At 60.3% G+C, this 53,871-nt stretch carries 57 protein-coding genes, 2 tRNA genes and 1 pseudogene (1 of these 60 only partly in view); 28 read left to right on the top strand and 32 right to left on the bottom strand.

What is annotated here, in order from left to right:
* Positions 1-1,093 carry the 3' portion of a DUF885 domain-containing protein gene (locus tag HMPREF2967_RS06750; RefSeq protein WP_070685697.1) on the top strand. Its footprint begins 569 nt before the window's first position, so 1,093 of the gene's 1,662 nt are visible here — the last part of the coding sequence; the start codon falls outside the window, past its left edge; the stop codon is at positions 1,091-1,093.
* 106 nt (positions 1,094-1,199) lie between these two features.
* Positions 1,200-2,450 (top strand): ATP-binding protein, encoded by a 1,251-nt coding sequence (locus tag HMPREF2967_RS06745; protein ID WP_070685694.1) that lies wholly within the window; start codon positions 1,200-1,202, stop codon positions 2,448-2,450.
* On the opposite strand, the gene HMPREF2967_RS06740 is transcribed toward HMPREF2967_RS06745, so the two are convergent.
* Positions 2,430-3,482, bottom strand: coding sequence for an AbrB family transcriptional regulator (locus HMPREF2967_RS06740; protein WP_369816023.1), 1,053 nt, complete (start codon positions 3,480-3,482; stop codon positions 2,430-2,432). The two genes, HMPREF2967_RS06745 and HMPREF2967_RS06740, sit on opposite strands and share 21 nt — an antisense overlap.
* Positions 3,483-3,498: 16 nt before the next feature.
* On the opposite strand from HMPREF2967_RS06740, the gene HMPREF2967_RS06735 reads away from it, so the two are divergent.
* Positions 3,499-4,275: a TSUP family transporter gene (locus tag HMPREF2967_RS06735; RefSeq protein ID WP_369816024.1), complete on the top strand. Its 777-nt coding sequence runs from the start codon at positions 3,499-3,501 to the stop codon at positions 4,273-4,275.
* On the opposite strand, the gene HMPREF2967_RS06730 is transcribed toward HMPREF2967_RS06735, so the two are convergent.
* The 3 genes from HMPREF2967_RS06730 to HMPREF2967_RS06720 are packed head-to-tail and all read right to left on the bottom strand — an operon-like array spanning position 4,272 to position 8,240.
* On the bottom strand, positions 4,272-6,467 hold the full coding sequence (locus tag HMPREF2967_RS06730; RefSeq protein WP_070685691.1) for an ATP-dependent RNA helicase: 2,196 nt from the start codon (positions 6,465-6,467) through the stop codon (positions 4,272-4,274). The genes HMPREF2967_RS06735 and HMPREF2967_RS06730 overlap by 4 nt on opposite strands.
* Positions 6,460-7,074, bottom strand: a complete 615-nt coding sequence (locus tag HMPREF2967_RS06725) for a sugar O-acetyltransferase (RefSeq protein WP_232770716.1) — start codon at positions 7,072-7,074, stop codon at positions 6,460-6,462. Before HMPREF2967_RS06725 ends, HMPREF2967_RS06730 begins: the two co-directional genes overlap by 8 nt.
* Positions 7,075-7,097: 23 nt before the next feature.
* Entirely contained in the window at positions 7,098-8,240 is a 1,143-nt protein-coding gene (locus HMPREF2967_RS06720; RefSeq protein WP_070520323.1) for a Fic family protein, read from the bottom strand.
* An 82-nt stretch (positions 8,241-8,322) separates the two neighbouring features.
* Here HMPREF2967_RS06720 and HMPREF2967_RS06715 point away from each other — a divergent pair, with 82 nt between their 5' ends.
* From HMPREF2967_RS06715 to HMPREF2967_RS06690, 6 genes are all read left to right on the top strand, one after another.
* A complete protein-coding gene (locus tag HMPREF2967_RS06715) occupies positions 8,323-8,859 on the top strand; it encodes an NADPH-dependent FMN reductase (RefSeq protein ID WP_070685684.1) in 537 nt (178 codons plus the stop codon).
* Between the two features lie 5 nt (positions 8,860-8,864).
* Positions 8,865-9,557, top strand: coding sequence for an SDR family oxidoreductase (locus HMPREF2967_RS06710; protein WP_070533472.1), 693 nt, complete (start codon positions 8,865-8,867; stop codon positions 9,555-9,557).
* A 107-nt stretch (positions 9,558-9,664) separates the two neighbouring features.
* Complete coding sequence (locus tag HMPREF2967_RS06705; RefSeq protein ID WP_070624719.1) at positions 9,665-10,285, top strand: LysE family translocator; 621 nt, start codon at positions 9,665-9,667, stop codon at positions 10,283-10,285.
* 19 nt (positions 10,286-10,304) lie between these two features.
* A complete protein-coding gene (locus tag HMPREF2967_RS06700) occupies positions 10,305-10,583 on the top strand; it encodes an RNA-binding S4 domain-containing protein (RefSeq protein ID WP_046648682.1) in 279 nt (92 codons plus the stop codon).
* Complete coding sequence (locus HMPREF2967_RS06695; RefSeq protein ID WP_070533468.1) at positions 10,583-11,287, top strand: VOC family protein; 705 nt, start codon at positions 10,583-10,585, stop codon at positions 11,285-11,287. The genes HMPREF2967_RS06700 and HMPREF2967_RS06695 overlap by 1 nt, the downstream gene beginning before the upstream one ends.
* Positions 11,288-11,300: 13 nt before the next feature.
* Positions 11,301-11,558: an MGMT family protein gene (locus HMPREF2967_RS06690; RefSeq protein ID WP_232748534.1), complete on the top strand. Its 258-nt coding sequence runs from the start codon at positions 11,301-11,303 to the stop codon at positions 11,556-11,558.
* A 47-nt stretch (positions 11,559-11,605) separates the two neighbouring features.
* Here the strand turns inward: HMPREF2967_RS06690 and HMPREF2967_RS06685 are convergent, their stop codons facing one another.
* Positions 11,606-12,865: an HNH endonuclease signature motif containing protein gene (locus HMPREF2967_RS06685; protein WP_198531026.1), complete on the bottom strand. Its 1,260-nt coding sequence runs from the start codon at positions 12,863-12,865 to the stop codon at positions 11,606-11,608.
* Positions 12,866-13,190: 325 nt separating this feature from the next.
* Between HMPREF2967_RS06685 and HMPREF2967_RS06680 the strand changes: the two genes are divergently transcribed.
* The gene (locus HMPREF2967_RS06680; protein ID WP_232770714.1) at positions 13,191-13,958 is read left to right on the top strand and encodes a hypothetical protein; all 768 of its coding nucleotides are present in this window, start codon (positions 13,191-13,193) and stop codon (positions 13,956-13,958) included.
* Positions 13,959-14,059: 101 nt separating this feature from the next.
* Positions 14,060-14,662, top strand: coding sequence for a zinc metalloprotease (locus tag HMPREF2967_RS06675; RefSeq protein WP_070685676.1), 603 nt, complete (start codon positions 14,060-14,062; stop codon positions 14,660-14,662).
* A 1-nt stretch (position 14,663) separates the two neighbouring features.
* Here the strand turns inward: HMPREF2967_RS06675 and HMPREF2967_RS06670 are convergent, their stop codons facing one another.
* Together HMPREF2967_RS06670 and HMPREF2967_RS06665 are read right to left on the bottom strand one after the other, a co-directional pair.
* Positions 14,664-15,506, bottom strand: a complete 843-nt coding sequence (locus HMPREF2967_RS06670) for a PrsW family intramembrane metalloprotease (protein ID WP_070685673.1) — start codon at positions 15,504-15,506, stop codon at positions 14,664-14,666.
* Positions 15,503-15,994 (bottom strand): hypothetical protein, encoded by a 492-nt coding sequence (locus HMPREF2967_RS06665; protein WP_070520291.1) that lies wholly within the window; start codon positions 15,992-15,994, stop codon positions 15,503-15,505. The genes HMPREF2967_RS06670 and HMPREF2967_RS06665 overlap by 4 nt, the downstream gene beginning before the upstream one ends.
* Before the next feature lie 42 nt (positions 15,995-16,036).
* Here HMPREF2967_RS06665 and HMPREF2967_RS06660 point away from each other — a divergent pair, with 42 nt between their 5' ends.
* Positions 16,037-17,953 (top strand): M13 family metallopeptidase, encoded by a 1,917-nt coding sequence (locus HMPREF2967_RS06660; protein ID WP_070685671.1) that lies wholly within the window; start codon positions 16,037-16,039, stop codon positions 17,951-17,953.
* 14 nt (positions 17,954-17,967) lie between these two features.
* Positions 17,968-18,798 (top strand): alpha/beta hydrolase, encoded by an 831-nt coding sequence (locus HMPREF2967_RS06655; RefSeq protein WP_070685667.1) that lies wholly within the window; start codon positions 17,968-17,970, stop codon positions 18,796-18,798.
* Positions 18,799-18,800: 2 nt separating this feature from the next.
* On the opposite strand, the gene HMPREF2967_RS06650 is transcribed toward HMPREF2967_RS06655, so the two are convergent.
* From HMPREF2967_RS06650 to HMPREF2967_RS06630, 5 genes are all read right to left on the bottom strand, one after another.
* The gene (locus tag HMPREF2967_RS06650) at positions 18,801-22,145 is read right to left on the bottom strand and encodes an arabinosyltransferase domain-containing protein (RefSeq protein ID WP_070685664.1); all 3,345 of its coding nucleotides are present in this window, start codon (positions 22,143-22,145) and stop codon (positions 18,801-18,803) included.
* Between the two features lie 31 nt (positions 22,146-22,176).
* Positions 22,177-24,129, bottom strand: coding sequence for a galactan 5-O-arabinofuranosyltransferase (locus HMPREF2967_RS06645; RefSeq protein WP_070685661.1), 1,953 nt, complete (start codon positions 24,127-24,129; stop codon positions 22,177-22,179).
* A 38-nt stretch (positions 24,130-24,167) separates the two neighbouring features.
* Positions 24,168-24,926 carry a decaprenylphospho-beta-D-erythro-pentofuranosid-2-ulose 2-reductase gene (locus HMPREF2967_RS06640; RefSeq protein WP_070533449.1) on the bottom strand — a complete coding sequence of 253 codons (759 nt, stop codon included), beginning with the start codon at positions 24,924-24,926 and terminating at the stop codon, positions 24,168-24,170.
* 14 nt (positions 24,927-24,940) lie between these two features.
* Complete coding sequence (locus HMPREF2967_RS06635; RefSeq protein ID WP_070685658.1) at positions 24,941-26,356, bottom strand: decaprenylphosphoryl-beta-D-ribose oxidase; 1,416 nt, start codon at positions 26,354-26,356, stop codon at positions 24,941-24,943.
* A 148-nt stretch (positions 26,357-26,504) separates the two neighbouring features.
* Positions 26,505-26,783 carry a hypothetical protein gene (locus tag HMPREF2967_RS06630; RefSeq protein ID WP_070685654.1) on the bottom strand — a complete coding sequence of 93 codons (279 nt, stop codon included), beginning with the start codon at positions 26,781-26,783 and terminating at the stop codon, positions 26,505-26,507.
* Between the two features lie 36 nt (positions 26,784-26,819).
* On the opposite strand from HMPREF2967_RS06630, the gene HMPREF2967_RS06625 reads away from it, so the two are divergent.
* From HMPREF2967_RS06625 to HMPREF2967_RS06610, 4 genes are read left to right on the top strand one after another with little or no spacing between them, the layout of a single operon-like run.
* Entirely contained in the window at positions 26,820-27,242 is a 423-nt protein-coding gene (locus HMPREF2967_RS06625; protein ID WP_070685651.1) for a hypothetical protein, read from the top strand.
* Between the two features lie 20 nt (positions 27,243-27,262).
* Complete coding sequence (locus HMPREF2967_RS06620; protein WP_070685733.1) at positions 27,263-28,129, top strand: plasmid pRiA4b ORF-3 family protein; 867 nt, start codon at positions 27,263-27,265, stop codon at positions 28,127-28,129.
* A 32-nt stretch (positions 28,130-28,161) separates the two neighbouring features.
* On the top strand, positions 28,162-28,551 hold the full coding sequence (locus tag HMPREF2967_RS06615; protein ID WP_070520260.1) for a GtrA family protein: 390 nt from the start codon (positions 28,162-28,164) through the stop codon (positions 28,549-28,551).
* Between the two features lie 2 nt (positions 28,552-28,553).
* Positions 28,554-29,009, top strand: a complete 456-nt coding sequence (locus HMPREF2967_RS06610; RefSeq protein ID WP_070596272.1) for a GtrA family protein — start codon at positions 28,554-28,556, stop codon at positions 29,007-29,009.
* Here the strand turns inward: HMPREF2967_RS06610 and HMPREF2967_RS06605 are convergent.
* The 4 genes from HMPREF2967_RS06605 to HMPREF2967_RS06590 form a co-directional block, all read right to left on the bottom strand.
* Entirely contained in the window at positions 29,006-29,911 is a 906-nt protein-coding gene (locus HMPREF2967_RS06605; RefSeq protein ID WP_070685648.1) for a galactofuranosyltransferase GlfT1, read from the bottom strand. The genes HMPREF2967_RS06610 and HMPREF2967_RS06605 overlap by 4 nt on opposite strands.
* 60 nt (positions 29,912-29,971) lie before the next feature.
* Complete coding sequence (locus tag HMPREF2967_RS06600) at positions 29,972-30,430, bottom strand: hypothetical protein (protein ID WP_070596277.1); 459 nt, start codon at positions 30,428-30,430, stop codon at positions 29,972-29,974.
* A 148-nt stretch (positions 30,431-30,578) separates the two neighbouring features.
* On the bottom strand, positions 30,579-30,935 hold the full coding sequence (locus HMPREF2967_RS06595; RefSeq protein WP_070685646.1) for a hypothetical protein: 357 nt from the start codon (positions 30,933-30,935) through the stop codon (positions 30,579-30,581).
* 208 nt (positions 30,936-31,143) lie between these two features.
* A complete protein-coding gene (locus HMPREF2967_RS06590) occupies positions 31,144-31,503 on the bottom strand; it encodes a hypothetical protein (protein ID WP_070685640.1) in 360 nt (119 codons plus the stop codon).
* Between the two features lie 187 nt (positions 31,504-31,690).
* On the opposite strand from HMPREF2967_RS06590, the gene HMPREF2967_RS06585 reads away from it, so the two are divergent.
* The gene (locus HMPREF2967_RS06585; RefSeq protein ID WP_070685638.1) at positions 31,691-32,296 is read left to right on the top strand and encodes a GNAT family N-acetyltransferase; all 606 of its coding nucleotides are present in this window, start codon (positions 31,691-31,693) and stop codon (positions 32,294-32,296) included.
* Between the two features lie 63 nt (positions 32,297-32,359).
* The gene (locus tag HMPREF2967_RS06580) at positions 32,360-33,250 is read left to right on the top strand and encodes a Fic family protein (RefSeq protein WP_070685635.1); all 891 of its coding nucleotides are present in this window, start codon (positions 32,360-32,362) and stop codon (positions 33,248-33,250) included.
* Here HMPREF2967_RS06580 and HMPREF2967_RS06575 read toward each other — a convergent pair.
* A complete protein-coding gene (locus HMPREF2967_RS06575) occupies positions 33,247-34,044 on the bottom strand; it encodes a galactan export ABC transporter ATP-binding subunit Wzt/RfbE (RefSeq protein WP_070561654.1) in 798 nt (265 codons plus the stop codon). The two genes, HMPREF2967_RS06580 and HMPREF2967_RS06575, sit on opposite strands and share 4 nt — an antisense overlap.
* 12 nt (positions 34,045-34,056) lie before the next feature.
* Complete coding sequence (locus HMPREF2967_RS06570) at positions 34,057-34,908, bottom strand: galactan export ABC transporter permease subunit Wzm/RfbD (protein WP_070533525.1); 852 nt, start codon at positions 34,906-34,908, stop codon at positions 34,057-34,059.
* Between the two features lie 196 nt (positions 34,909-35,104).
* Here HMPREF2967_RS06570 and HMPREF2967_RS06565 point away from each other — a divergent pair, with 196 nt between their 5' ends.
* Entirely contained in the window at positions 35,105-36,316 is a 1,212-nt protein-coding gene (locus tag HMPREF2967_RS06565) for an aminotransferase class V-fold PLP-dependent enzyme (protein WP_070520243.1), read from the top strand.
* Here the strand turns inward: HMPREF2967_RS06565 and HMPREF2967_RS06560 are convergent.
* Together HMPREF2967_RS06560 and HMPREF2967_RS06555 are read right to left on the bottom strand one after the other, a co-directional pair.
* Positions 36,313-37,269, bottom strand: coding sequence for an NAD(P)H-quinone oxidoreductase (locus HMPREF2967_RS06560; RefSeq protein ID WP_070685633.1), 957 nt, complete (start codon positions 37,267-37,269; stop codon positions 36,313-36,315). The genes HMPREF2967_RS06565 and HMPREF2967_RS06560 overlap by 4 nt on opposite strands.
* 15 nt (positions 37,270-37,284) lie before the next feature.
* A complete protein-coding gene (locus HMPREF2967_RS06555; protein ID WP_070561650.1) occupies positions 37,285-38,181 on the bottom strand; it encodes an NAD(P)/FAD-dependent oxidoreductase in 897 nt (298 codons plus the stop codon).
* Positions 38,182-38,334: 153 nt separating this feature from the next.
* Between HMPREF2967_RS06555 and HMPREF2967_RS06550 the strand changes: the two genes are divergently transcribed.
* Positions 38,335-38,422 (top strand) — tRNA-Ser (locus HMPREF2967_RS06550).
* Between the two features lie 839 nt (positions 38,423-39,261).
* On the top strand, positions 39,262-39,402 hold the full coding sequence (locus tag HMPREF2967_RS13245; protein ID WP_010188335.1) for a type II toxin-antitoxin system Phd/YefM family antitoxin: 141 nt from the start codon (positions 39,262-39,264) through the stop codon (positions 39,400-39,402).
* A 79-nt stretch (positions 39,403-39,481) separates the two neighbouring features.
* Here the strand turns inward: HMPREF2967_RS13245 and HMPREF2967_RS06535 are convergent, their stop codons facing one another.
* The 4 genes from HMPREF2967_RS06535 to HMPREF2967_RS06525 form a co-directional block, all read right to left on the bottom strand.
* Positions 39,482-39,751: a type II toxin-antitoxin system RelE family toxin gene (locus HMPREF2967_RS06535; protein WP_010188336.1), complete on the bottom strand. Its 270-nt coding sequence runs from the start codon at positions 39,749-39,751 to the stop codon at positions 39,482-39,484.
* Between the two features lie 9 nt (positions 39,752-39,760).
* A complete protein-coding gene (locus HMPREF2967_RS12815; protein ID WP_369816022.1) occupies positions 39,761-40,015 on the bottom strand; it encodes a prevent-host-death family protein in 255 nt (84 codons plus the stop codon).
* A 61-nt stretch (positions 40,016-40,076) separates the two neighbouring features.
* The gene (locus HMPREF2967_RS06530; protein ID WP_070561648.1) at positions 40,077-40,820 is read right to left on the bottom strand and encodes an NAD-dependent deacylase; all 744 of its coding nucleotides are present in this window, start codon (positions 40,818-40,820) and stop codon (positions 40,077-40,079) included.
* A 4-nt stretch (positions 40,821-40,824) separates the two neighbouring features.
* The gene (locus HMPREF2967_RS06525) at positions 40,825-41,556 is read right to left on the bottom strand and encodes a DUF1648 domain-containing protein (protein ID WP_070685630.1); all 732 of its coding nucleotides are present in this window, start codon (positions 41,554-41,556) and stop codon (positions 40,825-40,827) included.
* Positions 41,557-41,959: 403 nt separating this feature from the next.
* Here HMPREF2967_RS06525 and HMPREF2967_RS06520 point away from each other — a divergent pair, with 403 nt between their 5' ends.
* Positions 41,960-42,274 carry a DUF4288 domain-containing protein gene (locus tag HMPREF2967_RS06520; RefSeq protein ID WP_042528787.1) on the top strand — a complete coding sequence of 105 codons (315 nt, stop codon included), beginning with the start codon at positions 41,960-41,962 and terminating at the stop codon, positions 42,272-42,274.
* Between the two features lie 137 nt (positions 42,275-42,411).
* Here the strand turns inward: HMPREF2967_RS06520 and HMPREF2967_RS06515 are convergent, their stop codons facing one another.
* Genes HMPREF2967_RS06515 through HMPREF2967_RS06500 form a run of 4 tightly spaced genes read right to left on the bottom strand, consistent with a single transcriptional unit; the run spans position 42,412 to position 45,461 of the window.
* Positions 42,412-43,437, bottom strand: coding sequence for a ThiF family adenylyltransferase (locus HMPREF2967_RS06515; protein WP_070561644.1), 1,026 nt, complete (start codon positions 43,435-43,437; stop codon positions 42,412-42,414).
* The gene (locus tag HMPREF2967_RS06510) at positions 43,434-43,853 is read right to left on the bottom strand and encodes a molybdenum cofactor biosynthesis protein MoaE (protein ID WP_070685627.1); all 420 of its coding nucleotides are present in this window, start codon (positions 43,851-43,853) and stop codon (positions 43,434-43,436) included. The genes HMPREF2967_RS06515 and HMPREF2967_RS06510 overlap by 4 nt, the downstream gene beginning before the upstream one ends.
* On the bottom strand, positions 43,843-44,313 hold the full coding sequence (locus tag HMPREF2967_RS06505; protein WP_070533417.1) for a MogA/MoaB family molybdenum cofactor biosynthesis protein: 471 nt from the start codon (positions 44,311-44,313) through the stop codon (positions 43,843-43,845). Before HMPREF2967_RS06505 ends, HMPREF2967_RS06510 begins: the two co-directional genes overlap by 11 nt.
* A complete protein-coding gene (locus HMPREF2967_RS06500; RefSeq protein ID WP_070533415.1) occupies positions 44,310-45,461 on the bottom strand; it encodes a molybdopterin molybdotransferase MoeA in 1,152 nt (383 codons plus the stop codon). Before HMPREF2967_RS06500 ends, HMPREF2967_RS06505 begins: the two co-directional genes overlap by 4 nt.
* Positions 45,462-45,501: 40 nt before the next feature.
* On the opposite strand from HMPREF2967_RS06500, the gene HMPREF2967_RS06495 reads away from it, so the two are divergent.
* A complete protein-coding gene (locus HMPREF2967_RS06495; protein WP_070533522.1) occupies positions 45,502-45,756 on the top strand; it encodes a MoaD/ThiS family protein in 255 nt (84 codons plus the stop codon).
* On the opposite strand, the gene HMPREF2967_RS06490 is transcribed toward HMPREF2967_RS06495, so the two are convergent.
* Genes HMPREF2967_RS06490 through HMPREF2967_RS06475 form a run of 4 tightly spaced genes read right to left on the bottom strand, consistent with a single transcriptional unit; the run spans position 45,753 to position 50,300 of the window.
* Positions 45,753-46,124: a phage holin family protein gene (locus tag HMPREF2967_RS06490; protein ID WP_070561638.1), complete on the bottom strand. Its 372-nt coding sequence runs from the start codon at positions 46,122-46,124 to the stop codon at positions 45,753-45,755. The two genes, HMPREF2967_RS06495 and HMPREF2967_RS06490, sit on opposite strands and share 4 nt — an antisense overlap.
* Positions 46,125-46,145: 21 nt before the next feature.
* Positions 46,146-47,204, bottom strand: coding sequence for a histidinol-phosphate transaminase (hisC, locus tag HMPREF2967_RS06485; protein WP_070561636.1), 1,059 nt, complete (start codon positions 47,202-47,204; stop codon positions 46,146-46,148).
* A 10-nt stretch (positions 47,205-47,214) separates the two neighbouring features.
* Positions 47,215-48,888, bottom strand: a complete 1,674-nt coding sequence (locus tag HMPREF2967_RS06480) for an alpha-keto acid decarboxylase family protein (protein WP_070561634.1) — start codon at positions 48,886-48,888, stop codon at positions 47,215-47,217.
* A 14-nt stretch (positions 48,889-48,902) separates the two neighbouring features.
* On the bottom strand, positions 48,903-50,300 hold the full coding sequence (locus HMPREF2967_RS06475) for an amino acid permease (protein ID WP_232770711.1): 1,398 nt from the start codon (positions 50,298-50,300) through the stop codon (positions 48,903-48,905).
* Positions 50,301-50,413: 113 nt separating this feature from the next.
* On the opposite strand from HMPREF2967_RS06475, the gene HMPREF2967_RS06470 reads away from it, so the two are divergent.
* From HMPREF2967_RS06470 to HMPREF2967_RS13430, 4 genes and pseudogenes are all read left to right on the top strand, one after another.
* Entirely contained in the window at positions 50,414-51,568 is a 1,155-nt protein-coding gene (locus tag HMPREF2967_RS06470) for a PucR family transcriptional regulator (RefSeq protein ID WP_070685624.1), read from the top strand.
* A 45-nt stretch (positions 51,569-51,613) separates the two neighbouring features.
* Positions 51,614-51,702, top strand: a tRNA-Ser gene (locus HMPREF2967_RS06465).
* A gap of 817 nt (positions 51,703-52,519) precedes the next feature.
* Positions 52,520-53,179 carry a hypothetical protein gene (locus HMPREF2967_RS06460; RefSeq protein WP_070510733.1) on the top strand — a complete coding sequence of 220 codons (660 nt, stop codon included), beginning with the start codon at positions 52,520-52,522 and terminating at the stop codon, positions 53,177-53,179.
* 344 nt (positions 53,180-53,523) lie between these two features.
* Positions 53,524-53,871, top strand: a pseudogene (locus HMPREF2967_RS13430) (hypothetical protein); the annotation flags it as partial.

The following is a 53,871-nucleotide window of genomic DNA, read 5'->3' as shown; positions in this document are numbered from 1 at the left end:
CATGCTCGAGGACCTTGGTGTGGAGGGCCCCGAGGTGGACGCGGCCAAGGAAGCCTTCGGCGAATTCGCCGATTGGCTTTCCAACGAGCTGCAACCGCAGGCTCCGTCCCAGGACGCAGTGGGCCGGGAGCGCTACGAGCGCTTCTCCAGGCTTTTCGTCGGGGATGCCGTGGACCTCGATGAGGCCTATGAGTGGGGTCTGGATCAGGTGCGTTCCATCAAGGCGGAACAAGAAAAGATCGCCCACGAGCTCTATGGCTCCGACGTGACGGTCCGCGCCGCGATGCGCAAGCTCAACGAGGAGGAGCGCTACCAGCTCCACGGCACCGACGCGCTGGTGGAGTGGATGCAGTCCACCGCGGATCGCGTCATTAAGGACCTCGACGGCACCGCCTTCGATATCCCGGAGGCCGTTAAAGAAATCGAGTGCTGCATCGACCCGGCCGGCACCGGCGGTATCTTCTACACCTCGCCGTCGGATGACTTCTCCCGCCCCGGCCGCATGTGGTGGTCCGTACCGTCTGGTCAGGAGCTTTTCCACACCTGGCAGGAGCTGACCACCGTCCACCATGAGGGCGCGCCGGGCCACCACCTGCAGATTGGTGCCGCGCTGACCCAGCCTGACCTCAACCTGTGGCGCCGCGCGGTGACCTGGAACTCCGGCCACGGTGAAGGCTGGGCTCTGTACGCTGAGGCACTCATGGCGGAGCTGGGTTACATGGATGACCCGGGTTTCCGCATGGGGCTTCTCGACGCCCAACGTTTCCGCGCCGCCCGCGTCGTGGTGGACATCGGACTCCACTTGGGGAAGCCTTTGCCGGACTGCAACACTTCCGGTGTCTGGGATAAGTCCCACGTAAAGACCTTCATGCGTGAGAACACCGCGATGGATGATGCCAACCTCTCCTTCGAGGTCACCCGCTACCTGGGTTGGCCGGGTCAGGCTCCGTCTTATGCCTTGGGCCAGCGCCTGTGGCAGCAAACCCGCGACGCTGCGGTGGAGCAGGGCATGGAAGTACGCGATTTCCACTCCCAGGCATTGGCCCTAGGCTCTGTGCCGATGTCGATCCTGCGTGAGGCAATTCTGGACTAAAACCCCAGGTCGCTTCTTAGACTCTTGGATTTATCCACACCTGACTCTTGGATTTATCCACTAGTGACTCTGTGATTTATCCACTTGTCGGGCTAACATGCGTGGTATGTACCTGCCCCGAATCGTTGATGCAGAAGTCGAGAGAGGGCTCCGTGTTTCGGGAGCCCTCTTCCTCAAAGGCCCCCGTGCAAGTGGGAAAACATCAACAGCACGCCAATTCGCAAAGTCCGTCATTCAACTTGACCGTGACTCCCCAGAAGCAAACCTTGCGCGCATGCAACCGGCTTTGGGGCTTCAAGGGGCGCGGCCGCGGCTTATTGATGAGTGGCAGGTTGTCCCTGCTATCTGGAATGAAGTGCGCCATGCAGTTGATGACTCACCGGAGAAAGGACAGTTTCTCCTTACAGGCTCCTCCACGCCCAATGACGATGCCACCAGGCATTCGGGCGCAGGCCGTATTCGTTCTATTCAATTGCGCACGTTGAGTTTGGCAGAGCGAGAACTTGCTGCTGAGCGGGTATCACTGGGCGCCATCATTGCTGGCAATCAAGAGCCTACAGCCGGGACGGACGCCACCGTGGCGGATTATGCCCGATGGATCGTTGCTGGTGGTTTTCCGGAGTTCTTTGACCTTGATCCGCTCGACGCGCAGGAAGGGATGGAATCCTACCTCACGGAGATGAGCGAGCACGATTATCCGGAGCTTGGCGGACCGCGCCGCGATCCGCGCCGTTTCCAGTCTTTCCTTCATGCCTATGCCGGACTAGTTGCCCAGCCGGCCACCGCTGCAGCGATTCGTAAACGCATAGGAGAACTCAGCAGCGCTACCTCGACACCAGCCGCAGAAACTGTGAACGGCATTCACGATTTTGCTACGCGCCTCTTCCTTATTGAGGATCAACCAGCTTGGTCACCGCGTACGAGGTCGAAGACTTCCATGGTCCAAATGCCTAAACGCCAGCTTGCCGATCCCGGTTTGGCTGCTGCTTTGTTGGGAACGGGCCCAGATAAACTGCTCGGAGATTTAGAGACATTAGGCATCCTCTTCGAGGCGCAACTTGTGCACGATCTGCGCGTCTATGCGCAGGCACTGCGTGCGCGCGGAGTATTCCACCTGAGGGATATGAAGGGGCGCGAAGAAATTGATGCAGTAGTGGAGCTTCGAGATGGTTCGTGGGTGGGATTTGAGGCGAAACTTTCGCACAACGAGGTCGATGCAGCGGCAGCACACCTTAAGCACGTAGCCGCTAAGCTTTCTTCGCCTCCAGCAGCGCTGATAGTTGTGATTCCCAGCGGTCCAGCTTTCCAACGTCCGGATGGGGTCTGGGTGGTACCACTAGCGGCGCTTGCGGAATAGCCCCAGAATCTGCGGCAGGTAGCCGGCGATGACGAGCACGATGATGAGCCGGATAATCTGTACGGCCACCACGGCGGGACCCGCCCCTCCTTCTGCGGACAGCGCGAGAACCGTCTCCAGCGCGCCGGGCGAGGTGGCGAGGTAAGCCTCAAAGTAGGTGATGTTTAGCCACGCGGTCAACGGCAGGGCGGTCAGCGCGCACACGCCGATCACGACAATGATGAAGAGGATCGTCGCCGGTAGCTGCTTGGCGAAGGCCCGCAGTGCCGGTACCGACAGCCCGCCACCACAGACCCAGCCGATGGACATGAATGCCATGATCTTGAACACGTAGAGCGGCTCCAAGGTGTGGCCGGCTGGGATAATCTGCGCGACCAGCACCGTCAAGATGAGCGGACCTAGCACCGCAGCCGCAGGCAAACGCACGAGCTTGCCTAGCTTCTCACCAACCACGGCGATAGCGAGGGTCAGCAGCACAATCCACCACGTGACCTCGCCGTCAACGCTCATGTCGACGCCTTCGCCCGCAGGAGCATCTAACAAAGAAACCACCAAAGGGAGCGATACCGACACCGCCAGAAGGCGCAGATATTGCGTCAGCGCCACGTAGCGGTAGTCCGCACCCAGCTCGCTAGCCAGCGCGGGCATGAGCGAGGCTCCGCCGGGCAGCATGGATAAAATGCCCGTCTCCCAGGAAATATCCTTCGGCTGTGAGCGGTGTAGCAGAACACCGCCAGCGACACCGATAAGCACGGTGATGAGGGACATCGTCACCGCAGCCGGCACAAAGCCAATGAGCGTGGAGGCAGGCACAAGGGTCAGCGGTATCCCCGCCATCATTCCGATGAAACCGCGAGCGACAGCATAGAAGCGATCGTTGACGGAAAGCTCCTTGCCCGTCGTCAGTGCCATGGCGCCGGAGACCACGATGGCGCCCAGAATCCAGGCGGCGGGCACGTGCAGGTAGCTGAATACTGCCCCGAGAGCAACAGATCCCGGGGCAACGATGGCCCACCTTGCACGCACAGACATGCAATCGAGTTTAATGATGGTCATGGGCTTTGGATTGAGTGGTTGGGCGATTCTCACTATTGGAGCTGCCGTGGCCGGATGGATCGACGCCGTTATTGGTGGCGGCGGCCTCGTCCTTATTCCGCTCATCATGGCGGTGGCACCGCAGCTTGCTCCCGCCGCCGCCCTAGCCACAAACAAGGTGGCGGCGGTATCTGGCACAGCGTCCGCGGCCATTACGCTCGTCAGGAAAGTCCGCCCGCCGAAGGGCGAGCTCATCCGTATGGGTCTTATCGCCCTTGTATGCTCCAGCCTCGGCGCCACGGCGGTCGCGCTCATCGACAAAGACATCATGCGCCCAGTCATCATTGTGCTCATGGTGGCGGTGGGTACCTTCGTGGCTTTCCGTCCAAGCTTCGGCAGTGGCGAAGGAGACGGTATCCGCGGCGGCTGGCGCACGTGGGCGGGGTTAGCCGCCGTGGCGGCCATTGCCTTCTACGATGGCGTCTTTGGCCCCGGCACCGGCATGTTCCTCATCATGGCATTTACAGCCATCTTCTCCCAGAACTTCCTTACTTCCGCCGCGATGTCCAAGGTGGTCAACACGTGCACCAACGTTGGCGCGCTCATCGCCTTCATTCTGGGCGGGCACGTGGTATGGGGCCTAGCACTTGTTCTCGCAGCGGCAAATATCATTGGTGCGCAGCTGGGCGCGCGAACAGTGCTCGGCGGCGGTGCGAAGCTCATCCGTTATGCGCTGCTCACTCTCGTCGTGGTGATGAGCGTGTACCTGGCCTGGCAGCAGTGGGGTTAAATCCTGTTCTTCGTCTTTGCGGTGGCCACCGCATTCCACGGGTCCTCGGGCCACGGGTGTTTGGGGTAGCGCCCGCGCATGTCGGCGCGCACCCCGGCATAGGGCCCGGACCAGAAGCTGGCCAAGTCATCGGTCACAGCAAGCGGCCGCCCGGCGGGAGACAGTAGATGGAATTGCACGCGGTGGCCGCAGTATTCGGGGGACTCCTCCAAACCAAAACACTCCTGCAACTTGATGGAGACCACTGGGCGCTCGCCGGACCAATCAATCTTTGCATCACGCCCGGACGGCACCGGCAAACGTTCCGGCGCGAGCTCGTCCAAGCGGCTGGCTTCGGGCCACGGCAGCAATCGTTGCAGCGCCGGATACATGTCTGGGCGCCCGCCAATCGCCAACTCATGCAGCTCCGGATCCAGCCACTCAAGGTTGGCATTGTCGATATCTGGCCAGGGCTCTCCGTAGGCCCGATACAGATGCCGCAGACGTTCCCGCAGGTTCTGGGCCTTCTCGCTGAAGTGGAACAAGCTTAAGCCCTGTCCGGACTTACGCAGTGCCTCCACCGCCTCATCGCCAGAGACCTTCACGGGCGTCTCCGACAACACGATGGCACCTGCCGCACGCACGCGCACGCCGCGGACCTTGGAGCCGTCGAGAAATGCTCGCGTCTCTTCGGTCACGCCGATAATGCTGAGCGCATCCTTTTCCGCGATGGGCACTGCTTCACGAATGATGGCGTTACCGGATTGCGCCAACGAGACCTCAGCCACCGCCAACCAGTCAGCTCCCTGTTCACCGTTGAGTAGCCGCGCGCGGGTACCGCTCGCTAACAAGTACTCCTTGTCACCCACGCGCTTAGCCACGAACTCCGGGAAGGCAGTAGCGACCACCACGCCTGGGTCCACCGGCCCCTTGTCGGGCACCAGGCGGGCCAGCCGCTTCGGGTCCGAATCATCCAGGCGGGCAATCGTGCGTGCTGCCCCCGCACCGTACTTCAACAGTGCCGCGCCCCATCGCGGGTGCACCGGCAGCAACGCCAATTCCTCGCCAGCGTTAAGCAATTCCAGGGTGCGGTGGGCGTCGGCAAGCGCGGCCTTCGGTGGTTGATCAAGCAAGGGGAAGTCCGGTCCCGCGCCCCAACAGTCCATGAACAGCGCCGCCTGCGTGAGGTCCGCGGAAAGGATTTCTGGAATCACGTGCGGAGAAAAGTGCTGGTAATCCTCCTGCGAATAGCAACGGACGACGGTACCCGGCGCCTCACGCCCGGCACGTCCGGAGCGTTGGTCGGCGCTGCTTTTCGACGTCGACACCGTCACCAACCCACTCATCCCGCGCTGCGCATCCCGCTTGGGAACGCGGGACAACCCAGCATCGACGACGGTGCGCACGCCCGGCACGGTCAGCGAGGACTCGGCGATGGAGGTGGCCACGACGATGCGCTGCTCTCGCGTATACAACGCCGCGTCCTGCTCCTGCGTGGTTTGGCGGCCGTGGAGCGGAAAAACGTTGTGGCCGCTCAAGGCATCACACACCAGGTTGACCTCGCGCACACCCGGCACAAAGACCAGAGTGGACCCGTGCTGCCGCGCGGCAACCTTGGCCACGCCTTTCCAAAACTCCCGATCGCCCGCGGCACGTCCCGGAATCGGTTCATAGGAAATATCGAGCGGGTACGTTACGGCCTCGGTGGAATGAATCGGCGCCCCTCCCATGAGCTGGGAGAAGCGGGAGGCGTCGACAGTCGCGGACATAGCAATGACCCGAAAATCATCGCGGAGCTGAGCCAACTCCAAGCACATGCCCAGCACCAGATCGGTATCGAGCTGGCGTTCATGCACCTCGTCGATGGCTACGGCATCAACACCAGTGAGTTCCGGATCCCGCAACAGTCGGCGCAACAGCACGCCGGGGGTAACAAACTCGACGTCCTGACCTTTGCGGGAATCACCGCGCACCGCATAACCGATGCGCTGGCCTGACAATTCTTGAAGGCGGTTTGCCGCCGCACGCACAGCTACTCGGCGCGGCGCGGTGACGAGAACCTTGCCCTCCACTTGGTTAGCCAGTGCCGGCGGAACGAGCGTGGTCTTACCCGTGCCGGGCGGGGCCTGGACGACGACGTGGCCTTCGGAAGGAAGCGAATCAATAGTCTCTAGGACGGGGAGTCCTTTGCCGATCGCCTTGAGATCAAACATCGAGATCCTGGCGCTCCCACCTATCTTCGTTGTCCTCCAGCTTGCGCACCACACGTCCCGGTGAGCCCAAGACCAGCGAGTTATCCGGGATATCCTTAGTCACCAGCGTGCCCGCTCCCACGACGCAGTTCTTGCCGATTGTCACGCCCGGCAACACAGTGACATTGGCACCAAACCACGTGTTATCGCCGACGCTGATAGGCTTCGCAATCTCCCAACCTTCTGCCCGCATCTCATGATCGTTGACAGGATGCCCCACGGTAATAAGCGAGCAGTTCGGACCGATCATGACGTGATTTCCGAGGGTTACAGGCGCCTGCGCCAGGATCGTCGCACCAAAGTTGATGAAGACGCCCTTTCCGATGGTCACATTGCAGCCACACTCCAAGTTGAGCGGGACGTGCAGCCCGGGAACCTCGGACTCGGGCGAAAGCAGCTCTCGCAAGATCTCCTTCGCGCGCTCTGGGTTGGTGTTGTGCAGCTCATTGAGCTCCTTGACCAGCAGGAAGCCGCGTCGATGTTCGGCGCTGACCTCCTCGTTGACACCGGGCATGAACCACTGCCCGCTGGTCATGCGCTCAAAGGATCCTTCGTCTGGGTGATGCATGTCAGCCATCCTATTCCCTCGTCTTAGTCTCGAGTCAGAACATCGAGAGCGGCACGGTGAAGGAAAACCTTGGAGCGGCCTTGTTGGATTTCTTCGAGGATTCCTAAATCTACGAGATGTGCCAGCCACGCGCTGGCAGTTTGGCGTTTGACGAAGCCCATCTCTACCACGTCAGTAATGCGTACATAGGGCTTGATAAGAATGAGCTCGGCCATCTCGAGGGGATGGTTAATCACGCCCGCAGAACGTATTCGTTGCGCAGTGTTTTCCTGGATAGCCCGAAGCTGGGTAATCATTGAGGAGGCGTCGGCAGCCGCTGCGTGAACGCCGCGGATCATAAAGAGAAGCCAGTCTTGCCATGCTCCCTTGGCTGTAACAGCGTTGAGATAGCGATAGTAGTCTGCTTTGTTGTCGACGATATACCCGGACAGGTATAAAACCGGCAGCTCAAGAAGATCTTCTTGAATGAGGTAGAGGACGTTAAGGATTCGTCCAGTGCGCCCATTGCCATCGTAGAAAGGATGGATTGCTTCAAATTGATAGTGAAGCAGTGCCATTTTTACGAGGGAATCAACGTCGTGGCTGCAATATATATAGTCCTCCCACGCTGCGAGATGGCCCTCGATAATCTCCTTTCCTTCAGGTGGGGTGTAGAGCCGCTCCTTCGTTACAGGGTTACCGATAAATGTGCCCGGAAGTGAACGCACCTCGGCCTGAGTATCTAGAAGGGTGCTGCATACGATTTTTGCCGTCTTCTCGGATAGAGGTCGCTGCGATAGCGAGGAAAGTCCAGCGTGGAGCGCGGCGTTATAGCGAAGAGCCTCCTTGGTGGCAGGAGTCGGCTCAGCATCGACGTGCCACGCCGCACGGAAGAGCTCGTCATTAGTGGTGACGATGTTCTCAATCTCGGAGGAAGCACGAGCCTCACGCAGTGGAATCGTTGAGGTGATGATCTCCGGGTTGGGAATGAGCTGGCAGGCCGTACGCAGTTCAGCCAGTTTTTCCTTAGCATCGATGATGGCCTTAAGCACGGGAACGGTTTCCACCACTTCTGCTGGTGGGAGGGGCGGAAGCCCATTGTAGGGGGTGTCCGGGCTATAGGTTGGCATGGTAAAAGAATAGACATGTTGAGCGGATATGTCGATTTTTTCTAGAATTTTCGACATATCTGGGTGACTTGTCGATTGCGTCGACATATCGGCGTACCCTCAGACGTTGACGCGTTAACAAATCATGAAAGGCATTTTTATGGCGAAAATCGGCATCATCCTCGGCTCTACCCGCGACGACCGCGCCGGGCTGGCCATCGCCCAGTGGGTCACCGATCTCGCTCAGGGCCGCGACGTGGACTACGAGCTCATTGACCTCAAGGCTTTCGATGTCCCGATCCTCTCCACCTCCGTCATTCCTATGGCGGCAAACAAAAACTACGAGGATCCGAATGTGCAGGCCTGGTCCGATGCTATCGATTCCTGCGATGCCTTTATCTTCGTCACCCCGGAGTACAACCACTCCGTGCCGGGCGCGTTCAAGAACGCCGTCGATTCCCTCGGTGCCGAGTGGGTAGGCAAGCCGATTGCTTACGTGGGCTACAGCTTCAGCGGCGGCATCCGCGCGGTAGAGGCGTGGCGCCTTATCATGGCGAACTTCTCCATGCCGCAGCTGCGCACTCAGTTGGATATCTCGCTAAATACCGACATGAAGGATGGCACCTTCACCCCGGCTGATTTCAAGAGCGGAATCGTCGAAAACATCTGCGCCGAGCTGGAAGAAGCCCTATCCTAGGGCGCATGGAAAAAGTGGCAGTCGTTACAGGAGCGTCTTCGGGGATTGGGGAGGCGTCGGCAAGAGCGTTGGCGGCTGACGGCTGGCGTGTCGTCGTCGGCGCGCGGCGCGTCGAGCGCCTTGAGGCCCTCGCGAACGACATCGGCGGCGAGGCATATGCCCTCGACGTAACCTCGGACGAGTCCGTGGCCGAGTTCGTTTCCCACCTCGACCGCATTGACCTCTTGGTCAACAACGCCGGTGGCGCTAAGGGCCTGGAGCCCCTCGTGGACACCACCATCGAGGATTGGCAGTGGATGTATGACGTCAACGTCCTTGGCACCGTTCGGATGATCCAGGCTCTCATGCCGAAGCTGCGGGGCGGGCTCATTATCAACATGGGCTCCGTGGCCGGGTGGAACGTCTACGAGGGCGGTTCCGGTTACAACGCCGCCAAGCATGGCGTCCGCGTGATTTCTCGTGCACTGCGTATTGAGGAACACGGCGTTCGCGTTACCGAACTTGACCCGGGCCGTGTAGCCACGGAGGAGTTTTCCCTCAATCGTTTTCGGGGTGACGCCAAACGTGCCGCACAAGTTTATGACGGCGAGCTCAACCTCACCGCAGAAGACATCGCTGAGGCAGTGCGTTGGGTGGCGTCCCTGCCGGAGCACGTCAACATTGACACCATGACTATTAAGCCGCGCACGCAAAGCTAATTTACCTGTTTCGCTGCAGGTGAGACGCCTCTTATAGTGGCATGTGTTAGTGAAAACGCATGTGAGTATGGGGGTGTTAGGTGGCTTTCAGCGCCATAGTGGCCTTGATGGGTGTGTGGTTCGCGGCGATGGCTTCGCCGGGGCCAGATGTGGTTCAGATTATTCGTTTGGGTGCGCGTTCCACGCGTGCAGCGGTGTGGGCCGCAATAGGTAGCACGACTGGCTTGATGATATGGACCGTTGCTTCGCTGGCGGGGCTTACCGCGCTGATTTCGGCCCATCCTGAAATCCTTGTGGCGCTGCAGATTGCCGGCGGTAGCTATCTGCTATGGATGGCATTTTCTGCAATAAGCAGCGGCATTAAAGAGCGTCGTGCTCCAGCAACCATGAATCCTCAACCGCGCGGGTTCACCCCGGACGGCATCATCAGACTCGGCACGGCGTACCGCATGGGCTTGGTCAGCGATCTTTCTAATCCCAAGGTGCTCATCTTCTTCGGCGCTATCTTCGCCAACTTCATCGATCCGGGCATGGGCTTGAGCGCGAATGCCACGGTTGGCTCTGTGTTGGTTATTGAAAGCCTCATTATTTTCGTCGGCGTAGCGTTGAGCACCCGTGCAGTGGCGAAGTGGATGGCAAAGAACTCCGCTGGGGTAGATATCTTCAGCGGAGTTGTGTTTGCCCTGCTTGGCGTTATCATTCTGGCAGAGGGAATTCTTGCGCTTTGAGCTGGGTATGCTGGTCAACATGCTAGAAGTCTCAATTAAGGGAGAATCCATTAAGCTCGGCCAGTTCCTCAAACTGGCCTCCTTGGTCGCCACCGGGGGAGAGGCCAAAGAACTCATCGAGCAGGGGCAGGTCACCGTCAATGGGGAAGTGACTAAGCAGCGCGGAGCAACGCTGGCGCTTGGCGACGTCATCTGCGTCTCCGACACTTGCGCCCGCGTCGTCGAAGACGACGACGATTATTTTGATGAGGCCACCGCCGATGATGACTTCGACCCGGAGAAGTGGAGGAACCTTTAATGCCCGCTTTTGAAGCTGAAGTAGGAATGCCCTACTGGATTACTCTGGCCAGTTCTGATGTGAAAGCCTCCGAGAAGTTTTACTCGGCCGTGCTGGGCTGGGAATTCGAAGATGGCATCGCCCGCCTTCAAGGTCTGCCGATCGCAGAAATTGTTCCGGGTCAAGACACCTGGGCTACCTATTTCCTCTCCCGCGACTTGGAAGCCGATTGCGCCCGAGTAGAACAACTCGGCGGAAAAATCCTCGCTTTAGGTGCCCCGCTGGCGCTCGTACTCGACAAGTCCGGTGCCATGTTTGGCTTGACGCAGCCGGAGCTCGACCGCTTCGTCGCCGGCGGTGAGCCTGGCACCCCGGTGTGGCACGAGCTGACGGTCTCGGAGGATTTTCACTCAGCGCTGGACTTTTATGGTGAGCTCTTCGATTGGGAAATCCGTGGTGATGAGCATTATGCGGTTGCGGAGGAAGAAGGCGCTGCCTTCGCTGGGTTCTGGCATGCGGAAGGTTTGCCGAGTTTCTGGCAAACATACTTGGGTGTGCGGGACATCGAGCAAGCAGCGAAGGCTGTTGTGGAGAATGGCGGGCAGGTTATCCGCGAGCCCCACGATTCACCATTCGGCCGATTGTGCCTGATTGAGGATTCCACGGGTGCGACGCTTACCTTGTGCGAGGTCGAGGATGCCCCTGAAGAACCCGTCGAGCTCTAGGGTCACGGAAGTTGTGCTCCGCATTCCGCCTGGCAACGTCTCCACCTACGGAGAGATCGCCAAAGTCGTAGGGGTCGGGGCGCGCTATGTGGGCTGGGTGATGGCGAAAAGCGAAGATCTGCCCTGGTGGCGTGTGGTCAACAGTACCGGCCGCGCGCACACCTCCGCTGCCCAAGCCCATTGGGATGCCGAAGGCATTCCACACCGCGGCGACAGTGTGGTGCTCGCTGAATGTGGGCTGGATGCGGCGGACCTCAATTACCTCCTCTAAGCCGAGCGCCAATGTGGTTCGTTGTTTTAAGCGACGAACCTAGTTATCTAGAAGGGGATTTCTTCATCTCCCTTGCCATAAGCGGTCTTCTTATTTGTGTTTGTTTGCTGTTCTTGGTCTAGCTCGGCTTTCAGCTCCTGAGCTTCCCGGTGCTTCCTAGCGCGGTAACCTTCAATATCTTGCGCAACGCTTCGCGCCCAGCGTTTGTTCTTTGGTGCTAGTGGCCCGGAAGGTTCCGTGATTGCCCAGGTTCCATCCTCAAAGAGCCAGACCACATCCCCGGTATCGGGGTCCAAAAAATAGAACGCCCGCCCATCGGTCTTCATGTTGTGGTGATGCTGGCACAACGCCACCATGTTGTCCGGATGCGTTGGCCCACCATCGGCGTAGTTAATGCGGTGGTCTAACTGACACAGCCACGCCGGCATTCCGCAGCCAGCTGCACGGCAGGTGCCATCGCGCCCTTCAACATATTTGCGAACCAACGTGGCTGGTCCGTAGCCATTAGTGGCTTCCGGCTTGGTACTCAAGTCCCTTTTCGTTACAGCTTGTGCTGGGATATTCTCCACCTGCCAGCCGTGCCCTTCAACATATACTGGCGCGTCTTCGACATCACTCGCTTGATAAGTATGGAGCACTACTCGGGCAGCTTCTGGTTCTACTTTCCCAGTCGTTAGAAGGATTAGTGCTTCTGCCATTGAGACCTCATGCTTTTCAGCAGCTGCCTTAATGGCCTCATGGATGATGATTCCAACGCTGCTATCCACCTCTAGTTCTATGGTGGCGCGTTGGTCGCGGGTGAGAATGGAATATCGATTCTTTGTGCGTTTATCCTCCACTGCGATGGAGTCGTCATGGACCTTGACAAGGTCACGCATGCGGCGACGAATCTGCGACGTGGTGGGAAATACCTGATTTGGCTTCGTAGGTGTAAGCCACCGGGCCAACGCAGCATCAATGGCGGCCACTACCTCAGTGGAAGGTTGGCCGAGTTTAGCCATGACCTGGTCGATGGCAATCAAGGCAGGTAAATCAAGCAAAAAATCTGCATCTTGCAGGGCTTTGAGCTGGGGTAGCTCTTTCAGTCGGTACATCCCCATGATTATGCGAGCAACCGTCCCGGCCGTTTTGCCGGTCTTTAGCCCAAGGCGCATGCACGCTGTATCTGAGTCCTCGTCCAAGGCGGGAAGGATGCTAGACCAAAACTCGTAGTCTGCTTGGCGTATGGCTTTACCTTTCATGCAGACCGGGTCGTTCGGATTGGAATGAGAAAAATAGGAAACAACGGCTTCTGTAGCGGAAGACAATTCAATCCCCTCTTTTGTTAGAGATATTGAGAAGGACCGAACCCCCGCTGTCCGAATCCCTTTTCGAAAAATGAGTTTATTCTGTGCCGTTTGGAAAGTCTATATCCTGGCGGAAAGTTGTGATTAGAGAGGAGAATGTGCCTACTGATGTTGTTTTTATCCAGCGTGCCGCCGCTTTGAGCTTCGTTGGGAGGGGCTTGTTGGGTAAGAAGCTAATAAAATGAATGTTCGAACCCTAGTGTGGGGAAGAGGGTGCGCTGAATCCCTTGGGCAGCGTTGTTCCAATCAAGCCTGTTGAAGCTGTGGCTTGAGTTAATCTATACAAGTGCTTAAACTCCGCTCCCTTATTGCTGGTCTTGCGCTAGCGACCGTCGCTGCGCCATCCGCCCAGGCCCTGACGTTTGATCCTGGGAAGGTTCCGCCACGCACTCAAATGACCGTGCGCTATGCCGACGGAAACTCGGTTTCCACTGGAAATGGCCACGAGTCTCGTCCTGCGCTATCCCTCGCGAAGCTGTACCTAGGAATGTGGGTCCTGAAATATGGCGCGCCGGAGGATAAAGCGCGGGTGGAAAACATGGTTCGCTTCTCTGAGGATGGCACCGCCAGCGACTTGGAGCGGAAGTACCCGCAGGCCATACCTTCCATCATCGGGGAATACCGCTTGGGGGAGGCCCATCACAACGGTTACTGGGGCAATACCACGACGTCGACGGAGGATCTCGCTCGCTTTATTGGGGTGATATCTGGTGACCCAGTTGCTGCACCGCTCATGAAAGGTATGGCGACGGCAGCGCCTACGGCATCCGACGGATATCGTCAGGACTTCGGCACCGCGCGGATTCCGGGCATTATCGGAACGAAATTTGGGTGGTCGGATGACCGGCAGGTGCATGCGAGCGCTTCTTTCGGTCCTGGATATAGTGTGGCGGCAAATACCTATGGATCTCCCGCGGATCTCACCGCAGATGTGCTCGGCGCGGTGGAGGTACAGCCGCAAGCGCCGAGCTTGCCGACGCCCCCTCAGGACCTGCGCGATAGGGCGTGTGCGGAGCTGAAGCGCGCTGTGCCTAGTTCATCGCACGTGTGCTGATTGGCCACGGGTTTAGCTAAGTTTTACCTTTGTGGAAACTGAGAAATTAATATATTCTCGGCTACCAAATAAGCGGTTACTAACCCGAAAGGTATTTCCCTATGCGTAAGGCCCTGTCCATCGCGGCCATTGCTGTTGTTGCTTTGACCGTTGCCCCGTCGGCTTCGGCGAAGAGCGACCAAACTCGTTCGCTCATTTCCCCTGCTACATGCACCTCCATCACCAAGTTGGCAAACGAAGGAAAGCCGGTTCCGGATCCGTCGATTCTGCACGATGCTGATTCCGTTCCTTCCTACTTCAAGAGCGGCGTGCTCAAGTACAAGGTGGCGGATAACTTCCCCTACCGCGAGCAGCTCGATGCCGCGGTAGCTGAGTGGAACGATGCTCTCGACGGCAAGGCTTCTCTGAAGGAAGTAGCGCCGTCCGAGGCCGATGATGACACCATCGCCATCATCTATAAGCCGGAGCCGAATGGTTACGTCCAGGGTACGGCCTACCCGGACCACGGGATGCTCTTCATCAAGGCGGCCACCGCTCAGTACCCAGAGGCGCTTCAGGGAACCATCGCTCACGAGCTCGGCCACATGATGGGAGCGGGCCACTCCTGCGCCCACGCCCTCATGGCCGGCGCAAACCAGAACCCCATTTCCTATCACGTAACTCCGCTTGACGCCGTGGCTGTCCTGCAGGGGCAGTTTGACTAATTCAGCGTAGGCTGGCTGAGCCGGGCGAGTGCGAGTAGGTATCGTCCGCCTTGGCTAGGCGGTGGGCGCGAAGCTCCAGGGTGATGACGATGGGGTAGAGGATGAGCGCGACCACGATGTACTGCGTGACCAGCTGCCATGTCTCATCCCACATGTAGTTCCACGCGAAGTGGAGACAGAAGGAAACAAAAAGCGCGCCTACGCCCACTCCGAGGCGCCACCACCAGGTTTTGTGGGCGGCGTAAATGGCCCAGCCGATGCCAAAGCCTGCGATGGCCGTCAGTGACATGTGTAGGCCTGGGCCCGCCACAAGGCGGAGCCCCCACATCTGCAGCATGCCAATCCAATCAGACGTCGGGTGCATGACGGCGCCGAGAGAGGCGTAGAGGACGTTCTCAAAGACCTCGAAACCCCAGCCCACAAGCGCGCCGACGATGAAACCATGCCAAGGGCGGTTGAGCTGGCGGAAACTGAGTAACACAAAAACCACGCCCAGCGCCTTGGCGAACTCCTCCGGATAAGCTCCGGACCATGACATCATGGATTCTTCCCATCCCACGCCCTTGGTGAGGGAGGTGAACGGAAGCGCGGAGAGGAGAGCCAAAGACACCGCGGTGCCGGCTCCCCACAGCACGCTGGCTGTGGCCCATCCCTTGGCAGGTCGCGCCCACATTGGGCTGAGATGCCACAGATACAGCCCCAGCGCCAAGAAAGCAAAGCCGATCAGCAGGCTTATTAGGCCCGGCAGCGGGGCAACGATAAAGGAACCCAGCAGATTGATCAGAGCTGCCGGTAGGCACACGCCAATGATGACCCACAGCGCCACGCGGAAGATCTTGCTCACTTGAAGGCCTCCATAAACTGATCGGCGATTTCTTCTGGGTTTCCGTCTGAAAAGACGAGCTCGTAGTTGAGATCGTCCTTGGCCACGCTAAAGGCAACGACCGGGATGTATGTATACGTTCGCAGTACGAGGATGCCGTCTTGGTTTTCTACTTCTTCTTTCGGCATCGACCCGAAGGTCGTGGCGCGCACAGCTCGGCGCAGGGCCAGCTCGTCATCGTCGACATCAGAGGTGAGGTAGGCCTCGACCAAGGTATCGCCGCAATCCCACGCCTGGTTGGCCACGGAATCGTAGTTCACGCTGCATTCGACGCCGTCGATAGGCTGACGCCACTCAGGATCGTCGAGGACAACAGGCTCGGTTTCAGGATCGTGGTCCGGCAGCGCCAAGCTGAGGACGGCGGGCGTGCCGAGCACGAGGAGGGTCACCCCAAGCACAGCGAAAAACGGCCCCGTCATCTTCGCTGGCGGGAAACGATAAGAAGTCATGCACACCACACTAATGGGTACATCTGACATAGAGTGAAGTGCATGAAGGATCTGTATCAGTTTGTTAATGGCCCCTGGATTGAGTCCCACGTTATTCCCGATGACCGCGGTGTTGACGGGACTTTTCACGCGCTTCGCGACGAAGCCGAGGAACTCGTCCACGACATCGTTAAGGAAGACGAAGGCCGTCCGGGGATCGTGTATTCCTCCCACATGGACGTTGAGGGAGTGAACGCTGCGGGAACGGCGCCTTTGGCCGAAGATTTGGACAAGCTGGTGGCGGCGGACCCGGAAGAGCTGGCGCACAACCTGGGCGTGCTGGAGCGCGAGGGCGTCGGCGCCCCGGTTACCTTCTGGGTAGAAAAGGACTCCGGCTCCGAGGAGGCGGTGGCCTACATTATCCAGTCCGGCCTGGGCCTTCCAGATGAGGCTTATTACCGCGAGGAAGCCCACGCGGAGACGCTTGAGGCCTACGAGAAGCACGTCGCAGCGATGCTTGGATTCCTGGATCCGGCTCGCCTCTTCGGGCTGGGCGCGGAAGCGGCCGCTACGCGCATCGTGAATCTGGAGAAGGAAATTGCTGCAGGGCATTGGGATGTGGTGGCCTCGCGCGATGCGGTGAAGACGTATAACCCGGTGGACGTCGCCAAGCTGCCCAGCATCACCCGCGCCATCCTGAACGGTGGGGGACTGCCGGAGCACCGCGCGGTGGCCATGATGCCGTCGTATTTTGAGCACCTGGAGGGCCTGTTTACCGCCGGCCGCATGGCGGATTGGCAGCTGTGGGCCACGTGGCACATTTTGTTGTCGCGCGCGCCGTACCTCACTGAGGAGATCGGTAAGAAGAATTTCGAGTTCTACGGAACCAAGCTTTCTGGCGCTACCGAGCAGCGTGACCGATGGAAGCGCGCCGTGGGCCTGGCAGAGAATATGGTGGGCCAGGAGATTGGCAAGGTTTTCGTGGACAAGCACTTCCCGCCGTCCTCGAAGTCCGAGATGGATGAGCTGGTGGAATACCTTACCTCCGCATACCGCGAGAGGATTTCGCAGCTGGAGTGGATGACCCCGGCCACTCGTGAGCGTGCGCTGGAGAAGCTCTCGCAGTTCAAGGCCAAGATCGGTTATCCGGACACCTGGCGTGACTACTCCGACTTGGAGTTTTCTCCGAAGGGTGCGGACCTGGTGCCCAATGTGCGCGCAGGCAGTGCGTGGAGCCACGATTATGAGCTGGCCAAGATTGGCAAGCCGGCCGACCGCGACGAGTGGTTCGCAACCCCGCAGACGGTTAATGCCTTCTACAACCCAGTAGTCAATGACATCACCTTCCCGGCGGCGATTCTGCGCCCGCCCTTCTACAACCCGGACGCGGACGCGGCGGAGAACTTCGGTGCCATCGGCGCGGTGATTGGCCACGAGATTGGCCACGGTTTTGATGATCAGGGCTCGCAGTACGACGGCCAGGGCAACCTCAACTCCTGGTGGACGGATGAGGACCGCGCGGCCTTCGAGAAGTTGACTGCGAAGCTGGTGGACCAGTTCCACGGCCAGGTGCCGAAGGTGCTGGAGGGCACCGATTCCGCGGGTGTCAACGGTAGCTTCACCCTGGGTGAGAACATCGGTGACCTCGGTGGACTGGGTATTGCTGTGGTGGCCTACAAGAATTACTGCGCCGACAAGGGCCTGGACATCAACGGCCAGGTAGCGCCGTTTGAGGCCGAGGGTGCTGAGCCGGAATTGGCAGAGCACGAGTACACCGGTCTGCAGCGCTTCTTCCTGGCGTGGGCGCGCGTGTGGCGCACTGCTATTCGTCCGGAGATGGCCACGCAGTACCTGGCCATTGACCCGCACTCGCCGGCGGAGTTCCGCTGCAACATCATCGCCGAGAACATCGACGAATTCTACGAGGCTTTTGATGTCGAGGGTGGTCTTGTCCCAGAGGAGCGCGTCACCATCTGGTAGTACCCTTGGGGGCCATGAGTGAGTGGAATATCGGCGGCCAGGATCGCCAGCTAAGTCCAGAACAACAGCTCGAGCAGCTCTCCTCCTACATGGAGGTGCACTACCCGCTGCCGGATTTCCGCCCGCCGTGGGCCGGTGGAGGTTCGCCGGAGGCGGACCGCTACTGCGCGCTGCTGCCGGACCGCATCGTGCAGGCCTCCATGATGGTGCTGGGATCCGCGGTGGATCACTCGCTGCCCGGCACCGTTTTTACGGAAGGCGTGAGCGTTGAAGACTCTGAGGTTGGAGCGATTTTTAGGCCGTCCGAGCCGAATGGCCGCTGGGCGGTGTCGCTGCACTCCGGCGGCTGGTGGCGCGGTGACGGCAAGGCGCTAGAAATGCAATGGCGGCCCGAAGTTGCTGCCGCAGCGCAGTTGTCGGGCACGACGATCATTGATGTCGATTATCCGTTGGCGCCGGAGCACACCGTGGCGGAGATGGTTCAGTCGGTTCAGGCGGCCGTCGATTATGCGCGCGACCATGGGGCCAACCGCGTGACGGTGTGGGGATATTCCTCCGGTGGGGCGCTCGCAGCGCTGGTGCCTGCCGACGCCCTCCTCCTCACCTTCCCCGACTTTGGCGCGCTGGCCAAGCTGCCGGAGGAGATCCGTGGTGACTACGTCCTCGACGAGGCGGCGCTGCCAGCGGCATATTCCGACATCTTGGTCCAGACCGCGGCGCAGGATGAGATTGCTGAGCGCGTGGAGATCCCCGGTGCACAGACCGCGGAGTACGTGTCCATGCACCGTATTTCGACCCCGGCCGTGGCGCGGCAGCGCATTAAAGATTCGGCCGAGTTCCTGTAGTTCTACTGTTCGCCCTCGGGGCGAATCTTCATTTCGGAGTTCTTCCACAGGCCGGAGCGCTGGATAATTTCTTGGTCGATATCCGCCTCGAGCGGGGCCTCGCCGCGGGAGTTGGTGCGCAGCTCATACTTTTCAATGGAGCCCCAGTCGCGCGCCCAATCGTTGTTGAGGTAGCTCGGGATCTCATAGGAGTAGTTCACTGCCTCCGCAGTTGCCAGCGCACCACCACCGGAGAAGGACTGGAAGTCCGTGAGGGAGGTTTGTGCGGCGGCGTCGGGAAGAATGCGGAACTGCGGGATCTCGGTCACGCCGGCGTAGTGGTCGAAGGTGCGCTGGCAGGGGAACTGCAGGGCCACGGACCAGTCGAGGAGTGCCGGGGTAGAGGAATCGAACTGGGAGTTGATGGTGGCAAGCTCCGGGACGCGCGGCGGGGTAAACGCCATCCAATCGTCTTCATCGGTGGAATCGTCTACCGCGACGAGGCGCACAACGTTGGCTTCGTCGGGGAGCTCGTCTAGAGCAATGCGGAGGTTGCGCCATTTGGGGGTCGCGCCGACGTCGGAAAGCTCGGCCTCACCCTTGTTGGTGACCTTGCCGTCCTTGAGCGTTCCGTACTCCAGGGTGAGCTCGGTGCCCTCCTGCTCCACTCCGTTGACGTCGTGGTGGTAAATCTTGCCGGCGGCAGCGACCGAGAGGACGGGGGTGTTTTCGCCAGGTTCCGGCAAGTTATACCACTGCGTGGTGATGGTGGCGGTCGAGCGCTGCGATTCATCGTAGGAGCCCATGACCGGGACCTTCCGGTAATCCAAGTTGAACGGCAGGTGCATCTCGGAGCCGTTGACACCCAGGGTTCCGCGCACGCCGCCGGCGGAGGAGTCGGTGACCTCGGTTGCCTTTTCCTCGGATTCGGTGAGATCCTTCTGTTCATTGGACGTCGCCGAGTCCTCACCGGTGGTGTTGGCAATTGCGCCTACCGACGCCGAGTTGAGGTTCTCCGGCTCAATATCTTCCTTGATCATATTGGGGCCGAAACCGAAGTTGTCCTCCTTCTTGTCAACGAGCGAGTCTTGGAATTCGCCCTCGACTGGCGTGAGGAAGGATTCGTTGGTGTTGGTCTCCATCATGGTGGAATCCGCCAGCGAGCAGGTATCGCCGCGCAGGGAAGCCAGGTTGCCCTTGCCCACGGAGTAGGAATCCGCCTGGGCCACGTAGCCCTTGGCAAAGGAGGCACACGAGAAGGCCACGATGATAATGCAGGCCGCCGCAATCGGTGCGGACATGACACCCGCCCAGCGCGAGACCTTGGCGGCATTGGCGGCCTCGAACTCCTCGAGGGTGCCGGCGGTTTCGGCCTTGTTCTTGCGATAGCTGTGAACCAGGGACTGGTAGAGGCCAATCGCCAGGACCACCATGGCGATGGCCAGCACCACGGTGTTGGCCTCGATGCCCTTGAACTGCACGGTGCGATCCCACCACGGGATGCCGAAGGAGGACACGTACCACCAGGCGTTCCAGCCGCCCAGGGAGATGGCCAGGAGGAAGATCACCGCGGCGATGGAGAAGGTCCGGGCACGCGGGGAGCGCATGGCAATCTGGGAAAGGACCACCGAGCCGAGCGCGGCGATGACACCGGCGACACCGGCGTAAATGCCGAAGTGGTGCGTCCACTTCGTCGGCGTGAACATGAGGAAGAAGGCCGAGAGCGCCATGATGGCCAGCAGGCGCTTGGTGGGATCTGCCTCCGCACCGACGACGCGGTGGTCCTTGATGAAGGCATAGATGATGAGCGCCAAGCAGAAGAGCATGGTGAACATTGCAAAGCGGCGCGTCAGGGAGCCGTCCACGGAGGGCTCGAAGAGCGTGGAGTAGCGCACGAACTCCGAGTACCACGGCAGGGACGGGCCGACCGCGGAACGCACGCGAGTGGATTCGAGGACCGACGCTAGCGTTTGGTCCCCGAAGGCAGCGACCATGACAGCGGTGCCGCAGGCAAGGAACGGGGCGATGAGAGCTGTCCAGCCGATCTGGGGAGCGCGCTTGCCCATGATGCGGAACAGGGCGGGCAGGCAGACCAGGAAGATGCCCACCGCGGTGAGGCCGGTGGGGCCAGCGGCCAGGGTGATGGTGGCGATGATGGTGCCCACCGCCGCCGGAAGGAGGCGCTGGGTGGAGATGGCGCGCTCGAAAGAGGCCCACGTCAGCATGACGCCGAGGGCCACGATGGGCTCGGGGCGGATGCCGTTGTTATAGGGCAGCCAGAAAGCCAGGAACATGAACGCGGCGGTCCAGTGCGCCAGGCGGCGCTCGTTGACGCGAGCGCCGAAGCGCGGAAGCATCTCGCGCGACAAGATAAACCAGATGATGAGCGCTGAGATAAGCGCAGGCAGGCGCACGATGATAGACGCGCTGGAGAATTGCGCCAGCCATGCCACGAGGTCGTAGTACGGCGCGCCGAACGGGGCCTCGGGGACGCCGTACCAGCGGTAGTAGTTCGCCATATAGGTCGCGTGATCGGAAACGCGTCCCATGGTGAGGATGAAGCCATCGTCGGAGGTATTAGCACCGAAGATGTACCACCAGCCGAGAACAGCCGCCACGACGCCATCGAGCGGGCGGATCTGCTTCCAGGTTTCGGGCATGAAGCCGAGGCGTTTGCCATCGAGGCGGTCGATTCGCCACAGGCAGACCAGGCTGATGACCACCATGGCCAGGCCCAGCCACATGGCGATGAGCTTGAGCGGTGTCGGGGAGGAGGTGAAGCGGGAGTTGATCTCCACGTGGATGCGGAGGTCGTCGCCAAGCTCGGCGAGGTTCTCCGGAGTGTCGTCGATTTCGGTGTAGACGCCGGTGACCTGAGGGCGGAGATCCTCCTCGGAGGTCTCTTTGTGCTTGCCCAAGGAGACGGTGGTGCCGTCACCGGTGGATTGGATGCGGAGCGTGGAGTCCTCAGGCAGCTTCGCCACCTGCTCGGCCGTGAGAGAGAAAATGACCTCATCGAGGCTGGTCACCGAGAGACCATCCTCGCCGGCGCGGACAAACATGCCGCGGTTGGAGGCCTTCTTGGACTCTGGGGGCACGGTGCCGTAAAGCAGGTCCTGGCCATCGCGCAGCTTATCGACGGCCTTCAGAGGGATCTCTGCATCGATCTCCTCCGGCGCCACCGAGATGAGCGGGGCGTTGATGGACTGCAGGGACTCCTGCTGGGGCCAATCGAAGGAAGATTGGGTTTGGTTCACCGGCAGCAGCGGCGTGGCCACAAAGCACAGGAAACCGATGAATCCAGCGATGATGGCGGTGAGCCGCAGAGACTGCGGTGCTCGCAGTGAAGAGGTATTCCGATCTGACACGGCGATCAGTCTACGTCACCGCCATGGCTTATTAAGATCTGGCCGCGACGACGAAGGGGCCAATTTGTTTAGTGGTCCAGCCTTCTTCAAAGACCTCCGGGTTGAAGAACACCGCGCGGTAGCGCACGTTGGGCTGATTGGGGTAAATGTCTTCTGCCAAGTGCGTCTTGTAGCCATCCCCGGGTTCTTCGATATCACCGCGGAAGATGAGCACGTCTGGGCCGCGCCACGGTGAAGACTCGAGGGAATGCGAGAATTCCTTCGGAGTCTGGTCCCAGGAATTGGAAGCCCACTCTTCAATCTGCAGGTTACGGGTGCTGAACTCTCCCAACGGGTTGGCATAGTTGCTGGTGAAGGCGTTAAACCCGTAGTAGGGGTTATAGGCCATGAAGAGCTTTTCGTCCGTGAGGACGACGGTGTCGTCGGCCGCGTAGCCCTGGGCGTCGATGAACTCACGGATCTTTCCGTAATTAGCGGAAGAATCGCTGGTGTAGCGGTCCGCGCGCTCCCCGTAGCCGTCGGTATCGGTATAAGCGTGATCCAAGGCGGTCACGTTCGTCGCGGGGATCTGCTGCGCATAGTAAATACCGCCCAGCCCCATGATGATGGCAAAGACCAGGGTCACGCGCTTGCTGGTGGTCTCAGTAATGCCCGCCGGGTAGAGGGTGGGCAGGCCCATGAGGCGGACGTCGGCCAGCGCGAGAATGCCCGCCGTGGCGAAGAGCACCGCGACCATCAGCTCCAGGCGGAAGCCCAGCAGCGTGCTGCCGGCAAGAGTCATGACCATGGAAGCTAAAGTCCACAGGTAGGTACCGACGAGCGCGGTGCCCATAGCTCGGATTTCGGGCTCATCGACGCGCAAGATGAGGTAGATCAGGCCAATAAGGCTGAGGGCGCCGATGACGGACAAAGAGAGGAAGGGCGCCGGGATTTGGGTGCCCTCCTCCGGCAGGTAGTGCTGCGCGGTGGATTCTAGCGGGGCGGTGGCGTGCAGGACGGCGTGCAGATACGGTGCCCAAGCAATCGCGGCGATGGCGAGGGATCCGGCCGCGATGGCGGCGAGGCGCACGAGGGGAGTCCACGTACGGTCGCCCACGCACGTGACGAGTGCAATGAGGCTGACGATGGTAAGCGCCACGGCTCCCGTGTACAGCGTGTAGAAGCAGGCGGAGATTCCGAGGTAGATGGCGATTGCGGCGGCGGAGAACCACGAGGAGCCGTAGAAGGCGTGTGAACACAGGACAGCTACCGCTGGTACGCCCATTGCGATGACCGCGGAATACGGTTCTTCAGCGCCGATGGTCAGGGTCACCGCTGTGGTGGTCAAGGCAATGGCGGTGGCCACAGGTAGGGAACCGGCAAGCCGCTGCCACAGCGGAACCAGGATGCACCCGGCCACAGCCAGGGAGATGAGGCTCCAGGGTTGGTAGACCTCCCAGCCGGGCATGTTGAGGATGTTGGCCAGCCGGCCGCCCAACCAGAACCAGCCCAGCGGGTAGAAGGTGGGCAGGCCCTCGTAGTTCATGTCCGCATAGGAGCTGGCTTCCGTGACGCGGGTGAGGAACTGGGTGCGGAACACCTGATCGACCTGGACGCCGTCGAGCCAGAGGCGCGAGGCCGAAAGAGGCAGGCCGATACTAGTTAGCGTGAGTAGCGCTGGGGAGATGTAGCACAGGGCGGTGGTGAGCCACGTCCGCCAGCGGGGCCGCGGCGAGGCACCAATAACCCACCACACGCACAGAGCGCCCACCAGGAGAACGGTGAGCGCAGTTCCCGCGGTGCTCAGCGCACGGGTCACCATCGACGTACTGAACGCCGGGAGGGAGACCGTCTTAAAGGCAAAGAAGCCAAGAAGCGTGACAAGGCCGCCACCTAGAGCGGCGGCGGCGATACCCACGAGGGTGGCGCGACGCGATAGGCGGTCGACGTCATATTCCATGGTGGGGGACACGGCGGGAGACGACATGGTGGGAGACTCAGTCATGTAAGTAGTTTCCCACACGCCGTGGACATAGCGGAACTTTAGAAAGGCAGCTTCCGGAAGATCGCCTGCGGGATGAACTTGAATCCCAAGGACACGTACTCAAACAGCGGGTGCACGAAGATGGACTGCTTGCCGTCCAGGACCGCCTTGACAGTGGCCTTGGCCACGTCGGATACGTTGACGGTCAGTGGCGCTTCGCCGGCTTCCGCCGACATCTTGGTGCGGACCTGGCCCGGGCGGACCACGAGCACGTTGGCGCCGGAGCCGCGCAGGGCCTCACCGAGGTTGATGAAGAAGCCGTCCACGCCGGCCTTAGAGGCGCCGTAGACGAAGTTGGAGCGGCGCACGCGCATGCCGGCGACGGAGGAGATCGCCACGATGGTGCCGTGGCCCTGCTCCTTGAACTTCTGGCCGAGCAAGACGCCGAGGGAGACCGGTGCGGTGTAGTTGGTCTGGGCGGAGGCGACCGCCTTGGCCTGGTCCTGCCACAGTTCTTCCTGGTCACCGAGGGTGCCGAAGGCGATGATGGCGACGTCGACATCGCCGCGCTCAAAGGCGCGCTTGACGACGTCCCCGTGGCCCTCGAAGTCAGTCGCGTCAAAGTCGATGACCTCGACGTCGCCGCCGCGGGACTCGATGGTCGCGCGGGCATCCGCGATACGCGGGGAGTTGGCGCGTGCCGCGAGGGTGACCTTGGCCGGGCCGCGCTCGAGGAATTCTTCGACGATGCCCAGGCCGATTTCGGAGGTGCCGCCGAGAAGGAGGATGTGTTGTGCTTGGCCTACTGCATTCAGCATGAGGTGATTCCTTTCTAGTGCAGCTCGAGGCGGCGGGACATATCGGAAGCGAAGACGCCGGTCGGGTCGATGTCGTTGCGGGTCTTGAGCCAGCCCTCGAGGCCCGGGTACATCTTGTGGAAGTTCTCCGCCGAGGTGCGGGACTCCTTGGCCAGGTAGAGGCGGCCGCCGAATTCCATGACGCGCTTATCCAGATCGTCGAGGAAGGCGCCCAGGCCCGGCTTGATGGGGAAGTCCACGCAGACATTCCAGCCTGGCATCGGGTAGGACAGCGGGGCCTTGTTTCCGGGGCCGAAGAGCTTGAACACGTTGAGCGCGGAGTAGTGGCCGGAGCGCTGCATGTCCCGGATGATCTCCTTGAAGGGCTCGACGGCGTCGGTCGGCACCACGAACTGGTACTGCAGGAAGCCGTTGGAACCGTAGCCACGGTTCCACTCGCCGATGAGATCCAGCGGCTGGTAGAACTGCGTGAGGTTCTTGACCTGGTTACGCGCCGGGGCGCCCATGAGGTAGTAGGCCTCGCCGATAGCCATGAGCGAGAGCTTGTTCATGGTGAAGTTCGGGAAGATATCCGGAACCGTCATCAGCTGCGGGGCATTGAACTTCAGCGGGTCCTTCGCCAGCTTCGGGGCGAGCTCCTCGAGCTGCTCCAAGGTGGCCAAAGAGCCGCGCGAAATGGTGGAGCGGCCCAGCTTCGGCTCCGGGGAGATGACGTCGAACCACGCGGAGGAATACGTGTAGTTGTGCTCCGAGCCATCGGAGTGGAAGGCCACGGTCTCATCGAGGTTATCGGTGCGGTCGGTATCCGCGATGAAGTAGGCGGTTTCCGTCTTGGTCATCTTGATCTGCGCGCGCAGGATGATGCCGGTCAGGCCCATGCCGCCGACGGTGGCCCAGAAAAGATCTCCTTCTGGATCCTCATCTGAGCCCTCTGGGCTCAGATGTAGTACGCGGCCGTCGGCGACGAGCAGCTCCATGGAGGTGACGTGGTTACCAAAGGAACCGGCGGAGTGGTGGTTCTTGCCGTGGATGTCCGGGCCGATAGCGCCGCCGATGGTGACCTGGCGGGTACCCGGCAGGACAGGAACCCACAGGCCGTAGGGCAGAGCGGCCTTCATGAGCTGGTCAAGGGTGACGCCACCGTCGACGTCGACAATGCCCGACTCCGGATCGATGGAGTGGATCTTGTTGAGGGGTTGCATGTCGATGACGAGGCCACCGGCGTTTTGCGCGGGGTCACCGTAGGAACGGCCCATACCGCGGGCGATGACGCCACGGCGCAGGTGGGCGGGTTTATCAGCGTTGTCCTCAGCCACCTGGGCGACGGCAGTCTTGATGACGTCGACGTCTGGGGTGGACAAAACGTGGGCGGTTGTCGCCGCCGTGCGGCCCCAACCGTGGAGGGACTTCTCAGTAGTATGCAGTTCCATCTCTTACTCTTTGATTCGATGTGATGGGTCGGTTCTCTACCCTACCTAGGTGACAGTGCCTGTGGCGTGAGTGAAAACGTGAGATTAGGTACAAAAGCCAAGTAAACGGAACATTTGTACTGTCCGGTTATGTGGTTTTAGTTCGGAATTAGTACAGATCCATAATCTCGCGGATCTCTTCCGGCAGCTCTTCCTGGGAGGTAATCTCCGGGCCGTCATACTCACGGAGGATCTCGTAGACTCTTGCCCTTGAGACGGAATCGAGGATGGGGAGTTCCTCAGCGATGAGCCGCGTCATGAAACCATTGAGCGGCAGCGAGGTGTGTTCGGTGGCCAGATAGTGGCCGCGGCGCTTGTCTTCCTCGGCGCGCTCATCTTGCGCTGCTCGCTGGGCCGGGGTGAGGTGCTCTTTTTTGGAGGAGTACATGCACGGTAGCCTACCGCCCGCCTAAAGTGGGGCGGTATGACTTCTCCCAAGCAAGACAATTATGCGCTGGATGACACCCTTGCCGGACGCATCACCCAAGCCGTGGCCGTGGGGATCATGACCGCGTTCCCTGATTGGATCAAGAATAAGACTGCGCTTGTTTTCGCCTATATGCTGTCCTTCCTCGGATTCGGCGCGCTCGTGGCTATCACTAATGCAGAGAGCCACGAGGACCGCCCAGAGCCGGAGACCCCCGACGTTCCCGTGTGGGCCATCCCGGTTGCCTTCGCCATTCTGGTGCTTGGTGGATGGATCACCGTGAAGACTGAGCAAAGCGTGGTCCGGTTTATTCGCCGCCGTGGGGCGGCAAAACCCTGGACGGTATGGGGCGGAATTAGTGCTGCCATCGTCCTCATCCTTAGCGAGCTTGAAGCACGCGAGCTCACCGCGCGTAACTAAAAATGCGTATGGTGGGGCACATGAGCTCACAGGTCACAGATTTGGCGCAGGTCCGCGCCAATCGTGGTGAAACCCTCCTGTGCCAGGTATCCAATGTTCGCGCAGAAGCCGAGGTACACCGCCAGATCGGTTTCTCTGATGCGCTCACGTTGGAAGAGCTCCACCACATTCTTGAAATCTGCTTCGGGCTGCCACAAGAGGATTCACCGTGGCACTTCTTCGAGCACACAGATGCCCGCGGCCAGCGCATCGATCCGAGCCACACCGTGCGCGAATTCTTGAGCCGCGAAGGCGAGCAGGTCGATTACGCCTGGGGGCTGTGGGACTTCGAAATCGTTGTGGTGGAGACCTACCCGCGCGATAGCGGGACGCCGGAAGTCCTGTGCGTGGGCGGTTCCGGTTCTTTCCAGACCCCCTTTGATCTCACCGCCGTGAATGCGGAGCTCACGGGCCAGGAAACCATCGATGAGGTGTTGGATCTTGTCATTAGTCCCGTCCGCGCGCTGATTGAGAGAACCCGTCTCTACGACTTCGTTCCGCTCCTCCAAGCACTGGATCTGAAGCGGGATGTAAGCATTGATGCTCAGGCGTTCCGCCAGCTGCGCACCTTGCCGCGCGAGGTGACGAATGAGGGCAAGGATGCTTTCTGGTCCATGGCTCTGGCATTGTCCTGCATGGGCGGGCGCGAGTTGACTGATTCCGTCGTAGAGACCGCCATGGCCGCTCTGGGCTGGGTCGACGATGACGGTGAGGAATTACGCGGTTCGGCGATTCGGGAGCTGTGCTCGGCGTCGCTTAAGGTTTTGTCATCCCTCGGCGCCTATGGCGAAGATGCCGTCGCGCCCGTGGACCGCCTGGACATTTACCGCGCCCTTATCCGCGGGTAGAGTATTTCGCCGTGACTGAACCTACCTCTAGCATGAAGACCCAACTCGTGCGCTTCGTGTCCGTTGGTGTTTTCACCGCGGCGATTGATTATGGCCTGACCCTCTTCCTTACTTATTTGGGTCTGCATCGCTCCCTGGCGAAGGCGATTGGCTGGGTCTTCGGCACCATCGCCGCCTATGTGGCCAATGCCCGGTGGACTTTTGGTGCCCAGGTTTCCGGCCGCACCGCCGGTGCCGTGGGCTTGCTGTACCTGTCCACCTTTGCAGTACAGAATTTCCTGTATTGGGTGCTCAACGCCCCGCTGATCAGCTTGGGCTTTGAAGGCGCAGTCAAGGACACCATCGCCTTCGTCATCGCACAAGGCGTTGCCACGGTGACCAACTTCGCCATTCAACGCGCCTTCATCTTCAAAGGAAAGTAACCATGGCTGGTCGCGCCGAACGCCTCTCACGGTCGAATTCCCTGCAGGCGCAGGGCGCGAAGTTCGCAATCACGGGAGCCATTGCCGCGCTTATCGACGTCTCCCTGACCTGGCTCTTTCAAATTGGTTTAGGTCTGTTCGGCGATGTGGCCTCGCGGACCGTAGGCTTTGCCGCCGGCACCTTCGTGGCTTATTTATTGAACCGGCGGTGGACCTTCAACGCGCGGGCATCGAAGCGCCGCTTTGCTGCCGTGTTTGCCACCTACGCCATGACCTATGCGATCAACATTGTGCTGTATCGCTGGGCTTTCCCCTTCTTTGATCACACGCTGGACTGGCCTTCGTCCTGGGCGCTGGCGGTCGCTTTCGTGATTGCCCAGGGCACGGCAACGCTTATCAACTTCTTTGTGCAGCGGTGGGTGATCTTCCGCAGCACGCGCAAGTCCTTTGAGGTTTAGGGCCGGCGGAAGTCTTCCTTGCGTCCGCGGTTGTGCAGGCGCAGCCACTCCATAAGGCCCTTCACGTCATGCTGCTGCACGATGAAGAACCAGCCGAAACGCGCGAATTCCTGTGGCAGCAGCTTGCGCATGCCGCGCTGCCACAGAAGGTAGCCGCGGTTGCGGTAGGTGAAGAAGCGCTTGAACTCGCCCTCCGGGTATTGCGTGTGCATTTTGCCGCCGAGGATGGGCTTGAACTCATCGGAGCCATCCGGGTGCAGGTAACTCGTGGTCAGCGCGGTGCCGAAGTTTAGGCCCGAGTTGACCAGGCGGCGGTGGTACTCCACTTCATCGCCGCGGATGAACAGGCGGTAGTCCGGAACACCGATGATTTCCATGGCTTCTGCGGAGATGAGCGCGCCGTTGAAGAGGGAGGCAATGCCAGGGAGGAAGTCACCTTCGAGCTCGCTCATGTAGCGCCGCCACACCAGGCCCTGGCGCAGAGGGAAGGCCAGCTTGGCGGGCTCGTTGATATTGCACACGGCGGGGGAGACTTCGTGGAGTGCGTTATTTTCCGCAACACGGTAGAGCTCCTCTAGCACCTGGTGGTCGGCGGGGCGTCCGTCATCATCCGCGCACCACACCGCATCCGCGCCGAGTGCCAGCGCTGTCAGGAAGCCTAACGCGAAGCCGCCGGCGCCGCCCAGATTGGTTTCAGAAGGCACGTAGACGCCGCGCTCACCGGCCAGTTCGTGGAGGAGCTCCTCCACTGCTGCTTCCGCACCGTTATCGACCACGATGACCCATTGCACCGAGTGCGTCTGGTTCACCACCTGCTCAAGGGAGGCGCGCAGCAGCTCCACGCGCTGGTGGGTGACGATCACAGCGGCCGTTGTTCCGGCCTGGGACAGGGTGGCAGTCATGGGTTCTATTGTGCCACCCGCATGTGGCGCTCAGGTGCGTGACATGGAGGTGGCCGAGGTTTAGGCGTTGAAGCCCGGAATCTTGATGAGACCGGAGTTCACAGCATTGACAACACCAGCAATGAGGCCCAGCACAATCGCGGCGATGGAGGTGCCAACGAGGATCTCAGCGGTGGTGCCCACCGGGTATTCCTTGGCGGTGTCATTCTTCAGGGAAGACATGGCCACGTCCTTGGCGGAGCCGGCAGTCTCAAGTCCTTCCTTGATTTCTTCAGGGGAGCTGCTGCCCTCGCTGCTGCCCTTGCTGCTGATAGCTTCAGCGCCCTTCTCAATGCCGTAATCCACGGAGGAGGCGAAGCCGTCACCGCCGACGAGTTCCTTAGCCCCTTGCTTCAGAATGTAGCCAAAGACCTCGGCCTCGGAGACCTCAGAAGACCCCTTCTCAGCAGCAGTAGCCGGGGCGATGGACAGGGACAGTGCAGTGGTGGCAGCAACGGCAGCGGCGGTGAAACGCTTCATGGAGGTACTCCTTGGAAGAAAGGTAGAGAAAGTGAAAGTAAAGAAAATGATAAAGAAGTGAAGGCTAAAAGTACGCGATATGGAAAAGCTCCAGTTCGCATAAGGACTGGAGCTAGAACTTCAAAGCTAAAAGCTTGATGCGTTCAGATTAGAACGGAAGGGAAACGCCCGGGATGAGGCCGTTCTGAACTGCGGTGTAAGCAGCGCCGAGGACGGCTGCGGTGATGCCGACGCCCCAGAGGATGTCAGCGGTGGTTCCGTACTTGTACTTCTGTGCTACGTCATTCTTGTAAGAAGACTTGTAGAAGTCCCTCCAAGAATCTGATGAGTTCTCCTTCGACAGAGAATCAGAGCTGCCCCTGACAGAGCCCCAGTGTGGTTCGGAAAAGTACTGATCCGCGTACTTGTCGAGATTAGGATCGTATACCGGTGTGGCGGAAGCAACAGCGGTGGAGAGGGACAGTGCGGTAGCAGCAGCAACAACGCTGGCAGGGAAACGCTTCATGGAAATGCTCCTTGAGAGATGAGTCAAGAGTATTGAGGGTAAATCTACCGTATTGAACAGGAGCGGGAAGCAAAATCTGGATATTGCCGCGTGCGTCACATGTTTGCCACCAAGCTCGCATGAACCGAGGGCGCTCAAGAACGCAAAAGCTCCAGCCCATAACGGGCTGGAGCTAAAGAGTTAAAGCAATTAGCTTTAGACGTTCAGATTAGAACGGAAGGGAAACGCCCGGGATGAGGCCGTTCTGAACTGCGGTGTAAGCAGCGCCGAGGATGGCAGCGGCGATGCCAACGCCCCAGAGGATGTCTGCGGTGGTGCCGTACTTGTACTCCTGCTTCTTGTCGTTTTCGTAGGAAGACTGGTAGAAATTGGCAGAAGCCTTGGAAGAGTTCTCGTTCCCGCCGGTAGCCTTCGAGCTTGCCTTAGCAGACTCCCAGTGCGGTCCGGAGACAACCTCCTTGACGATGCCGTCAAGAGTAGACTCGCCCGGCTGTGCAGCAGAGGCAACACCGGTGGACAGGGACAGTGCGGTAGCGGCGGCAACAACGCCAGCAGCGAAACGCTTCATGATAGGGCTCCTTAGAGTTAAGAGAGAATGGTACCTGTGATTCAGGCTCGCGGTTATTTTAACTGGAATAGATATTGGAAAAGAAGCAAATAGAAAAAGTTTCTATCGCGCTGCACCCATACAGGGGTATGCATCTTTCCAGCGCATAGGCCCAATGGCTGGGGTCAGTGCACAGTAGAGTGACCTTATGACTGCGAGAAGCGTTGAAGAAATGTGGGCTCCTTTTAGGGTTTCCATCCACGTGGGTGAGCTGACCTTACGCGTGCTGCGTGATAGCGACATCGCCGCGATTCATGGAGTCACTGCCGCCGAGATTTTTGGTGAGCCGCAACCGGATTACACGTTTCCGTGGTTGAAGCAGAAGCCTGATCCAGGTTTCCGGTGGGCGCACCGCGCGCAGATGTCCCCGGAAGAATGGTCGCTCGACTTCGGAGTGCATCTTGATGGTGAAGTCATTGGCTCAGTGGATCTGCGGGCAAAGAATTTTCCCGATAACCATGAGGTCGTAACCGGATCGTGGATCTACCACCGCCTTCAGGGCCGCGGCATTGGTACGCAGGTCCGCCATGCCGCTGCGGTCTTCTGTTTTGATTACCTAGGGGCATGCCGGTTGCGCTCAGAATGGGAGCCGGGGAACGAGGCGTCCCAGGCTGTATCGCGCAAGCTGGGCTACACCATTGAAGGCAACAAGGCCGTGCTGAGCAAAGAAGATTACCAGCCGGGGCCGGAAGTGATTGTGGCCGGGATGAGTGAGGAACTGCGCGAGCTTTTGGGAGCAAACTACGCAGTATGACGAATAATTCGTGAAAATGGGAGAGTATCGACTCGTTTTCACGGATACTTGTATAATATTGGCATGCTTAACGCGCGGACCGCCTCAAAAATTGACGCTCTTCTTGATCAATATGCAGCGTTGCGGGAGGACAACTCCGGGGCCATTGCGGAGATAGCACGCGCAGAGGTAGCGGAGTCGGTGTATAACTCGAACGCCATTGAGAATTCCACGCTGACTTTGGAGGACACCGAGAACATCTTGGCGGGGTTCACCACCAGAGCGCACGATTTACGGGAAGTCTTTGAGGCCAAAAACCTGGCGGACGTGACTGAGGAACTTATTCGGGGCGTCGGTAAGCTCGATGCAAACCTCATTCTGCGACTGCATGGCATATTGCTTCGCGGCATCAATGACGACTGGGCGGGACGCTTTCGTCGAAGGGGGGAGTGGGTTCGCGTGGGCGCTCATATGGGAGCCAACTCTGAATACGTGGACAGGCTGGTGGACACAGCCATTGCCGAATACTACGAGGACACTAGCTTCTTTGTTGACCGAATCGCGCGGTTTCATGCGGAATTTGAAACCATTCATCGTTTTTCAGACGGCAATGGGCGCATCGGGCGCGTCATTATCAATCAACAGCTCTTGGAGCTAGGGGCACCGCCCATCATCATTCCGAACAAGGGAAAAGAGCGCCACTATTACCCTGTGTTCCGTGGCTACCCAGTTAGTGGGGACTTCTCTGCGCTGAGCACGCTCATCGCGCGGCAACTCATCGAGTCCCTACACAAGCGCATAACGCTCATGACCGCGCCGAAGGTGATTCGCCTATCGGAATGGGCAAAGGCTAATGGCGTTTCTGGTTCCGCGGCCGCCAATAAGGCGGCGCGGGGTACCATCCCGGCCTTCCGGCAGCGCGGAACGTGGATGATTGATGCGCAGTATGGCAGTGACAACAAAGGCCGTGGCTAGGCGTTCTCCTCGTTGTCGAAGCGCTTGCGCAAGTCCCGCACGTACTGGCCCACCTCGGGGCCCTCGTATTCGCCGACGACCTCGGAGACCTCGCCCACCGAGCGAATCTGGCCGTGGTCGATCCACAGGGCGGTATCGCACAGCTGCGCCAGGAAGTCATTGGAGTGGGAGGCAAAGACCAGGATGCCGGAGCGCTTCACCAGGTCTTGGAGGCGGACGCGGGCTTTGGCCATGAAGGCGGCGTCGACGGCGCCGATGCCTTCGTCGAGAAGCAGGATCTCCGGCTCAATGGAGGTCACCACGCCCAGCGCTAGGCGCACGCGCATACCGGTGGAATAGGTGCGCAACGGCATGGAGAGGTAATCGCCCAGCTCAGAGAATTCCGCGATCTCATCCATCTTGGCCTTCATCTGCTTGATGGTCTGGCCCAGGAAGAGGCCGCGGATGATGATGTTGTCGTAACCGGAAACCTCCGGGTCCATGCCCACGCCGAGGTCAAAGACGGGGGCAACGCGCCCGCGCACGTCGGCGGCGCCGCGAGTGGGCTCGTAGATACCGGAGAGCAGGCGCAGCAAGGTTGTTTTGCCCGCGCCGTTGTGGCCGACGAGGCCGACGCGGTCGCCCTCACGCAGGTGGAGGTTGATGTCCTTGAGTGCTTCCACCATGACCACGTTCTGGTCATTCTTGCCAATGGAGCCACCGGCCGTGGAGAGCATCGCCTTCTTGAGAGAGCGGGACTTGGCATCAAAGATGGGAAAGTCCACGCAAGCGTTATACGTATCAATGGAAACCATGGACGATCCTTTCTAGACCCAGTAGGAGACGCGGAAGCGCCACTGGCGCATGGCCAGGCCGGCGATGAGCAGGCCGGCGACGGTGCAGGCGATGACGATGAGCCAGTGGTAGCCGGCGACGGGCTCGCCGATCATGGGGGCGCGGATGATCTCCATGTAGTGATACAGCGGGTTGATCTCGGCGATGCGCGCGCGGCTGGCCACGGCACCTCCCTGATCCTTCAGGGTGTTGGTCATCCACACGATAGGCGTGACGTAGAAGAGCAGCTGGGTTAGAGCCTCCAGCAGCGGGGCAACGTCACGGAAGCGGGTGGCAATGATGCCGAAGAACATGGCGACCCACACGCCGTTGACCAGGAAGAGTCCTAGAGCCGGGATGAACAGGAAGAACTCCCAGCCTAGGTGGCGCGGGAAGATAAGAATGAGCAACAGCCAGATGATGAGGTTGTGACCCAAGAAAAGGGTTTGCCGCCAGACCAAGCGGTAGACGTGCACCGACAGTGGCGCGGGCAGCTGTTTGATTAGGCCCTCGTTGTCGATGAAGACCGTCGAGCCTTCTTTGATGGCGCCCGAAATGAAGTTCCACATAATCAGGCCCACGGTCACGTGGGGCAGGAACTCCGCCACGGGGATCTGGAAGAGCATGGAGTACAGCAGGCCAAGCGCCGCGGCCATGACACCGGTTGCGATGGTGATCCAGAACGGACCCAGCACCGAGCGGCGGTAGCGCTGTTTAATGTCTTGGATGCCCAGCTTGAACCACAGCTCGCGCTGGCGAGCGCCTTGCAGGAGATCGGCGAAGGCCGCCGACATGGTCATGGAACGCGAGGCCGGCTCCTCGCCGGGTGCAGGCGCGGAGGTCATGCGGGCGACGTCGTCACGCAGGTTTTTCTTGTCTTGCACGCCCTTCACCCTAGCGCGCACGTCCCACAAACACCTACACACACGCCCGTAACCTGGGAAAACACGGGCGAGCTGGGAAAACCGAGGGTTAGGAAAGATTCAGGTGGGGCGTATAGAGTAGGGGGCGTTCATCCGCATCGGAAGGAAGGGTTGAAGCATGACGGAACAGTATGACGTCGCCAGCGTGCGAGGTCTTTACACTGGTCTGTCCGATGGTTGGACCTACCTGAACGCGCATGCCGCGCCGCAGATTGCGGAGCGCGTGGCCTCTGGCGTTGCCCGTTCTTTCCGCATGTCCGCCACGGTGAAGCCGCTGGAGGACGCCGTGGGTGCGCACTCGGCGCACAACGATCCGGGGGAGCTCCACGCGGCAGACATGTATGCCTCCGCGCGCCGGGCGGTGGCGGATCTCACGGGTGCCACGGCGGAACGGGTCATCCTGGGCCCGTCCTTGCCGGTGCTTTACCAGTCCTTGGGCGTTGCACTGCGCCCGCTGCTGCGTCGCCAGTCTTCGGTGGTGCTCTCCCGCTTTGATTCGCCGGAGATGACACGCGCGTTTGAGCACGTGGGCGCTGATATTCGGTGGGCGCAGCCGGATTTGGGTACGGGCGAGCTCCCAGCCTTCCAGTACGCCGATCTGGTTGATGGATCGACGCGATTCGTCGCTTTTTCCGCCGCGCACGAGCTGCTGGGCACGGTCACGCCGGCCTCGGACATAGTTGATGCGGTCCATGAGCGTTCGCGCGCATGGGCGCTTGTCGACGTCTCATCGATCGCCCCCTACCGTCTCCTCGACTTTGATGCGATTGGGGCAGACATTCTTGGTGTGGATGTGGGCGCGCTGGGTGGCCCGCAGATGGCGGCGCTGGTCTTCCGCGATACCGCGATGTTCCGCCGCCTCGATGAGATTGTCGTGGGCCCGGTCTCCGCGGGCTTGGCGGGCGGCGTTGGACCCTTGGTGGATCATCTAGCGGAACTTGCCGGCGGGGAGCGCGGTTCGCGCCGCGTGCGCCTGACGCGTTCGATGGAAGCCCTCGCGGGTTACATGGAGGATCTCACGGGGGATCTCTATAGCTTGTTGGGCACGCTGCCGGCCGTTCACATCCTGGGCGTGACAGGGGAGGCGGCTGCCGACGCCTCCGATGATCGCCTCCCGCGCCTGACCTTCGCCGTGCGCGACGTGCCTGCGGATGTGATCCACCGCCGGCTCTTCGACAATGGCTTGGTTACTACCATCGCCCCGCACACCCCGCTGCTCACGGAGATGGGCGTGGAAGAGGTCGGCGGTGCCGTCACGGTCTCGTTGAGTCCGTTTAGCACGTACCACGACGTTGAGCACTTGACCCGCGTGGTCGCGTCCCTGGCTTAGACCTCGAGGACCAGTTTGCCCGTGACCTCGCCGGAGTCGAGGGCTTGGTGGGCTTCGGAGGCGCGAGCAAGCGCGTAGGTAGCGTGCAAATGGTGCTTGACGCTGCCGTTCTCCAGCCAAGGCCAGACGTTCTTAACGGTATCCGCAACGATGGCGGCCTTGCCCTCCAGCGAGCGGGAGCGCAGCGTGGTGCCCTGCAGCGTCAGGCGCTTGTTGAGGAGGATGCCCATGTTGAGCTCGGCCTTTGTTCCGCCCTGCATGCCAATGGTGACCATGTGGCCGCCCTTAGCTAGCGCGATGAGGTTCTTCTTGAGATACTTCGCGCCCATGATGTCGAGGATGACATTGCACTGGTTCTTCAGTTCCTCGGCGAAGTCCTGCTCGTTGTAGTTGATGAGGATGTCCGCGCCGAGTTCCTTGCAGGTCTCGAGCTTTTCGTCCGAGCCAGCCGTTACCGCGACGGTGGCGCCGAGGTTTTTCGCCACCTGGATGGCAAAGGTACCGATGCCGCCCGCGCCTCCGTGGATGAGGATGGTCTGGCCCTTGTTTAGTTTCGCCTCCATCGCGATGTTGGACCACACGGTGCAGGCCACCTCGATGACGGATGCGGCCTCGGCAAAGGAATAGCCGCTGGGGATGGGCAGCAGCTGGCCTTGCGGTACGGCTACGTACTCGGCATAGCCGCCGCCGGCCAGCAGTGCGCCGACCTTGGAGCCAACCTCGACGTCGGTGTCGCCTGCATCGACGACTTCGCCTGCGACTTCGAGGCCGATAATCTCCGAAGCGCCCGGCGGCGGCGGGTAGTGCCCGCGGGCTTGGAGCAGGTCGGCGCGGTTTACGCCGGCGGCTTTGACTTTAACGAGGACTTCGCCGTCGTGGAGCTGTGGCTTATCGGTTTCCCCCAACTCCAGTGAGTGTGGGTCTTCCAGATTGGTCTGAATGATGGCTTTCATGCCACACCACCGTACTTAAGTCCAATCATCCTCGACGAGAAACGCGTTGACCGCGATGGCTGCGGCGTTGGCCTCGCCCATCGCCACTGCCACCTGTGCCGGCGGGTTAACCACGTTGCCCACGGCCCAGATGCGCGGGTGGCTGGTGGCACCGGCTGGGCCCACCTTGATGAGGCTTCCGCCCATCGCAGCCGGCGGGCTGTGGCGCTCAAGGTTGAGGTCAGTGAGGAACTCATCGTGCGGGTGAGGGACGGGCATGTAGAACAGGGCGTCGACGGCATGTTCGCTGTCTCCAACCAGGACCTTTCCATCTTGGAAGGAGGTGACGGGGCCGTCGACAAGCGCAATGCCCCGCTGAGTCAGGTCCGCGCGCTGCTCCTCGGTGAGCTCCATGCCGTTGGTGAAGAAGGTGATGTCCTTTGACCACTGGCGCAGGAGTGCCGCATGGTGCAGGGAGAACTCGCCGATGCAGAGAACGCCGAGCTTCTTGTCCGCCACCTCGAACCCGTGGCAGTAAGGGCAGTGGAGGACTGTATTTCCCCAGTTTTCTTCGAGGCCCGGGATGGCTGGGTGTACGTCGTCCACACCGCTGGCGACGATGATGGAGCGGGCCGCGACGGTCTCACCGTTGCTCAACGTGGCGGTTAGCGTGCGGTCATTATCGGTAACGGAATCTACGGTGGCGTTCGCGATTGTTACGCCGTAGCTGCGCAGCTGCTCTTTGCCGCGCTCCTGGAACTCAAGGGGTGGCGTGCCCTCGAGGGCGATGACACCGTGGATTTCGTGGGCGAAGCGGTTGCGAGGGGTGGAGGAATCAACAACGAGGACGCTGCGGCGGGCGCGGACCATGACCAGCGCTGCCTGAAGGCCGGCCGCACCACCGCCGATGATGAGGGTATCGACTGTCTGCATGGGCCCGAGTAAACCAGAGCAAGGTGCGTGCGGCAATGGTTTTCCGTAGGTTGTGTCGGGCGCTTTGCACAACGTGATGAGGCGAATTCTTCTCCCGCCGCGGAGTCTAGTACTCTGAACGTGTTGCGCGCGGTGCATGCTGACGCGTGACGAGGAGGCGTGGCAGAGCGGCCGAATGCACTGGTCTTGAAAACCAGCGTGGGGAAACTCACCGCGGGTTCAAATCCCGCCGCCTCCGCCAAAATCTTGCGTATTTTCAGCAGTGGCGCTGGGCTATTCTAGTTCCATGGCCGATCGGCAAATATTCCTCCGCCCAGAGTACAGCCACCCAAGCTCGCTGTGGCCGTCTAAAGAACTCATAGTTTCTGGGGCTAATAGAATCGGATTCTATCTTCCTGAAGACTTAGGAATTGAGTCTGATCTGGGACGCGAAATCCTTGAGTGGACGGAGGAGTTTCAGCAGAATTTCCTCGAGAAACCCGATAGCTTTCGCCAGCGTCCGCGTTGGAAGGACCAATTCGATAGATTTCGATGGTACGACGCGGGATGGCGTATTACTCACCAATTAAGGGAGCTTTTTCCATCGGTACAGATTGTTCCCCAGTTCGCTCAATTCGTTTTCTCCGTTAATGAGCGAAGAGAAAATGTAGGGAAGAAGCCCTTATGCCTCCCCGGAGAACAACTCACAGGGTTTGTATCCATTAGGGATGTGAGGAATGACGATTAAGCGAAGTTATCGCTCTACGGCGTCAGGCATTGTCTCCGTTGTTCATCGCTGCAGTCACCCAGCTCAGAACGCATCCCACTAGTAGGAACCCGCTGATCTGCAGGTGGGTGGCCCAGTTTCCGCCGCCAGGCAAGGCGAGAAAAATTGAAAATGCAACTGCGGCAAGGCAGTGGAGGGTCAACCGGCTATGTGCGCTTAGACGTCGTTGTGGCCAGGCTTTCCAGATGGCCCAGCTCACTGCTGTGAGAATGGCGTAAAAGGTGATTCCCGCTAAGGCTCCTGGAACAAGGTAGAGCATGGATTCATCTCCTCTCGGGGGGAATAATGGTTGTGGTAAGGAAGGCGGTTTCGTGATGTCAGAGGATAACTATTCGGCGTGGGTAGAGACTGATTATCTTTTCGGCTCCCCAGTCAATGCTCGCCGGCTATTGGAGTCTTACGAGCAAGTGCTGGACGGAAAGGCTAAGGAGCACGACATCGATCTAGATGTGTAAGAACTATCTTCCGATCGAAGTGGAGTATTCACCTTCTGGCAGGGTGGAACCGGTTTTGTTTATCTGAGAGGAATTTTGCCTATTTCCGGTAAACATCTCGTCGGTGAGCAACGCGTAGCACGAGCACCACGAGCTTTCCGTCTAAGATCTCGTAAACCACGCGATAGTGTCCGACTCGAATTCTATACAGGTCATCTGAAGCTTTTAGTTTCTTTACTCCATCCGGGCGAGGGGTAACGGCCAAGTCTTCGATTGCAGCAAGTAGTCGCCTCTGTGTCGGCCTGTCGAGCTTGCGTAGCTCCTTGGCTGCGGATGCCTTATAGGTGATGTGATAAGTGGAGTCAGCCATAGAAGGCGATTAGGTGAGTCCGAGTTCTTTTTTGAGGTCTTCGTGTGAAATCTCTACGGCTTCTCCTCGGGCAATCTCTGCGGTCTGAACATCCTCACGATCTTCTAGTGCTTCGACTGCGCGGGCGAAAAATGAAGGAGAGACGACAAAAGCGCGAACACGGCTTCCACGACTAGTGATGGCGACGGGCGTGTGCTGTGCCTCTTCAAGAATTTGGCTTTGGGATTGGCGAAATTGACTGGACGCCACTGACATCGTTTTCATACAACAAATGTACATCTTGTACATTTTGGTGGGCAAGGGCCGCGGGATATCGGGTTGCTGTTTATCCGATCCGCCCCGCCAGGATGCGAGGTAGTGCCTCCGCTGCGGTGGCGGTGACCACCACGCTGGCAAGCGGCGAGAGGTCCGTGGGCTGGGGGGTGACTTCCACGATGGGGATACCGCGCGCGTGGGCAATCTGTGGCAGCCCGGCGGCGGGGTAAACCACGCCGGAGGTACCCACGATGAGCAGCGCGTCCGCGGTGGACATGCGGCGCTCGGCCTCAGCCCATTCGTCGTCGGGCAGGGCTTCGCCGAACCACACCACGCCCGGGCGCACCGGCCCGCCGCACACGGGACACTCTGGTGGGGTGATGCTCTCGACCGGTTCGTTCGGCAGTGCAATGTCCTCGTCATACGGCGTATCGCAGTCGGTGCAGCGGAATGCGAACAAGGAGCCATGCAGGTGAACCACGTCTTGGCTTCCGGCGCGCTCGTGCAGGTTATCGATGTTTTGCGTGGTCACCGTCATGCCGCGTGCGGCAGCAATCGCGCGGTGCCCGGCGTTGGGCTCGGCACGCTGCGCCAGCTGTGCGCGCCACAGGTACCAGGCGAACATGGGCTTAGGTTCATGACGCCATGCGCTTATCGACGCCATCGCCACCGGATCCACGTTCTCCCAAATGCCCGTCTGCGCATCGCGGTACGTGGCGATGCCGCTATCCGCGCTCATGCCCGCGCCGGTGAAAACCTCAACGTGGGTGGCATCAGAAAGAATCGACTGTGCGCGCTCAAACAGGTGCTCCATGCATCTAGCGTACGGTGATGAGCACGCAGAATGCTATGGATGCGCTAAGGGCGATGCCCATGCGCCATAGGTAGCGCCGGCCCGGTTCGTGCGCGGTGTTGATCTGCAGCTTCGAAGAATTCGTGGAAAAGACTGCCATGCACATGGGGTCGGTGGGCTCGTTGTAGATGCCCATGCTGCCGGCAAAGTGGAGTGCTTTGTTGCGAACCTGTTCATCATCGTCGGTGGGTATGGCTTTCACGGCCTTCGCGGATGTCAGCGTCAATCTGACGCCCTGAATCATGACGAACACGGTGAAGGCTATCCACGCGGCCACGAGCAGAAAGCCCGAGAAGGGGATATCTGGAATGACGGTGCAGACCGCAGTGAGGCACACGCAGGCCGTCATGGTGAGGACTGTCTGGGCAATGAACATGGTGGTCTTTCCAGTGAGCAGCTCCGCGCGCTGGGCGGTGGCCTCGGAGAACGGAAGAGCTGACTCTGCTGGAACCTGCGCTGTCTTTCGAGCCAGCGAGATCGGCGGCACGCACAGTGGCAGTGCAATGGCGAACACGATGCCGATCCACACCAGGACCGTTGCGTTGAGGAAGGACTTTGGTTCGAAGTGGTCCGGGTTGCCCGAGCCATCGAAGTGGACCGGGATGGGATCGGGCACTGAGTCCCAGCGCAGCAGCATGTACACCAGCGTGAGAGCACACACCACAGCGGTAGCGACGTAATACTGGCGGCTTCTCATGCCAGTAAGTTTACAAGGCAACCGGCCGAGGACCTCTGCGAAAGGCGTCTGGCAAATGGCATCTGTCAAAAGGCATCTCTGGGATAAAAAACGCCATTTGCGCGGGGGCGGGATAAAAGGCGTTTTTGGCTCTGAAAACGCCTTCTGGTTGACGCCTTTTACAAGATGCCATGTGGGCAGAGGAGACTGAGTGCAGGTTTGGGCTATGCGTCGTTGTGGTCTTGCCAAGCGTCGATGCCGCCGCGCAGCGAGTAGACGTTGCTGAAGCCGTGGGCGCGGAATGGGTCTTCATTGGAGATGTGCTTAAAGGGCGACCGGCTGAGTTTTCCGCGTTACATGGTCTGGGTGAGCAGGTAGGGTCGAGCCCAAGCTGACCAAGAACCGGAAAGGACAGTAGCCGGCAATGGAACCTTATGTTGGAATTGTCGTGATGGAGCTTGCTAAGAAGTCCAGTTCATCTGCCCAAAGCTTCTTCCGCGAGGACTTTTATATTGTGTATGCGGAGTCGGACGAGAAGGCTCGAGAACGCGTTGAAGCGATGGCGAACGAGCAGGCCGATGGTGAGGATGTGAAGGTACGGCACATCGTGGATGTCGCGCCAGCCCTCTATGGTTATGTAGACCGCGATTGCGATCTCTACTCGCGGCACTTTGCGAACCTAGAGGACTACGAGCGTTTCGAGATGAAGCTCGGCGGAACCGACCCGCTGGCTGATTAATCGTAGACTTCGCGAAGAAACCTGCTGACTCTCTTCTGTGTTGGCCTGGCTAGCTTTCGGAAGGCTTTCGCACCGCGTGGCGTGAAGCTAATCTTCCACGCCACATTCAGCCTCTAGTTCTTCAAGAGAAATGGTCTCTAAATCGCCTCGGCGTCGGCTTCGGCCTCGAGCTCAGAGATGTGCTCTTGCCAGGCGTCGATGCCGCCGCGCAGCGAGTAGACGTTGCTGAAGCCGCGGGCGCGCAGGGCCTCGACGGCCTGTGCGGAGCGCAGGCCGCTGGCGCAGTAGAGGACAGCGAGGTCGGCGAGGTCTAGGGGCGGGTTGTGGCCGGCGAGGATGTCATCGAGCGGGAGGTGCTGCGAGCCGGGGATGAGGTAGGCGGCGCGCTCGGGGGAGGTGCGGACGTCGATAAGCGTGGCGTCCTCTGGGATGTCGCGGATGTCGGTGGGGTTGTCGGGGCGCGCCGGGGTGGCGCCGTTCGCGCGCACGGGGATGTATTCCCAGGTCCCGGCGAGGGAATCGTAGTAGCCCAGCGTGCCGATGAGCGGGGTGCCGATGCCCGTGAGGAGCTTGAGCGCTTCGACGGCCAGGGCGGAGCCGGCCACGCCGACGACCGGTCCCATCACGCCGGCTTGCGAGCAGGAAGGCACCTGCGGGTCGGTGGGGAAGAGGTCCTCGTAGACCGGGCCGTGGCCGGAGTGGAAGACGGTGAGCTGCGCGTCGTAGCCCAGAAGCGAGGCCCACACGTGCGGAATGCCCAGCTCATGGGCGGCCCAGGAGGCGAGGTGACGGGAGTAGAAGTTATCGGTTCCGTCGATAATGAGGTCAGCGCCGAGCAGCTGGTCCAGGGCGGTATCAGGTGTCAGGCGCGAGAACTCCTCGACGGTGCACTCCGGGTTGAGGGCGTTCAAGGCCGCGGCGGCGGATTCGGTTTTGGGCTGGCCTACGGTCGCGGTGGTGTGGATGACTTGGCGGTGCAGGTTGGAGAGGGAGACGGTGTCGTCGTCGAAAAGCAGGATGCGTCCCACGCCCGCGCCTGCGAGATAGAGCAGGGCAGGCGAGCCCAGGCCGCCGGCGCCGATGACGGCGATGGTGGAGGCGCGAAGTCGTTCCTGTGTGGAGGTTCCCCACAGGGCTTCCTGTCGTGCGTAGCGTGAGCTCATTCCAGGCCTACCCAGGTGGTGGTGTCATCGGTGTGCAGCTGTTCCTTCCAGAGGGGGACTTCCGCTTTGACGCGGTCGGCGCAGGTCGACGCGGCCTCGAAGGCGTCCTTGCGGTGCGCGGAGGCGGCGGCGACGATGAATGCGGATTCGCCGATTTCTAGTGTTCCAGTCCGGTGTGCGCACCAGAGGCGCACGGCGGGGAAGGCGGCGGCGACTTCGCCGGCGACGCGTTCTATTTCCTGCTGGGCGCTGGGATGCGCGGTGTAGGTGAGGAGTTTGACGCCGCGGCCGGAGTCGTGGTTGCGCACGATGCCGTCGAATACAACGACAGCACCCGTTTCCGCGGTGGCGATGTCCGGGGCCGTGATGGGCTCGGTGCTGATGTGTGCGCCGAGGAGACCGTAGTTAGTGCTCATTGATGCCTTCCAGCTGGTTGATGATGTGGTGAAGAACTGGTTCGAGGACGGCGCAGCCGTCCTTGGCCGCACCCGTGGAGCCGGGCAGGGCCATGGCGAAAGTGGACCCGGTGACTCCGGCAACCGTGCGGGAGAGTGCCGCGGTGGGGATGGCCGCCGAGTGCGCGAAGAAGGCGTGGGCCAGGCCGGGCAGTTCGCGGTCAAGATGTGGGGTGAGTGCTTCGACGGTGCGGTCATCCGGCGTGATGCCGGTGCCGCCCGAGGTGAGGATGACGGAGGGGGCATCGGCGAAGGCAGTAGCGAGGGCGGAGTCGATATCGGCGTCCGCGACGACGAGGGGCTGCGGGGCATCGAAGCCCTGCTCACGGAGGAAGTTCACCAAGATAGGGCCGGAGCGGTCCTCGTACTCGCCGGCGGCGGCGCGGGTCGAGGCAACGATAACGAGTGCGCGTCGGGTCATGAGAGCGGGAACACCTCCACGAGGTCGCCGGCTGAAAGCTGCGTATTAGCCGGGATACGGATAAGGGCAGTAGCACCGATGGCCTGGGACATCAGGTGGGAGCTGGTGCCGCCGAGAAAGGAGGCTTGGGCGGTGCCGTCGGAGATAGCTAGGGTGCCACGGCGGAACTGTTCGCGGTTGTTGAGGCCTTCGGCGGGCTCAGTAAGGTGTGCTCTAAATGGGGCGGGAGCGCGGCCGATAACGGGCGCCAAGTAGAGGCGGAAACTTACCAGAGTGGAGATGGGGTTGCCGGGGAAGCAGACAACGGGCACCTCGCCCAAACGCGACAGGCCCTGCGGGCCGCCGGGCTGCTGCGCCACGTGACCGAACCAGCCGTCCTCTTCGAAGATCTGGCGGATTACCTCAAACTTTCCGTGGGAGATGCCGCCGGAGGTGACGATGACATCGGGGCGGTGGGTGATGACTGCTTCGGCGAGGTCCGCGCGCAGGGCAGAAGGATCGTCATTCGTGCGCACGAAGCCGGCCACCTCGATGCCATATTGCGCGGCCAAGGCTGCGAGCATGGGCGCATTGGAATCGGGGATGGTGGCCTCGCCCGCGCCACCGATTTCCGCACCACCGGTGCAGATGAGGATGCGGGCGGGCGCGTACGTGAGGACCTCGGTGAGGCCCTGGGAGGCGAGGGTGGCGATGGAGGGGGCGTCGAGAAGCGCGTGCTCATTGATGAGGGGCGTGCCTGCCGTGACATCGGAGCCGGCACGGCGGATGAACTGCTCAGGGGATGCCGGCACGGTGACGGTGGCGCCCTCCTCGGGGAAGTGCGGGGGCTCGCAGTGCTCGACGGGGACGATGGTGACGGTGCCCTCGGGGATTTTCGCGCCGGTCATGATGGGCAGGGCGGTGCCTTGCGGGAGTGAGCCCGGGGGATCACCCGCCGCGATGGTGCGGCCGACGGTAAAGGTGCCGCCGTGTGTAGTCGGAAGCGCATAGCCATCCATCTGCGAATTATCAAAAGGTGGAAGGTTGTGTTCCGCGCGGTACGTGGCGGCGGCGCGGCGGCCGAAGGCGCTGCTCAGGGGTGTGGAGACCGCGCGGGGTTGTGGAAGGACCGCGCGAACGGCGGCAAGGTGTTCCTCATAGGTGCGCATCAGGTTCCTTCCTGTCACGGAGGCTGGCATAGTGGCAGCCATGGTTGACATACACTACTTTGCCGCAGCCCGCGCCGCCGCGGGGCGCGCGCAGGACACAGCGCAGGCAGCGACGCTGGGGGAGTTGCTGGACGTGTTGCGTGCTCGTCATACCGGCAGCACCGAGGCCGGCATGAGCTTTGCGGAGGTGCTGGAGCGCTGCACCTTCCTGGTGGATGGCGCGAGCGCAAAGGAAGACGCCGTGCTTGCCGACGCCTCCCGCGTCGACGTCCTCCCGCCTTTTTCTGGCGGTTAGTGTCGAGTTCGCAACGGGCTGGTGAAGAAGTTCACCACGCCGGAGACAAGCGCAAGCACAATCGCGCCGATGATGGCGGCACCCCAACCGTCGATGACGAGCGAGTCCATGAGCGCGCTGACGAGGAGCAGGACCGCGCCGTTGATGACGAGCGCGAAGAGGCCCAGTGTCAGGCAGGTCAGCGGTGCGCCGAGGAAGCGGAGCACTGGGGTGACGACCTCGTTGACGATGATGAACACCGCCGCGATGAGCAGGAAATTCTGGGTGGTCGCAGGGGCGATGTCGATTCCGGGGACAATCGCTACCACAGCCCAGAAGGCCACCGCGACGGCAATGACGTTGAGTGCAAAATTGATAAATGTCTTCACAACTGCACTCTAACGCGGAAACTAGCTCTCTGCACCGAAAGCAGCGTCCCAGGCCTTGAGCAGCGTCTCGGTTTCCTCCGCCGTGGTGACGGTGATGCGCACGCCCTCAGGGAAGGCGCGGACGAGGACGTCATTCTCCGCGAGCTGTGCGGCGACCTCCTGCGGGGAGCCCAGCTTCGCAATGGAGTCGGCGGCGAACCAGATGTGGTTGGCCTGGGACTCCGGAACGCCAAAGTCTGCGAAGTGCTTAACCAGGCGGTCGCGCTGCTTAACGGTCTCGTCGGTGCGCTCGCGCAGCTCCTTCTGCGCGGCCAGCGAGGCCGCTGCACCAACCTGCGCCACCGAGTTCACGGAGAAGGGGATGGCCACCTTGCTCAGTGCCTCGATGATCTCGGCGTTGCCGAAGGCATAGCCCAAACGGATGCCGGCCAGGCCATAAGCCTTGGAGAAGGTGCGCAGGCCAATGACGTTGTCGTGGGTGTGGACATAGTCGGTGGCCAGCGGGACGGCATCGTTGCGGTTGTATTCGATGTAGGCCTCATCGAGCGCCACGATGACGTCCTTCGGAACCTTGGCCAAGAAGGCGTCGAACTTTTCCTTGGTGATGATGGAACCGGTGGGGTTATTCGGGTTGCACACGAATATCAGGCGGGTCTTGTCCGTGATGGCAGCCGCCATGGCCTCCAAGTCCACGCGGTGATCCGCGGTGAGCGGAACCTTGACCGGGGTGGCGCCCACGACCTGCGCGAAGATGGGATAAGCCTCGAAGGAGCGCCACGGGAAGACAATTTCATCACCGGGCACCGAGGTGATCTGCACCAGCTGCTGGCAGATGGCGGAGGAACCCGCGCCGGTGGTGACCTGCTCCGGGGTGACGCCAAGGTTTTCGGCGAGTGCCTTGCGGATTTCCACCGCACCCATGTCCGGGTAGCGGTTGACGTGCGCGACGGCAGTCTCCATGGCCTTCAGCGCGCCGGGCAGCGGCTCCTGGGTTGCCTCATTGGAGGAGAGCTTCAAGGCGTGCTCGGCATTCTTGCCGGGGACGTAGACGGGCAGGGAGGAAAGGTCTGGTCGAATCATGTTCTCCACCTTAGGCGTTGCGGGGGCCGCGGGGCCCGAAGTCGAAATCAGCGGTCTGCGGGCCGAAGGCCTGAAGTCCCTTCGGCGCATCGAAAGCGTCGAGGCGCACCTCGAGGAAGGCACCGCGCTCCGGGTGGGCGGCGATATCCTCCAGGGCCTTGGCCAATTCGCCCTCGGTCGAGGCCACGTAGGACTCCATCGTGGTGTCCTTCATGAACACCTTCGGCAGAGCCGTGTAGTCCCACATTTGGATCTCGTTGTACTCGCGCTCCATGCCCAGGATGTAGCGCTCGATGGTGTAGCCATCGTTGTTGACCAGCACGATGATGGGCTTGAGGTCCTGACGCACGATGGTGGAGAGCTCCTGGGCGGTGAGCTGGAAGGAGCCATCACCGATGAAGAGGACGTGGCGGCGCTCCGGGTTAGCCAGCTGCGAACCGAGGACGCACGGCAGGGTAAAGCCGATGGAACCCCAGATGGTGGAGTTAATGTACTGCACGCCCTCGGGCATGCGCTGCTGGCCCAGACCGATATTGGAGGTGCCGGCCTCGGCGATGACCACGTCATCTTCCTGGATGAAGCCGAGCATCTGCGGCCAGATGCGCTCCTGGGTCAGCGGGGCATCCGGGTTCGGCTCGAAGGGCTCGGGCTCGAAAGCCGCGCTTGTCGATGCCCCAGCTTCCGGGATGCGGTCGAGGAGGACGTCGAGAAGCTCCAGCGTATTGATGCCCACGAAGTACTCGCCGTCAGCGTTGAGGTGCTGGTCGCCGAAGTTGTAGACGCGGGCATCGGCCAGGTTGTGGGTGAAGGAGCCGGAGTTGACCTCGATGAAGCGCGGGTTTGTGGTGACCAGGAAGTCGGACTTTTCGATGCGCTCCTGCACGCCCGGTGCCGACGCCGCGCCGTTGTAGGTGCCGATGAAGAGCGGGTGGCGCTCAGACAAGATGGCCTTGCCAGAAGAGAGCTGGGAGTAGGGCAGCTGGGCCTTGTCGATGATGGCGCGGAACTTCTCCGTGAAACCGTGGCGGTTGGTGTCCTGGTCGATGAGGATGATCGGGTCCTTGGCCTTCGCGAGGCGTTCGAGCACGTAGTCCGCAGCGGCGTTCAGGCGCTCGGGATCGGAGGGAGCGAGCTCGGTGGAGAAAGGCTCGTCGGGGACCTCGATGGTCAGGTGAGTGATATCGGAAGGAATCTGGATGTGCACTGGGCGCTTTTCGCGCAGGCAGGTGTGCAGGGCGCGGTCGAATTCCTCGACCACGTTCATGGGGGACACACGCGTGGCCACCTCGGTGAAGGGGGCGAAGGAATCCAGCATGTTGGCAAAGTCGCCGTCGGCAAGCGAGTGGTGCAGGTTCCAGCGGAATTCGGTCGCATACTGCGGCGGCGCGCCCGCCAGCGACACCAGCGGGACGTGCTCGGCACGTGCACCCGCGATGCCGTTGAGGGCGGAGAGCTCGCCCACGCCATAGGTGGTGAGCAGGCAGCCGACGCCTTTCTGGCGGGCATAGCCGTCGGCGGCATAGGCGGCGTTGAGCTCGTTGCAGGCGCCGACGAAGCGGATGCCCTCGGAGGCCTCAATCTGCTCGAGGAAGCTCAGGTTGAAGTCACCGGGCACGCCGATGATTTCAGTAATGCCGATGGCCTTGAGGCGGTCCAGGATGAAATCACCAATGGTGGTCTGCATGATGAGGGTCCTTTCTATTTGTTACGGGCGTCGTGGCGCTTCTTGCCCAGCCAGATGAGGGCCAAGGTCACAATCCAACAGGGTAGGACAATGGCGCCGGTGCGGTAGTCGGGCAACATGAACATCAAAACGATGACGAGCGCGAAGAAGGCCAAGCACAGGTAGTTAGCGATGGGGTAGAGGGGCGCGCGGAAGGCGGCGTTCGGGCAGCGCTTGCGGAAGTTCAGGTGTGCAAGGGCGATGGCGGACCAGGAGATGAGCTCCGCGCCAACGATGATGGCGAGGAGAACGATCAGGATCTTGCCCTCGAAGAGGAAGTTAAGCAGCACAGCCGAGCCCATGAGTAGGGCGTTGAAAAGCAGAGCGCGAACCGGCACGCCCTTGGTGCTGACGGAGTTGAAGAAGGGCGGGGCTTGGCCGCCGCGGGAAAGATCCCGCAACATGCGCGCGCCGGAGAAGGTCATGGTGTTGAACACGGAGACGGCGGCGACGAGCACGATGAGGTTGAGGCCCGTGGCCGCGGCACTAATGCCCAAGGTGCTCAGCGCGCGCACGAAGGGTGAGGTGGAGGTATCAAGTTCGTTCCACGGAGCGAGCAGCACGATGATGCCGATGCCGCCGACGTAGAAGATGAGAATGCGCCAGATCACGTTGTTGATGGCCTTGGGCAGGCTCTTGGCGGGATCTTGGGCCTCGCCTGCGGCGGTGCCGATGGAGATGATGCCGCCGAAGGAGAAAATTACGGCGACGAGGGAGAAGAGCACACCGGCGGCACCGTTGGGGAAGAAGCCGCCGTGCTCGGTGATATTGCTCAAGCCGAGGGCGGGCTCCGGGGTGAGGCCAAAGACGATGGCCGCGCCGACGACGATCATGAGGATGAGCGCGGCGACCTTGATGAGGGAGAGCCAGAACTCCGCCTCGGCGAAGGCTCCGACGTGCACCAAGTTGATGGCGGTGACGATGACGAGCGCGACGAGGGCGGTGAGCCAGTGCGGGATGCCAGGGAACCAGAAATCCATGATGGTGCCCGCGGCGGTGAGTTCCACCATGCCGACGACGATGGTGGTAAACCACCAGTTCCAACCGGTGACAAAGCCAGCGATGGGCCCGATGTATTCGCGGGCGTAGGCGCTGAAGGAGCCGGCGACGGGGTGCTCCACGGCCATCTCACCGAGCATGCGCATGATGAGGAAGATGATGAAGCCGCCGATGGCGTACGCAGCGATAACGCCGGGACCGGCCTCCTGGATGGAGGCACCGGAGCCCAAGAAGAGGCCCGTGCCGATGCATGAGCCGAAGGCGATCATTTGCAGGTGGCGCGATTTCATGCCGCGCTGCAGGCCGTCGTCTGTGCTGGCGTTGTCGCTGGCGACAACGTCCTGTGCCCGGACGGAATTGTTGGTTGTGGTCATGTAGACGCCCTTCATGAACGTATATGTGTGACGTGGGTCATTTAGCTGTAGGAGATTATTGCGCAGCACAGTTTTGTTTGTCACTAGACAATATTCGGAAGTATCTTTGACATATGTCAAAAGTGACACCCCCGCAGCTGACGAGCATCCAGGATATCGTCGACGAATGCGCCCAGATCCTGCAGCGCTCCGTTGAGGTGACCACCCCCGCCATCGCGGTGATTGCGGCTAGTGCGCAAATCGGTGCCATCGATAAGAACAGGGCGGCCTCCATTCTTAATCGCACCCCGCCCCCGGAGCCCATCCCGTGGATGCTCAGCTTCGGAATCCAAGAGGCTGTGCTGCCGGTACGCCTGCCCGCCAACCCGCGCTATGACATGCTGCCCCGCGTGGTCATTCCCCTGCGTCACGAGGACAGGCTGGTGGGCTACCTGTGGATCATCGATGAGCCCGCGCTGGGCGACGCCCCCTTGGCCCGCCTGGATTCATTGCTTGCGCCCCTTGCCAGGCTTATCGACGCACGCGATGCACCCCTCGCTGCCCGCGCCCAACAACTCGGTGAGCTGGCCCGCGAGGTGCTCACAGGTGATCCGGCTGCGCTGGCCGGTGCGCGGGAGCGCGATCTCTTGCCCTCCGATGGTGAGCTGACCGTGCATCGCGTGCTGGTGGAAGGCGATCAGCGTGCGGTGGCCGTGGAGCTTGCGCGCCCCTTGGTGCGCCGGCCCTTCTTGGTCGCGGATTCCCACGATTCCCTCGTGCTCGTTGAGTGCCGCCGCGACGACAAGGACACCGAGGCCCTCATGGAGGAGCTGCAGAGTGCCGCGCTTGTCACCGGCGCTGAGGTGGTGGCGCGTGGCTCGGCGCCGACGGCCCCGCAGGCGCGACTCATGGCGGACGTGGCCAAACTCTGCGGCCAGGATTCGCTGCGCTGGGAGGAGGCCGGTGCGTGGCGGCTGCTGCGCGGGTGGGAGCTGACCCAAGCAACGGTGGTGGAGATGAGCCCGGATGCCGCCGTGCTTCTCGACGACCCTCGCAACTCCTACTGGCAGACCCTGCTGACCTACTTTGAGCATTCCCGCAACGTCTCTGCGACCGCCGCTGCACTCTACATTCACCGCGCCACGCTGCACTATCGCCTCGACCGCGTCCGTGAGATTCTCGGGCCCGGCGTGCTGGATGATGGCTGGCGCTGCGCGGCTCTCTACGTTGCCCTTAAGCTGCATGCGGCGCTTCAGGGAAAGAATAGGGAAGCCCCATTTTGTCCCTAGGGGAAGCGCTCAGGTAGAGTGATGGACGATTCATTGCGAATCGCTGGAGACGTGCCAGAGCGGCCGAATGGGGCTCCCTGCTAAGGAGTTGACTTACTTGCGTAGGTCCGGAGGTTCAAATCCTCTCGTCTCCGCAAACTACAGAACCCGAGTCATCGTTTCACCGGTGGCTCGGGATTTTACGTTTTCAGTTCCTTCGTATGCCGACAGCCCGTGAGCAGGGAACTTAGAATGAAGGCGCTGACCTTAATCTGTGCTGGCTGGGAGCGTCATGGAGTTACTAAAAGAGCCAATTTGGGATGTGGAAAGTAACGCGAACATCGATCCCGATGAGAACTTTGTCCGAATATTTTGTTCTTTCCAAAATTCATGAGTGCTATTCCCCTCAGCCACTTCCCAAAGCAACGAACGGCATAGTGAGGTGGGGGATGAAAAAGAAGTAAATATCGGGCGAATGTGCTTGATGGCGAAATGGGGCAGGGGTGGTTCCGAAGAATTTTTGGTCGCCTAATTCAGCACTAGCGGCAGGACCAATACACCGGTTGAGAGCGCGAGCATGCCTAAGCAGTTGATCCAGAATTCACTGTCGAGGAAGTGGGCGCGGACACGGGCTGCTGAGGCTGCGCAGAAATATGCGATGACTCAAAACATGGATGCGATTCCTACGCTTGGGAACCAGAGTCCGTCGATGACTCCTGTGGCTGCGCGGCACTTGATGACAATGAGCGCCCACCACCAGTCTTTGGGGCGCTGGTTAACCCGAGTCTCAAAAGACTAGGGTTTGCGGGGAAGGGGAGGGATTATATGCCTTCTTGTGCGCCCTCGCAACAAATCTTGAGGAAGTTTATACAATAGTCTACATTTTACATCTTTTGCTTCCAATTATCCCTACTGGATGTAACTCTAGGGGTGTCCGATTTTCAGCCATCTTTTCTAGAAAGGATTATGGACATGTATCGTCTCAAGAAATCTACGCGTTTAGTGGTGCTGGTTGCGGCAGCAACAGTTTTTGCACCAGTCAATGCTAGTGCCGGTACTGAGACTGACCTCGCTGAGTCGACTCAGAATAATGCCTCTCAGTCTTCTGTTTCCTCAGAAGTTGCGGAAAAAGCAGATTCCTATGTTTTCCTTCAGGGAGACCAATTCGCGATTGCTAGAGAGGCAGAAAGCGCTCTTTCGCAAAAGGAACTGCAAGAAATCAAAAATGAAGTAGAGACTCAGAACGAAAGGATCAGCGAGGCCAAGGCTGATAGTAACCTTGAGATGAAGGTGGCGGGAGACTCGATAACTTTCTGGGAAAAAGGGCCGAAGATTTCGAGCGCTGATGATGATGACATTGATCCATACTTTCAAGAGGGTCGGAATGGAATTGAATTCCATGGGACTTATGTGAGGGTGCTACTGTCTAAAACGACGATTAACCGGGTGGGTGGCGGTGTCACAATCGCTGGAGTCTGGATTCCCGAGCCAGTTCTTTCCAAAATCCTAGCTACTGGAGGGGCTATTGCTGGTCTTGCGCCCGGTGGTATGTATGCAGACTATGGCATTGGTTCGATTGTGGCTGGCGCTTTCACACATAATGCATATCCTCAGCGGGTTGGTTTTCAATAAATTATCCTTCCTCTAAACAGAAAGGGATTTAGGGAAAGGTAATTGGAATTTTGCCATATGGATGTTTCTGCATTGTTCAGATAACAGTCCAAGAGAATCTGCCGCCTGGCAAGAATAGAAATGGTTCTGGAGAGTAAAATATGTGGAAAAAGATATTGGCCACTGTGGGCGTTTTATTGATGATGCTTTCCGCTCAACTTCAGTGGCCGTATGGGGTCACGATTGCTCTAGCAATTTTGGTCATTTTCCTTGTGTTTGTTCCATCTGGGAAGAAGTAAATATCTGAGCAGAGGTGGGTATTTTAGCGGGCCTGCCTCTGTTTTAGATTGATTATTTATTAAGTTATGAAACAAAATACTATTTCTATAGTAGGCAGGCTAGCTCTTTTCTTTCTGGCTAGCGTATCTTTTGGGGCCACGGCTTCATCAATATCTACTGCTCAACAGAGGAATTTCGATCCTCTTTCATATATTGAAAGTGGAGATGAGGTGCAGGTGGGTCCTCCCCGAGGGGCGGTGACGTGTTCTGTGACTATCATTTCCCAGCAGCGGGCCTTGACTGCCGGTCATTGTGGTGAAAGTGCGGATGAAGTGTATTCGAAAGGTAGGCGTATTGGAAGTATTGGTGAAAACTACTTGTGGAGTAACCAAGGGATAGATGGCTCTTCCGGTTTCGGGGTGCGTAGCGGGGTG

The sequence above is a fragment of the Corynebacterium sp. HMSC059E07 genome, assembly GCF_001814395.1.
Classification (GTDB): domain Bacteria; phylum Actinomycetota; class Actinomycetes; order Mycobacteriales; family Mycobacteriaceae; genus Corynebacterium; species Corynebacterium hesseae.
Note: the sequence above shows the minus strand (reverse complement) of the source record. Positions and strands in the feature narration are given on the sequence as shown.

Coding starts and splice junctions, on each gene's coding strand:
- HMPREF2967_RS06745 (WP_070685694.1), top strand. CDS start 1,200: ATGTACCTGCCCCGAATCGTTGATGCAGAAGTCGAGAGAGGGCTCCGT.
- HMPREF2967_RS06740 (WP_369816023.1), bottom strand. CDS start 3,482: ATGTCTGTGCGTGCAAGGTGGGCCATCGTTGCCCCGGGATCTGTTGCT.
- HMPREF2967_RS06735 (WP_369816024.1), top strand. CDS start 3,499: ATGGTCATGGGCTTTGGATTGAGTGGTTGGGCGATTCTCACTATTGGA.
- HMPREF2967_RS06730 (WP_070685691.1), bottom strand. CDS start 6,467: ATGTTTGATCTCAAGGCGATCGGCAAAGGACTCCCCGTCCTAGAGACT.
- HMPREF2967_RS06725 (WP_232770716.1), bottom strand. CDS start 7,074: ATGCATCACCCAGACGAAGGATCCTTTGAGCGCATGACCAGCGGGCAG.
- HMPREF2967_RS06720 (WP_070520323.1), bottom strand. CDS start 8,240: ATGTCGAAAATTCTAGAAAAAATCGACATATCCGCTCAACATGTCTAT.
- HMPREF2967_RS06715 (WP_070685684.1), top strand. CDS start 8,323: ATGGCGAAAATCGGCATCATCCTCGGCTCTACCCGCGACGACCGCGCC.
- HMPREF2967_RS06710 (WP_070533472.1), top strand. CDS start 8,865: ATGGAAAAAGTGGCAGTCGTTACAGGAGCGTCTTCGGGGATTGGGGAG.
- HMPREF2967_RS06705 (WP_070624719.1), top strand. CDS start 9,665: ATGGGTGTGTGGTTCGCGGCGATGGCTTCGCCGGGGCCAGATGTGGTT.
- HMPREF2967_RS06700 (WP_046648682.1), top strand. CDS start 10,305: ATGCTAGAAGTCTCAATTAAGGGAGAATCCATTAAGCTCGGCCAGTTC.
- HMPREF2967_RS06695 (WP_070533468.1), top strand. CDS start 10,583: ATGCCCGCTTTTGAAGCTGAAGTAGGAATGCCCTACTGGATTACTCTG.
- HMPREF2967_RS06675 (WP_070685676.1), top strand. CDS start 14,060: ATGCGTAAGGCCCTGTCCATCGCGGCCATTGCTGTTGTTGCTTTGACC.
- HMPREF2967_RS06665 (WP_070520291.1), bottom strand. CDS start 15,994: ATGACTTCTTATCGTTTCCCGCCAGCGAAGATGACGGGGCCGTTTTTC.
- HMPREF2967_RS06660 (WP_070685671.1), top strand. CDS start 16,037: ATGAAGGATCTGTATCAGTTTGTTAATGGCCCCTGGATTGAGTCCCAC.
- HMPREF2967_RS06655 (WP_070685667.1), top strand. CDS start 17,968: ATGAGTGAGTGGAATATCGGCGGCCAGGATCGCCAGCTAAGTCCAGAA.
- HMPREF2967_RS06645 (WP_070685661.1), bottom strand. CDS start 24,129: ATGACTGAGTCTCCCACCATGTCGTCTCCCGCCGTGTCCCCCACCATG.
- HMPREF2967_RS06640 (WP_070533449.1), bottom strand. CDS start 24,926: ATGCTGAATGCAGTAGGCCAAGCACAACACATCCTCCTTCTCGGCGGC.
- HMPREF2967_RS06635 (WP_070685658.1), bottom strand. CDS start 26,356: ATGGAACTGCATACTACTGAGAAGTCCCTCCACGGTTGGGGCCGCACG.
- HMPREF2967_RS06630 (WP_070685654.1), bottom strand. CDS start 26,783: ATGTACTCCTCCAAAAAAGAGCACCTCACCCCGGCCCAGCGAGCAGCG.
- HMPREF2967_RS06625 (WP_070685651.1), top strand. CDS start 26,820: ATGACTTCTCCCAAGCAAGACAATTATGCGCTGGATGACACCCTTGCC.
- HMPREF2967_RS06620 (WP_070685733.1), top strand. CDS start 27,263: ATGAGCTCACAGGTCACAGATTTGGCGCAGGTCCGCGCCAATCGTGGT.
- HMPREF2967_RS06615 (WP_070520260.1), top strand. CDS start 28,162: ATGAAGACCCAACTCGTGCGCTTCGTGTCCGTTGGTGTTTTCACCGCG.
- HMPREF2967_RS06610 (WP_070596272.1), top strand. CDS start 28,554: ATGGCTGGTCGCGCCGAACGCCTCTCACGGTCGAATTCCCTGCAGGCG.
- HMPREF2967_RS06605 (WP_070685648.1), bottom strand. CDS start 29,911: ATGACTGCCACCCTGTCCCAGGCCGGAACAACGGCCGCTGTGATCGTC.
- HMPREF2967_RS06600 (WP_070596277.1), bottom strand. CDS start 30,430: ATGAAGCGTTTCACCGCCGCTGCCGTTGCTGCCACCACTGCACTGTCC.
- HMPREF2967_RS06595 (WP_070685646.1), bottom strand. CDS start 30,935: ATGAAGCGTTTCCCTGCCAGCGTTGTTGCTGCTGCTACCGCACTGTCC.
- HMPREF2967_RS06590 (WP_070685640.1), bottom strand. CDS start 31,503: ATGAAGCGTTTCGCTGCTGGCGTTGTTGCCGCCGCTACCGCACTGTCC.
- HMPREF2967_RS06585 (WP_070685638.1), top strand. CDS start 31,691: ATGACTGCGAGAAGCGTTGAAGAAATGTGGGCTCCTTTTAGGGTTTCC.
- HMPREF2967_RS06580 (WP_070685635.1), top strand. CDS start 32,360: ATGCTTAACGCGCGGACCGCCTCAAAAATTGACGCTCTTCTTGATCAA.
- HMPREF2967_RS06575 (WP_070561654.1), bottom strand. CDS start 34,044: ATGGTTTCCATTGATACGTATAACGCTTGCGTGGACTTTCCCATCTTT.
- HMPREF2967_RS06570 (WP_070533525.1), bottom strand. CDS start 34,908: ATGACCTCCGCGCCTGCACCCGGCGAGGAGCCGGCCTCGCGTTCCATG.
- HMPREF2967_RS06565 (WP_070520243.1), top strand. CDS start 35,105: ATGACGGAACAGTATGACGTCGCCAGCGTGCGAGGTCTTTACACTGGT.
- HMPREF2967_RS06560 (WP_070685633.1), bottom strand. CDS start 37,269: ATGAAAGCCATCATTCAGACCAATCTGGAAGACCCACACTCACTGGAG.
- HMPREF2967_RS06555 (WP_070561650.1), bottom strand. CDS start 38,181: ATGCAGACAGTCGATACCCTCATCATCGGCGGTGGTGCGGCCGGCCTT.
- HMPREF2967_RS13245 (WP_010188335.1), top strand. CDS start 39,262: ATGTCAGAGGATAACTATTCGGCGTGGGTAGAGACTGATTATCTTTTC.
- HMPREF2967_RS06535 (WP_010188336.1), bottom strand. CDS start 39,751: ATGGCTGACTCCACTTATCACATCACCTATAAGGCATCCGCAGCCAAG.
- HMPREF2967_RS12815 (WP_369816022.1), bottom strand. CDS start 40,015: ATGAAAACGATGTCAGTGGCGTCCAGTCAATTTCGCCAATCCCAAAGC.
- HMPREF2967_RS06530 (WP_070561648.1), bottom strand. CDS start 40,820: ATGGAGCACCTGTTTGAGCGCGCACAGTCGATTCTTTCTGATGCCACC.
- HMPREF2967_RS06525 (WP_070685630.1), bottom strand. CDS start 41,556: ATGAGAAGCCGCCAGTATTACGTCGCTACCGCTGTGGTGTGTGCTCTC.
- HMPREF2967_RS06520 (WP_042528787.1), top strand. CDS start 41,960: ATGGAACCTTATGTTGGAATTGTCGTGATGGAGCTTGCTAAGAAGTCC.
- HMPREF2967_RS06515 (WP_070561644.1), bottom strand. CDS start 43,437: ATGAGCTCACGCTACGCACGACAGGAAGCCCTGTGGGGAACCTCCACA.
- HMPREF2967_RS06510 (WP_070685627.1), bottom strand. CDS start 43,853: ATGAGCACTAACTACGGTCTCCTCGGCGCACACATCAGCACCGAGCCC.
- HMPREF2967_RS06505 (WP_070533417.1), bottom strand. CDS start 44,313: ATGACCCGACGCGCACTCGTTATCGTTGCCTCGACCCGCGCCGCCGCC.
- HMPREF2967_RS06500 (WP_070533415.1), bottom strand. CDS start 45,461: ATGCGCACCTATGAGGAACACCTTGCCGCCGTTCGCGCGGTCCTTCCA.
- HMPREF2967_RS06495 (WP_070533522.1), top strand. CDS start 45,502: ATGGTTGACATACACTACTTTGCCGCAGCCCGCGCCGCCGCGGGGCGC.
- hisC (WP_070561636.1), bottom strand. CDS start 47,204: ATGATTCGACCAGACCTTTCCTCCCTGCCCGTCTACGTCCCCGGCAAG.
- HMPREF2967_RS06480 (WP_070561634.1), bottom strand. CDS start 48,888: ATGCAGACCACCATTGGTGATTTCATCCTGGACCGCCTCAAGGCCATC.
- HMPREF2967_RS06475 (WP_232770711.1), bottom strand. CDS start 50,300: ATGACCACAACCAACAATTCCGTCCGGGCACAGGACGTTGTCGCCAGC.
- HMPREF2967_RS06470 (WP_070685624.1), top strand. CDS start 50,414: ATGTCAAAAGTGACACCCCCGCAGCTGACGAGCATCCAGGATATCGTC.
- HMPREF2967_RS06460 (WP_070510733.1), top strand. CDS start 52,520: ATGTATCGTCTCAAGAAATCTACGCGTTTAGTGGTGCTGGTTGCGGCA.